Annotated in this window: 31 protein-coding genes and 1 pseudogene (1 of these 32 running past the window's edge); 10 read left to right on the forward strand and 22 right to left on the reverse strand. The window is 62.7% G+C overall.

The annotated features are described in order from the left end of the window. Positions 1 to 260 precede the first annotated feature (260 nt). On the reverse strand, positions 261 to 1880 hold the full coding sequence (locus ABIE16_RS27400) for a PvdJ/PvdD/PvdP-like protein (protein ID WP_340316042.1): 1620 nt from the start codon (positions 1878 to 1880) through the stop codon (positions 261 to 263). A gap of 252 nt (positions 1881 to 2132) precedes the next feature. Here ABIE16_RS27400 and pvdM point away from each other — a divergent pair, with 252 nt between their 5' ends. The 5 genes from pvdM to ABIE16_RS27425 all read left to right on the forward strand — a co-directional run bounded on the left by pvdM (position 2133) and on the right by ABIE16_RS27425 (position 10099). Then, positions 2133 to 3482: a pyoverdine-tailoring dipeptidase-like protein PvdM gene (gene pvdM / locus ABIE16_RS27405; protein WP_429522326.1), complete on the forward strand. Its 1350-nt coding sequence runs from the start codon at positions 2133 to 2135 to the stop codon at positions 3480 to 3482. 30 nt (positions 3483 to 3512) lie between these two features. Beyond that, on the forward strand, positions 3513 to 4793 hold the full coding sequence (locus ABIE16_RS27410; RefSeq protein ID WP_429522327.1) for an aminotransferase class V-fold PLP-dependent enzyme: 1281 nt from the start codon (positions 3513 to 3515) through the stop codon (positions 4791 to 4793). Between the two features lie 29 nt (positions 4794 to 4822). Further along, entirely contained in the window at positions 4823 to 5710 is an 888-nt protein-coding gene (locus tag ABIE16_RS27415) for a formylglycine-generating enzyme family protein (RefSeq protein WP_429522328.1), read from the forward strand. 195 nt (positions 5711 to 5905) lie between these two features. Then, complete coding sequence (locus ABIE16_RS27420; protein ID WP_429522329.1) at positions 5906 to 7555, forward strand: cyclic peptide export ABC transporter; 1650 nt, start codon at positions 5906 to 5908, stop codon at positions 7553 to 7555. A 126-nt stretch (positions 7556 to 7681) separates the two neighbouring features. Continuing rightward, complete coding sequence (locus ABIE16_RS27425) at positions 7682 to 10099, forward strand: TonB-dependent siderophore receptor (protein ID WP_154861479.1); 2418 nt, start codon at positions 7682 to 7684, stop codon at positions 10097 to 10099. Positions 10100 to 10369: 270 nt separating this feature from the next. Here ABIE16_RS27425 and ABIE16_RS27430 read toward each other — a convergent pair whose 3' ends face one another. From ABIE16_RS27430 to relB, 4 genes and pseudogenes are all read right to left on the reverse strand, one after another. Continuing rightward, a complete protein-coding gene (locus ABIE16_RS27430; RefSeq protein ID WP_340316049.1) occupies positions 10370 to 10885 on the reverse strand; it encodes a PaaI family thioesterase in 516 nt (171 codons plus the stop codon). A gap of 66 nt (positions 10886 to 10951) precedes the next feature. After that, positions 10952 to 11488 (reverse strand): glyoxalase superfamily protein, encoded by a 537-nt coding sequence (locus ABIE16_RS27435; protein WP_057713941.1) that lies wholly within the window; start codon positions 11486 to 11488, stop codon positions 10952 to 10954. A 206-nt stretch (positions 11489 to 11694) separates the two neighbouring features. Continuing rightward, entirely contained in the window at positions 11695 to 12144 is a 450-nt protein-coding gene (locus tag ABIE16_RS27440) for a hypothetical protein (RefSeq protein ID WP_429522330.1), read from the reverse strand. 56 nt (positions 12145 to 12200) lie between these two features. Then, positions 12201 to 12389 (reverse strand): annotated as a pseudogene (gene relB / locus ABIE16_RS27445) (type II toxin-antitoxin system RelB family antitoxin); the annotation flags it as partial. A 536-nt stretch (positions 12390 to 12925) separates the two neighbouring features. Here relB and ABIE16_RS27450 point away from each other — a divergent pair. After that, the gene (locus tag ABIE16_RS27450) at positions 12926 to 13285 is read left to right on the forward strand and encodes a DUF6124 family protein (RefSeq protein ID WP_429522331.1); all 360 of its coding nucleotides are present in this window, start codon (positions 12926 to 12928) and stop codon (positions 13283 to 13285) included. Positions 13286 to 13432: 147 nt separating this feature from the next. Here ABIE16_RS27450 and ABIE16_RS27455 read toward each other — a convergent pair whose 3' ends face one another. The 7 genes from ABIE16_RS27455 to ABIE16_RS27485 all read right to left on the reverse strand — a co-directional run bounded on the left by ABIE16_RS27455 (position 13433) and on the right by ABIE16_RS27485 (position 42275). Further along, the gene (locus ABIE16_RS27455; RefSeq protein ID WP_429522332.1) at positions 13433 to 14398 is read right to left on the reverse strand and encodes an alpha/beta hydrolase; all 966 of its coding nucleotides are present in this window, start codon (positions 14396 to 14398) and stop codon (positions 13433 to 13435) included. Positions 14399 to 14662: 264 nt separating this feature from the next. Further along, entirely contained in the window at positions 14663 to 26467 is an 11805-nt protein-coding gene (locus ABIE16_RS27460) for an amino acid adenylation domain-containing protein (RefSeq protein ID WP_429522333.1), read from the reverse strand. Continuing rightward, positions 26464 to 29562 (reverse strand): non-ribosomal peptide synthetase, encoded by a 3099-nt coding sequence (locus tag ABIE16_RS27465; protein WP_429522334.1) that lies wholly within the window; start codon positions 29560 to 29562, stop codon positions 26464 to 26466. Before ABIE16_RS27465 ends, ABIE16_RS27460 begins: the two co-directional genes overlap by 4 nt. Positions 29563 to 29573: 11 nt before the next feature. After that, complete coding sequence (locus tag ABIE16_RS27470) at positions 29574 to 30632, reverse strand: TauD/TfdA family dioxygenase (protein ID WP_340316062.1); 1059 nt, start codon at positions 30630 to 30632, stop codon at positions 29574 to 29576. Between the two features lie 52 nt (positions 30633 to 30684). Further along, positions 30685 to 39921: an amino acid adenylation domain-containing protein gene (locus tag ABIE16_RS27475; protein WP_429522335.1), complete on the reverse strand. Its 9237-nt coding sequence runs from the start codon at positions 39919 to 39921 to the stop codon at positions 30685 to 30687. A 259-nt stretch (positions 39922 to 40180) separates the two neighbouring features. After that, entirely contained in the window at positions 40181 to 40915 is a 735-nt protein-coding gene (locus ABIE16_RS27480) for a thioesterase II family protein (protein ID WP_429522336.1), read from the reverse strand. A 187-nt stretch (positions 40916 to 41102) separates the two neighbouring features. Continuing rightward, positions 41103 to 42275: an MFS transporter gene (locus ABIE16_RS27485; RefSeq protein WP_429522337.1), complete on the reverse strand. Its 1173-nt coding sequence runs from the start codon at positions 42273 to 42275 to the stop codon at positions 41103 to 41105. Between the two features lie 258 nt (positions 42276 to 42533). Between ABIE16_RS27485 and ABIE16_RS27490 the strand changes: the two genes are divergently transcribed. After that, a complete protein-coding gene (locus tag ABIE16_RS27490) occupies positions 42534 to 44357 on the forward strand; it encodes a glycoside hydrolase family 15 protein (RefSeq protein ID WP_429522338.1) in 1824 nt (607 codons plus the stop codon). Positions 44358 to 44397: 40 nt separating this feature from the next. Here the strand turns inward: ABIE16_RS27490 and ABIE16_RS27495 are convergent, their stop codons facing one another. After that, positions 44398 to 45381 (reverse strand): GlxA family transcriptional regulator, encoded by a 984-nt coding sequence (locus ABIE16_RS27495; RefSeq protein WP_429522339.1) that lies wholly within the window; start codon positions 45379 to 45381, stop codon positions 44398 to 44400. An 89-nt stretch (positions 45382 to 45470) separates the two neighbouring features. Between ABIE16_RS27495 and inhA the strand changes: the two genes are divergently transcribed. Further along, on the forward strand, positions 45471 to 46157 hold the full coding sequence (gene inhA, locus ABIE16_RS27500) for an isonitrile hydratase (protein WP_429522340.1): 687 nt from the start codon (positions 45471 to 45473) through the stop codon (positions 46155 to 46157). A gap of 285 nt (positions 46158 to 46442) precedes the next feature. Here the strand turns inward: inhA and ABIE16_RS27505 are convergent, their stop codons facing one another. Further along, positions 46443 to 46931 carry an SRPBCC family protein gene (locus tag ABIE16_RS27505; protein WP_057713927.1) on the reverse strand — a complete coding sequence of 163 codons (489 nt, stop codon included), beginning with the start codon at positions 46929 to 46931 and terminating at the stop codon, positions 46443 to 46445. A gap of 277 nt (positions 46932 to 47208) precedes the next feature. Here ABIE16_RS27505 and ABIE16_RS27510 point away from each other — a divergent pair, with 277 nt between their 5' ends. Next, positions 47209 to 47610, forward strand: a complete 402-nt coding sequence (locus ABIE16_RS27510) for a lysozyme inhibitor LprI family protein (RefSeq protein ID WP_429522341.1) — start codon at positions 47209 to 47211, stop codon at positions 47608 to 47610. A gap of 282 nt (positions 47611 to 47892) precedes the next feature. On the opposite strand, the gene peaD is transcribed toward ABIE16_RS27510, so the two are convergent. The 4 genes from peaD to peaA form a co-directional block, all read right to left on the reverse strand. Next, positions 47893 to 49011 (reverse strand): quinohemoprotein amine dehydrogenase subunit beta, encoded by a 1119-nt coding sequence (gene peaD, locus ABIE16_RS27515; RefSeq protein ID WP_090456933.1) that lies wholly within the window; start codon positions 49009 to 49011, stop codon positions 47893 to 47895. A 21-nt stretch (positions 49012 to 49032) separates the two neighbouring features. Next, the gene (qhpC, locus tag ABIE16_RS27520) at positions 49033 to 49356 is read right to left on the reverse strand and encodes a quinohemoprotein amine dehydrogenase subunit gamma (protein ID WP_008016081.1); all 324 of its coding nucleotides are present in this window, start codon (positions 49354 to 49356) and stop codon (positions 49033 to 49035) included. Between the two features lies 1 nt (position 49357). Continuing rightward, complete coding sequence (gene peaB / locus ABIE16_RS27525; RefSeq protein ID WP_349735350.1) at positions 49358 to 50788, reverse strand: quinohemoprotein amine dehydrogenase maturation protein; 1431 nt, start codon at positions 50786 to 50788, stop codon at positions 49358 to 49360. Positions 50789 to 50869: 81 nt separating this feature from the next. After that, entirely contained in the window at positions 50870 to 52450 is a 1581-nt protein-coding gene (gene peaA, locus ABIE16_RS27530) for a quinohemoprotein amine dehydrogenase subunit alpha (protein ID WP_429522342.1), read from the reverse strand. Between the two features lie 525 nt (positions 52451 to 52975). On the opposite strand from peaA, the gene ABIE16_RS27535 reads away from it, so the two are divergent. Beyond that, positions 52976 to 54466 carry an aldehyde dehydrogenase family protein gene (locus ABIE16_RS27535; protein WP_057713922.1) on the forward strand — a complete coding sequence of 497 codons (1491 nt, stop codon included), beginning with the start codon at positions 52976 to 52978 and terminating at the stop codon, positions 54464 to 54466. 103 nt (positions 54467 to 54569) lie between these two features. Here ABIE16_RS27535 and ABIE16_RS27540 read toward each other — a convergent pair whose 3' ends face one another. The 4 genes from ABIE16_RS27540 to ABIE16_RS27555 all read right to left on the reverse strand — a co-directional run. Beyond that, on the reverse strand, positions 54570 to 55568 hold the full coding sequence (locus ABIE16_RS27540) for an acyltransferase family protein (protein WP_429522343.1): 999 nt from the start codon (positions 55566 to 55568) through the stop codon (positions 54570 to 54572). A gap of 94 nt (positions 55569 to 55662) precedes the next feature. Then, entirely contained in the window at positions 55663 to 56961 is a 1299-nt protein-coding gene (gene qhpG, locus ABIE16_RS27545) for a flavin-dependent monooxygenase QhpG (protein ID WP_429522344.1), read from the reverse strand. Beyond that, on the reverse strand, positions 56958 to 57635 hold the full coding sequence (qhpE, locus tag ABIE16_RS27550; protein ID WP_154861497.1) for a subtilisin-like serine protease QhpE: 678 nt from the start codon (positions 57633 to 57635) through the stop codon (positions 56958 to 56960). The genes qhpG and qhpE overlap by 4 nt, the downstream gene beginning before the upstream one ends. Further along, positions 57625 to 57671, reverse strand: partial view of an ABC transporter ATP-binding protein gene (locus ABIE16_RS27555; protein ID WP_429522345.1) — the end only. It continues 1672 nt past the right edge of the window; the window shows 47 of its 1719 coding nt (coding positions 1673-1719); the start codon falls outside the window, past its right edge; it ends in the stop codon at positions 57625 to 57627. The genes qhpE and ABIE16_RS27555 overlap by 11 nt, the downstream gene beginning before the upstream one ends.

Consider the following 57671-nt stretch of genomic DNA (forward strand, 5'->3'; position numbering starts at 1 on the left):
CTCGCGTGTATAGACCTTTCTTTCGTTCATGGAACCTCCAAGTTGGCGAAATCATATCGCCCTTAAGAGGTGTCCGGAATTATTAGGCCAGTTCAGCTTGCCCGCGAAGGGGCCGGCACATCCAACATCAACATTGCCTGACAGGACGCCTTCGCGAGCAAGCTCACTCCCACAGTGGATCGTCAGTGAACACAAAGTCTGTGTACGACCAGGTTCAAATGTGGGAGCGAGCTTGCTCGCGATTGAACGATAACGCGGTATCAAGCCTGGCTTTGTTTAGCCTTCAGATTGCGCGCATACCACGGCCGCTGGGGCACTTTGCGGAACAAATCCTTCAGTTTCGTCTCGTCCTCGCCAAAGGTAATGCGCAACGCCAGCTTCATGGTTTCCGGGTCCATTTCCACTGACTTGCCGGCCTGCAACCCCGGTGTGGTGCTGCAACCGTGGGTACTCGGGCCGAGCCACGGGTCGTCGATCTCGACCCAGCGTCCCGGCGCGAACCATTGCACGCCGTTGACCTGCAGCCGACTGACCTGCCCCGGATGAAAACGCTCGTGGGCGCGAAACCAGTCCTCCAGGCGATCGTCGATCCAGCCGTGGAAATGCCAGAACACCGGGCTGACATGGGAAGAAAACGGGTCGCCGAGAAAATCGTTTTCCGGTGCAAACCAGCGTGCGGAAAAGTCCGCCGGATCCCGGGCGAACGGCACTGGCTGACCGTTGGACGGATCACGCGGCACCGAAGCCCAGCGCATGTGCAGCCAGTCGTGCAGGCCCAGTTCGACCTCCGAGCCGAACTGGCCGAGGGTCAGCGTCGACAGGTAGCGCGGATCGCGGTAGCGGGATTCCCAGACCTGGAAATTGCTGTGATACGTCTCGCCGGTCTTGATGTCGCTGACCCATTGCGTGTACTCGTCATCGTCCTCGGCCAGCCAGGTCGGCGGCAGCGCGGTGCCGTCGTGATTGTCGAAGTAACGCGCAAAGCCGAGCCGGTCCCGCGCCAGCTCCGGTTGCGGCAACGGGAAGTGCGTCCAGGACGGCAGGTCCTGCATCGAACGCGCGGTGCCGAGCATGTGCCTGTGCATGAAGAAAAAGTCCACGCCAGAACCGTTGCGATCCTTGCGCACACCTCGGGCATCGCGCTCCTGGTCCCGCGGTCCGGGTTGCCAGCCGAGCCCGCGCAAGGCGCCGCGCTGGTCTTCGGACAGCTTGTGCCACTTGTCCCGGGAGGCATGCCAGAGCTGGTGGAACAACCGGTGCTCCGGCGATACCAGCCAGGCGAGCAGGGTCGGATTGAGGCCGGCGCGCTCGCGAGCTTCAGGGAACACCCGTTTGACGGCGATGAAGCGATTGTCCTGGGCGGTCAGCATCAGTGGCCGATTCAGGTCCAGCACACGTCCACTGAGACTGCCGCTGCCAGCATTACCGAAACCGGCCCAGACCTCGTCCAGGGTCATGTCGAACTCGTAATCGCAACAGCCGCTGGCGCCCAGCAGACGCCAACCCAGCTGCTTCGGGTTGGTCCCGGACAGATCGCCGAGCACCCGGTAACGGGGCGCTTCGGTGGAGCGCAAACGCTCGGCGGTGTCGAGATAACCACTGACACCGCGCCCCTTGTGGCCGATGTCGAGGAACACTTCCAGGCCTTCGAGGGGCAAACCTTCGATACCGGCGTCACGACCTTCGAAACGAATCTGCCAGACCCCGCGCAAGGTATCCGCCAAGCGTTGGCCGGCAACATCCGCCACCTCGAACGAAGCTTCGCCAGGGGTGATCGTCGGATCCGGCCTGGTCAGTTCGCGATGCCCGTAATACACCGCCGGCACGGCGGCACCGGTCAGCGCCAGACCCGCGAGGAACCATCGTCGAGAAATCGTCATTGCCCTACCTGTGTCAGCCATGGAGCAGGCTTTATCCAAGCTAGAACGTTTGTTGCAGCGCAGAATTTAAGAGCATCGCGAGCAAGCTCGCTCCCACATTGGATCTATGTCGCACTGAAGATCCCTGTGGGAGCGAGCTTGCTCGCGATGAGGCCATCAGCCGCGCTAAATTTTCCGGTCAGCCACTCGTTCCCCCCAGATAGCAAAGGCCCCTGCGCCTGATCCGGGGCGGCGAACCTGACTGAGACGGCAATGACAAAACCACGTTCGAAAAAGGCTCTTTTCATCGGCCTGCCGCTGGCCCTGGCGATCAGCGCGGGTGCAGGCTTCGCGGCCTGGGATCACTGGTTCAGGGACAACCCCGGCTACCCGGTCAAGGTGATGAAACAGGCCGAGCAACTGCAGGAACGCATCCTCTCGTTCGACAGCCACATCACCGTGCCCATGGACTTCGGCACCGCCGGCAACGAAGTCGACAAGGATGGTGAAGGCCAGTTCGACCTGGTCAAGACCGGGCGCGGGCGCTTGTCCGGTGCAGCCCTGACGATTTTCGGCTGGCCGGAAATCTGGAACGGCCCTAACGCGCCCCATCGCCCTACCGCCGGCTTCGTCGACGAAGCCCGCTTTGAGCAGGAAACCCGCTACAAGATCATCAGCGCGATGGTGCGTGACTTCCCCAATCAAGTAGCCATCGCCTACACCCCCGACGACTTGCGCCGCCTGCACGGCGAAGGCAAGTTCGCGGTGTTCATCAGCATGCTCAACGCCTACCCGCTGGGCAATGACCTCAATGCGCTGGACAAGTGGGCTGCGCGCGGCATGCGCATGTTCGGCTTCAGCTACGTGGGCAACAACGCCTGGGCCGACTCGTCGCGGCCGCTGCCGTTCTTCAACGATTCCCGGGATGCCTTGGGCGGGCTGTCGGACATCGGCAAGCAAGCGGTGCATCGCCTCAACGACCTGGGCGTGATCATCGATGTGTCGCAGATGTCGACCAAGGCCCTGGAGCAAGTGGCGCAACTGAGCCGCACGCCGATGGTCGCCTCCCACTCGGCACCGCGCGCCCTGGTGGACATCCCGCGCAACCTCAGCGACACGGAAATGCAATTGATCAAGCACAGCGGCGGCGTAGTGCAGGTCGTCGGTTTCCCCACCTATATCCGCCCGCTGAGCCAGGCCACCCAGGACAAACTCAACGCCCTGCGCGCCCGTTTTGACCTGCAACCGCTGCAAGGTCTGGAGATGGCATTGATGCCCGGCGACCCGGTGATCACCGTCTGGCCCGAGCAGCGTTTCGGCGAGTACGCCAGCCAGCTCTATTCGATCCTCGATGAAGAACCCAAGGCCACCCTCAAGGATTACGGCGATGCAATCGACTACACAGTGAAAAAAATCGGCATCGACCACGTCGGCATCAGTTCCGACTTCAACGACGGCGGCGGCCTGGACGGTTGGAAAGACGTCAGCGAGGCCCGCAACGTGACCGCCGAACTGATCAGCCGCGGCTACAGCGACGCCGACATCGCCAAGCTCTGGGGCGGCAACTTCCTGCGGGTCTGGGACCAGGTGCAGAAGTCTTCCCGGCCTGTCGTAAAAAACTGATTTTTCCTTTTGCCAAAGCGAACCGAATCCATGATCAACCGTCGTTCATTCCTCAAGCAGGCCGGCATTCTGGCGGCCGGCATTCCCCTGGCCTCCGCCGTGAGCCTGCCAGCACACGCCGCCAGCCCCGCGCCACTGCCCAAGGACAAATGGGACCAGTTGCGCCAACTGTTCACGCAGGACCCGAACTACCTGCACTTCGCCAACTTCCTGGTGACCTCGCACCCGCTGCCTGTGCGTGAAGCCATCGAGATGCATCGCGCCAATCTCGATCGCAACCCGGGCCTGGCCATGGACTGGCATCGCGGCGAAACCGAACGCCGCGAAGAAGAGGTGCGCGTGTGGGCCGGTCGCTACTTGAAGGCCAAGCCGTCGCAGATCGCCCTGACCGGCAGCACCACCGAAGGCCTGGCGATGATCTACGCCGGTATCCACGTGCGCCCGGACCAGGAGATCCTCACCAGCGAACACGAGCACTACGCCGCCAACAGCGTGTTCGAATACCGCACCCAAAAGGACGGCACCCAGGTTCGCAAGATCAAATTGTTCGAAGACCCGTACAAAGTCTCGACCGCCGAAGTGCTGGCCGCGATTGAACGCAACATTCGCCCCGAAACCCGTGTACTGGGCATGACCTGGGTGCATTCCGGCAGCGGCGTGAAGCTGCCCATCGGCGAGATCGGCAAACTGGTGGAGGAGAAAAACCGTGGCCGCGCCGACAAGGACCGCATCCTCTACGTGATCGATGGCGTACACGGCTTCGGCGTGGAGAACGTCGACTTCCCGGACATGCACTGCGATTTCTTCATTGCCGGCACCCACAAATGGATGTTCGGCCCACGGGGCACCGGGATCATCTGCGCCCGCTCCGACGAGCTCAAGGACGTGACCCCGACCATCCCGACCTTCTCTGAAGCCACCCAGTTTTCCACCGTGATGACCTACGGCGGCTACCACTCGTTCGAACACCGCTGGGCACTGACCGAAGCTTTCAAATTGCACCTGGAGCTGGGCAAGGCCGAGGTCGCGACGCGCATTCACGACATCAACAGCTACCTGAAGAAACGCTTGCAGGCACACCCGTCGGTGGAGCTGGTCACGCCGCTGTCGCCGGAGTATTCCGCCGGCTTCACCTTCTTCCGCATCAAGAACCAGGACTGCGACGAAGTCGCCAACTTCCTGATGGATCAGCGCGTGGTGTGTGACGCCGTGGACCGTGATGTCGGGCCGATCATTCGTGTGTCGCCGGGGCTGCTCAATACCCAAGCGCACGTCGACAAGTTGATGGAACTGATGGCCAGCAAGCTCTGAACCGCCGATTCCCTTTAGCGAGAACCCTTATGAAAAACACCCTGAACAGGGGGCGTTCCAAAGGCCTGGGCGCCCTGATGCTGCTGGCATTGCTCGGCAGTGCCGTACCGAGCCTCGCCCAAGCATACACGGCGCCGCTGCCGGGCAAGGTCTTCAAGGATTGCCGCAACTGTCCGGAAATGGTCGTGCTGCCCGCCGGCACGTTCACCATGGGCACCCCGGAAGACGAAGTTGGCCGCGAGCCGGATGAAGGCCCGATGCATGAGGTGACATTCGACAAACCGTTCGCCATGAGCCGATACCAGATCACTGCCGGCGAATGGAACCAATACATGAAGGAAACCGGGATCACACTGCCCGATGGCGACACCCGCCCCGGCCGCGAGTGCATCAACAGCAAGCCACGTTATCCACAGAGCCCGCGCCAGCCGGCGGTGTGCATGAACTTCGCCGAGGTCAGTGCCTACGTCGCCTGGCTGTCGATGAAGACCGGCCAGCACTACCACATCGTCAGCGAGGCCCAGCGCGAATACGCCGCCCGCGCAGGGGCAACGGGCCCCTTCCCCTTCCCGTTCGACCCCGGCACCGAGTACAGCATCGCCACCCACGCCAATACCTACGGCCCCACCGATGGCTACAGCTACAGTTCACCGGTCGGCAGCTACCCGCCCAACGCCTTCGGCATGTACGACATGCACGGTAACGTCTACGAGTGGATCGCCGACTGCTACCACCCGGACTACGTCGGCGCTCCCACCGATGGCAGCGCCTGGACCGAACCGAACTGCGACACGCTGCGCATCCGTGGCAACGACTGGGGCGAAGCACCGGTGTTTTCCCGCTCGGGCAACCGCAATGACATCGACCCGCAAACCCGTGGCGACTGGATCGGTTTTCGCGTCGTACGCACTCTCTGACCCCCCTTGCCCTTGTGGGAGCGGGCTTGCTCGCGAAGGCGTCGTGTCAGCCAACATCAACTTTTCTGATCCACCGCTTTCGCGAGCAAGCCCGCTCCCACAGGTTTGGCACCACCTGTCTCCCACCGTTTAAATTAAGCCCTTCACCAGACGTTCTACTGGGTATCTGCCTTACGACCCAAGGAACTGTCTGCCATGACCCAGCCTACCCGAGGCGCCATCGGCGAATTACTGGCCCTGTTGAAACCGTTTCGACTGATCGTCGCCGCGTCCATTTTCCTGGGCATGGTGGGTGGCCTGAGCGTGACGGTGTTGCTGGCCACCATCAACAACGCGCTGCATTCGCCGCACGGCCTGACCCAAGGCGTGGTCGCGCTGTTCGGCGGCCTGTGCCTGCTGGCTCTGGGTAGTTCGATCTGCTCCGACATCGGCACCAACTATGTTGGCCAGCACATCATTGCCAGGCTGCGCAAAACGCTGGGGGAGAAAGTCCTTTCGGCCCCCATCGAGCAGATCGAGCGCTATCGCAGCCACCGGCTGATCCCAGTGCTGACCCACGACGTCGACACCATCAGCGACTTCGCCTTCGCCTTCGCGCCGCTGGCGATTTCCCTGACCGTGACCCTTGGCTGCATGGGTTACCTGGCGATGTTGTCGTGGCCGATGTTCCTGATGATGGTGCTGGCAATTGCCATCGGCACCGGCATCCAGTTCTATGCGCAGGGCAAGGGCATCCAGGGTTTCATGGCCGCCCGCGATGCCGAAGACGATTTGCAAAAGCACTACAACGCCATTGCCGGCGGTGCCAAGGAATTGCGCATCCACCGCCCGCGCCGCCAGCGCATGTTCGTCAAGGGCATCCAGGGCACCGCCGATTTCATCTGTAACACCCAGGTGCGTTCGATCAACACCTTCGTGATCGCCAAGACGCTGGGCTCGATGCTGTTCTTCGTGGTCATCGGCCTGGCGCTGGCGCTGCAATCGTTCTGGCCGAGCGCCGACCAAGCGGTGATGAGCGGTTTCGTGCTGGTGCTGCTGTACATGAAAGGCCCGATCGAGCATCTGGTCAGCACCTTGCCGATCGTGAGCCGGGCGCGGATTGCCTTCCGCCGCATCGCCGAGCTGTCGAGCCAGTTTTCCTCGCCCGAGCCGCACCTGTTGCTCAACGACAACGGCATCCGGCCAACCGTGGTCGACCGCCTGCAACTGAACAACGTCAGCTACGCCTTCCCCGCCGCACCGGGCAGTGACGCGTTTCGCCTGGGCCCGGTGAACCTGACCATCGAGCAAGGCGACATCATTTTCATCGTCGGCGAAAACGGCTGCGGCAAGACCACCCTGATCAAGTTGCTGCTGGGCCTCTACGCGCCGCAACAGGGTTCGATCCAGCTCAACGGCCAGGGCATCGATGCGCACAATCGCGACGACTATCGCCAATTGTTCACCACGATTTTTGCCGATTACTACCTGTTCGATGACGTGGTCCAGGGCGACCAGCACATCCCCGAAGATGCCAACGCCTACCTGCAACGGCTGGAGATCGCGCACAAGGTCAGCGTCAGGAACGGCAGCTTCACCACCACCGACCTGTCCACCGGCCAGCGCAAGCGCCTGGCGCTGGTCAATGCGTGGCTGGAAGAACGTCCGGTGCTGGTGTTCGACGAATGGGCCGCCGACCAGGACCCGACCTTCCGCCGCATCTTCTACACCGAGCTGCTGCCGGACCTCAAACGCCTGGGCAAAACCATCATCGTCATCTCCCACGACGACCGTTATTTCGATATGGCCGATCAACTGGTGCGCATGGAATCGGGCCGGGTCGTCACCGAGCGCGCAACCGCCTAAGCGCCGTGGCCGCACGCAAATCCTTGTTTTTTGAAGTTTGTTTTCCGGTTTAGCCAAAGTGGTCCGTCTAATAATAATTATCATTAACTAAAAAACTGCACACACTATTCTGGAGCGATTCGAGCAATGCAAAGCCTTACTCTGTCCCGCGCACCCTTGGCGTTAGCCATCGAACGGCAAAAGAAATTCCGAACGGTCGTGCCGGGCGCGCTGCTGACCCTGTTGCTGCTGGGTACGTCCCAGGTCGAAGCAGCCCCGGTGAACGTCAATGTACCGGCTCAGTCGCTGGCCAGTGCATTGCGCCAACTGGGCCAGCAGACCAACCTGCAGATTCTCTACAGCCAGGACATGGTCAACGGCATCAAGTCCACGGCGGTGTCCGGCAACATGGAACCGGAACAGGCACTGAAAACCTTGCTGCTGGGGAGCGGCATCAATTTTCAGTTGAATGGCAACACCGTGTCGCTGGTGCCATCGGCCGGTGACTCCAGTGCATTGCAACTGGGTGCGACGTCAATCACCGGCGTGGCGCTGGGGCCGACAACCGAAGGCTCGCACTCCTACACCACCAATGAAGTCACCATCGGCAAAGGCAACATCAAGCTCAAGGACATCCCGCAGTCGGTGTCCGTCGTCACGCGCCAGCGCATGGACGACCAGAACCTGAACAGCCTGCAGGACGCCATGCGTCAGGTCACCGGCGTGACCATCAAGACCTACAACTCCGGCTCCAGCCTCAATGACGTCTACATGCGTGGCTTCCTCGTCGACCAGGTGCAGGTCGACGGCGTCTCGCAGCCCACCGGCCAGGGCGACATGGCCACCAGTTTTGACCTGGCGATGTACGACCGCATCGAAGTGCTGCGCGGCCCGTCGGGCCTGTACCAGGGCGCGGGCGAACCCGGCGGTACGATCAACGTGGTGCGCAAGCGCGCCCTGAGCAAGTTCGCCCTCGGTGGCGAGCTGGCTGCCGGCTCTTACGATCGCTACCGTTCTTCGGTGGATGTCACCGGCCCGTTGAACGAACAGGGCACCGTGCGCGGTCGTTTCATCACCGCCTACGAGAACAACCAGTCTTTCGTCGACTACGCGCAGAACGAACGCCCGATGGTCTACGGTCGCCTGGAATTCGACCTCGACCCGGCCACCACCCTGTCGATCGGCGGCGCTTACCAGAAGAACAACTCCACCCCGGCCTTCGGCCTGCCGGCCTACGCCGACGGCTCATTGCTCGACGTGCCGCGCTCGACCTTCGTCGATGCCAAGTGGAACACCCTCAACGAAAAAGTCTGGGAATCCTTCGCCGAGCTCGACCACGAACTGGACAACGGCGGTCAGTTCAAGACCACCCTGACCTACCGCGATGCCGAAACCCCGGAGCGTAACTTCACCTGGGCCGACGGCGCGGTCGACCCGGCCACCGGTGACAGCTGGGCCGTGGCCTACGACTACTACACCCACATCAAGACCGTCGGCGTCGACAGCTTTGTCACCACGCCGTTCGAGTTCGCCGATCGCCGACACGAGTTCACCGTGGGTGCCGAGTACCAGCACCTGGACAAGGATTTCACCTACGGCGGCGGCGAGTACTTCCCGATCAACGTGTGGAATCCGGGCAGCATCGACATTCCCCGCAACGACTATGCGCACGTCAACGGCAACTGGTCCAAGTCCGATCAGTACGGCGTCTACACCCGCGCCAAGTTCAACGTCACCGACTGGCTCGATGTCATCGGCGGCAGCCGCGTGACCTGGTACGAAAGCGATGCGAAGAACGCCAACGCCTTCTTCAACAACTTCGGCGAAGCCCACACCAGCATCAACCGCAAGGTCGTGCCATACGGCGCCATCATCGGCAAGATCACCCCTGAACTGTCGACCTACTTCAGCTACACCGGCGTGTTCAAACCGCAGAGCGAAATCGGCACAAACGGCGAGCCGGTCGGCCCGCGCGAAGGCAAACAATACGAAATCGGCCTCAAGCGCGAATTCTACGACGGTCGCCTGAACGCCAGCATCGCCGCCTTTCGCATCTACGATGAAAACCGCGCCGAATACGACAACACCTCCGGTGCCTACATGACCGAAGGCAAGGCACGCAGCGAGGGGTGGGAAACCGAGCTGAGCGGCAACCTGACCGACAACTGGAGCATCGTCACCGGTTACGCCTACACCTCCACCAAGTTCCTGGACGGCGACCAGGCCAACAAAGGCAAGACCTTCAGCACCATCACGCCCAAGCACAACTTCAACCTGTGGACCAAGTACGAGTTCACCGACGGCCCGCTCAAGGACTTCAGCGTCGGCGGTGGCGTGCGTGTGGTCAGCGACACCTACTACCAGCGTGACGTGAAGTTCCATCAAGGCGGCTATGCTGTTACCTCAGCGCAAGTCGGCTACAAGTTCAACGAACACCTGTCGTCGACACTGACCGCCAACAACCTGTTCGACCGCAAGTACTACGACCGCGTCGATGCCTCCTGGGGCACCAACTTCTACGGCGACCCTCGCACCCTGACCCTGAGCCTGCGCGCGCAGTACTGATGGCTGAGTGCCTCCACCTGTAGGAGCGAGCTCGCTCGCGATGGTCGTTAACGATAACGCGTGTTCACTGGTTGAACGCTGCGCCTGTGAGTCCATCGCGAGCAAGCTCGCTCCTACAGTGGCCCGGTTCCGTTTTCTGCTTGCGCGGCGCCCCTGATGGCTGCCTGCTTCCACCTGTAGGAGCGAGCCTGCTCGCGATGGTCGTTAACGATTACGCGTGTTTACTGGTTAAACGCTGCGCCTATGAGTCCATCGCGAGCGAGCTCGCTCCTACATTAGTGGCCCGGTTCCGTTTTCTGCTTGCGCGGCGGCCCTGAGTTGCTCGGTATCGACGCGGACAAATGTGGAGTCCCCGACAGCGGTCAGGACATCCCCGGCGAAGACCTCGCAAATAACCCGACTTTTGCGCCCGACCTCGCCCTCGACTTTTGCACGCAGTGTCAGGGGGACACCCATCGGGGTGGGCTTGATGTACTTGATGCCCAGGTTACCGGTGACGCAGGTGATGTGGGGCAAGCTGCCCACCTCGCGCTGTTCTGCCCGGTAGTGATAAGCCATCGCTGCCCAGTTGGAGTGGCAATCGACCAGCATCGCGATCAAACCGCCGTAAACCAGGCCCGGCCAGCCGCAATACTTGTCATCCGGCATGTGCTGCGCCATGACATGCACCCCGTCTTCATGCCAGAAGCTCTTGATGTGCAGCCCGTGTGGGTTTTGGCTGCCGCAGCCATAACAAACGCCTTCAGGCGCGGCGATGTCTTGAAGCGAAATGTCCTGCGTGGTCATACCGTGTCCATCCTTAATACCGGGTGGTTCAAAACGGACCAGGTCGCCCTGGTCCGCACCGTCTGATCAATACTGGCAGAAGCGAATCCGGTTGCCGAACGGGTCGTAGACTTGCAGCTCCTTGCCCCAGCCCTGCTGAACAATATCCGGGCGTCCGTATCCGTAGCGCTTGCCCTGCAATTCGTCCCTGAGCAGTTCGATGTTGTGCATGGGCACGAACACCGTCGAGCCCGGGCTGGCATCGCCGTGGTGCTCGGAAAGATGCAGTTGCAGCCCGTCGCGACTGATGCCCAGGTACAGCGGCAAATCCGCCTCGAAACGATGCTCGAACTCGACGCTAAAGCCCAGGAAATCCAGATAGAACTCACGCGCCTTGGCTTCGTCGAACATCCGTAAGATTGGAATAGGTTTGTCGAACGTTGCAGCAGGCGTGGACGGGGTGTTTGCCTGGGCAAGCAACGCTGACGCGGTGTTCCAGTCCTTGTAGCCCAGTTGCTGGGCGACCAGTTCCAGCGCAGTGGAATGGGTCACCACTTGATTGCGTTCCTCCAGCGAGGCGCGCAACTGTCTGGCCATTTGCTTGGCTTGCTCGATTGAAAACATGACTGCTCCTGTAGCCGAGATGCTTTGGTGCTCGCGTTGCCAAACCTCGACCGTCAAGAGAGGCGACAGGGTTTGTAGAAGGAGGAGACGCTTTCACCTTTCCCAACGGGAGCGAGCGGCGGGCAGCATCGGGCCGAGGTCGATAATACATAGCCGATACGGAATGCGGAAGATGGCTCGGCAGAACCCTGTCCGAGGCCTGAGGACTACTCCTTTAGACGTGAAAGTTGCTGAACCACAAATGCCCCGGAGGTCACCGCGCTGGCTGCCCATGCGCAAGCCACCTGCCAATACCTGAAGGGACCGAGCACATCTCCCATCAGGAAACCGGTCGAAAGCAGAAACAGAAACAACGCAATGGCTGCCAGGACGACGCGTGGAATCGCCATCAACCACCGCCACCAGGCCCCGGGTTCAAAACGCCGCGCCACCCATCGAGTCAACGCTGTCAGCCCAGCCAGCAACGGCGCGGCAATCACCAGCAGGAGTGGAATGATAAAGAGCGCCAGCGTGGGCTCGACTTCTCCACCGTCCTCACCGGGTGTGTAGAAGTTTTCTGTCCAGATTTCCCTGCACAGGGCGGAGGTCAGGAAAATGACGGCCACAGGGGCGATAGGGAATATCAGGCAACTGATGAGGTTTTTTTTAAGTTCCATCAATGAGTCGTCCTTGGTTTTTTTTTCAGAAGGCCGATGGGCTTGATTCTGCGTGGTCCGCTACCGCGTCCATTAGACTTTGATTCGAGAAGAGCTCGCATATCAACCATTACCTGATCATGCGGGACGTTCGGGTACGGGCTTTTAAGCGAAGCCTGCACCTTGGAGCGGAACCAGCAGTCATAGCTGGCGGCATGTTCGTCAGTTTCGAACTTTGGGGTGGTGGTGGAAAGCTCGGTGCTCACATTGACCTCCGGGATCGCTGTCGTCGCTGGCAAGGTGGTCTGTCATTTGCCGGTCCAGCTGTTCATTGCGCGATAGATCGTAAACACCAGACTTCCGACGGCCAACCGCAAACTTTCGTAGGATTCTTCCGGCCGATTCCGAGGTTTTCAACGCTCTCTGACAAGGCAAAACAGCGGGTTAAATGCCACTCGACAGTGTTTGTTTAATTGGCCTACAGGTTACTTCGTGAAAGCCACAACGCCTTGCGTCGTTGCCTACAGGTACGCCAGAATCCGCCGGCTTGTGCGCCTTGGGGGTCGTCGGTAACTTGATTCGGGTCACTGATTGTCGGTGATCGGGTTTAGTAGCCCGGCCAAGGTTAGAACGGTCGCATGAGTATCATCAGTCAGGCATCTGCCTGTGTTTGATGGTGGCTGTGCGCATGGCGCCCCCGGGCGCGCCGGTTCCTCACCTTGCCGGTCTACTAACTTGCGCACAGCTGCCACCCTTTCGTTTAGTAGCGAACTGGTGCTGCCCTACTTAAAGGTAAGTATCTATGTTCAAGGTAACTCCAAACCCGCCGGAATCCGATCCGGCCTCCCCGTACGAAAGCCCCGATTCAAAGCAATTCCACCAAGCCGCCGAGCGCGCGCTCGATCACCACCTCAACCCCGGCACCAACATCATGGCCACCCCGCGCACACCCAGCACGATGTTCATCGTCAATCCCGAACTCAGTACCGAAACCCTTCTGGTGCATGCCAGCGAGTCGCTGGCGTCGGCCAATGTCATGGCCAACGATCTGGTGGATCATCTGAAAGGGACAAGCCGCAATGCGCTGTTGGGGATTGCGCAGGTGATCATGTTGGGGGAACTGGCGGTCAATCGGGCGCTGGATCGGCTTGATCCGCCTTAGTTATCCGAGTCAGCGCAAAACAAACTGTGGGAGCGAGCTTGCTCGCGATGGCGGTGTGTCAGACACATCAATGTTGAATGTGCTGCCGTTATCGCGAGCAAGCTCGCTCCCACAGGGGGACGGCGTCGCTGATCACTACACCATACGTCAGGCCAGACTCTCGCTGATCTGCGCCGCCAGTTGCACCAGCATCCCCGGCACCTCCTGGACCATCTCGCCCATGCGCGCAAAGTCGTGGGTCATGCCGGCCTTGACCTCCAACACCAGGGGTTGCCCCGCAGTACGCAGTTTCTCAGCCCAGGCCAGGCCTTCATCGAGCAACGGGTCGTATTCGGCCAGCCACAACACCGTCGGCGTCAGCCGTTGCACGCACTCGGCGTACAACGGTGAAAAACGCCAGTCGGCACGATCCGCTTCACTGCGTTGGTATTGCTGGTAGAACCATTCCAGCGTGGTGGCTTCCAGCAGATAGCCTTCGGCGAATCGCTCGAGGGACGGGCGTTTTTTTACCGCGTCGATCACCGGGTACAGCAGCACTTGCAGACGAGGCACAAGCGGCCAGCCCAATGGATCCTGGGCAATGGCGATGCACAACGAGGCCACCAGGCTGCCGCCGACGCTGTCCCCGGCCAGTGCGATCCGTCTCGCGTCCAGGCCCAATGCTTTGGCACCGGTAATGGCCAGCCAACGGGTGATTTCTTCGGCATCGTTGTATGCAGTGGGAAAACGGTGCTCAGGCGCCAGTCGATAATCCGCCGACAACACGGCAAACTCCCCCGCCAGCGCCAGGCGCCGGCACAGGGTGTCGTGGGAATCGAGGCTGCCCACCACGTAACCGCCGCCATGGAAATACAACAGCACCGGGCGCGGCTCGTTGTCCGGTTGTGGTTTGGCGTACAGCCGCGCATTGAGCACATGCCCATCCCGTGCAGCAATGCTGACCTCCGTCACCGTCAACGCCCCCGTTGGCGCCGCATCGAGCAACTGCGAAGTCTGTTCGAATTGCTGCCGCGCTTCGCTCGGGTTCAGCTCATGCATGGGTTGGCTTTTGCCGCTGAGGCGGCCGAACTCGGCCAGTTCTAGAAACCCTTCGATGTCCGGGTGCAGTGCCATGGGCGGTAGTCTCCAAAAATAAACAGGCTTGCCCTGGTAAACGAACCGGGCGGGATGTTCATTAGGGCTCAATGAAGACCCTCCCATGCCGAACGAAAACCTGTGGCGAGGGGGCTTGCCCCCGTTGGGTCGCGAAGCGGCCCCAGAACCAGCGTTTGAGATTAGTCAGACATACCGCGTTGTTCGGGTTTGCGACTGCTTCGCAGCCGAACGGGGGCAAGCCCCCTCGCCACTGGTAAGTGGGCCTGACCACGAATGAACGGTTTAGACCTGCGGCACCACCTCCCGGCCAAGCGCAGCCACCACGGCGTCCAGGCACTCCTCCTGCTGCAGGATATCGAAGTGGCCGGCCGTTACCGTTTGCACCTTGCGCAGCCGTGGTCCCTGACGCTCCAGGGTCGCGCGTTCGGCCGTCGGGTTGCCATCGGCCCACCAGCAATGCAGCTCGGCTTGCGTAATCGGCAGGGTTTCGACCTGTCGCGACAGCGCCTTCAAGCGCGCGCTGACCATGAACGTCTGGGCCAACTCATCGGCACCGAGCAGCGCGTAGCCGCTGGCCTGATCGCTTTCGCTGTCGATCACCGCACGAATGATCCGCGCCACTGCCTCGTGGTCCCCCGTCGACTCGGTACTCAACACCCGGGCAATCACCTCGCCATCCATGCCCAAGGTTGCACCGAGGAACTCGGCCAGATCCGTGCGCCACTCATCCGGGCTGGCGACGGCATTGACCTGGGTCGGCACAAAGCTGTCCACCAGGCCGACAAACGCCACTCGCTGGCCCTGCTGTTCGAACAAGTCACTCACCATCAACGCCAACGCCCCGCCCAGCGACCAGCCCAGCACGTGGTACGGGCCCTGAGGTTGTCTGGCGCGAATCGCCTCGACGTAGTCGGCGGCCATCTGCGCAAGCGAAGTGTCGCGCCACTGCCGGTCGAGCAGCATCCGGCATTGCACGCCGTACACCGTGCGCTCGCCATCCAGGCGTCGGGCCAATGGCTCGTAGTCGAACACCGTGCCGAAACCGGCGTGCAGGCAGAACAGCGGCGGCTGATCATTCACCACCTGGTTTAGCAGCAACAGCGGTTGCGGACTCTGTCGCAGCGGCTGTTCATCGACACCGGACAACCCGGCAATCGTCGGCTTGGCCATCATGTCCCGCAGCTTGAGCTGGAAGCCAGGTTCATTCAGGGCACGGACTTTCGAGATCACCTTGAGGGTGCGCAGTGAATCGCCGCCCAACTCGAAGAAGTTGTCGGTAATGCCAACCTTCTCGATGCCCAGCACCTGTTGCCAGATATCCGCCAGCGCCCATTCCAGCGGCGTGCGCGGCGCCACGTAGTCACGGCCGGTGAAGGCCGGGTCCGGCAAGGCCTTGCGATCGAGCTTGCCGTTGGGGGTCAACGGGAAGCGCGGCAGCACCACGACCTGGGTCGGCACCATGTAGTCAGGCAGGCTCTCGCGCAATGCCGCCTGGCAACGCGGGCCGAGGCCATCGTCTTGCGCCGCTACCACATAGCCCACCAGTTGCGGCCCCTGCCCGTTGTCACGCACCACCACCAGCGCATCGTTGACCCCGGCCTGCTCGCGCAAGCGGGCTTCGATTTCGCCCAGCTCGATGCGGAAGCCGCGCACCTTGACCTGGTGGTCGATACGCCCGACGTAATCGAACACGCCATCCTCGCGACGGCGCACCAGGTCGCCGGTGCGGTACAGGCGCCCGCCTTCAGTGCTGAAAGGATCGCCGACGAAACGCTCGGCGCTCTGCCACGGGTGACGATGGTAGCCACGCGCGACACCCCGTCCGCCGATGTACAGCTCGCCGACCATGCCCACCGGCAGCGGGTTGAGGTCCATGTCCAGCACATGCAGGCTGCGAGTGCCGACGCGTCGGCCAATCGGCGCGTACATCGCCTGGCAGTGGCCGTCGGCGGCGATTTTCCACAGCAGCGGCGTGACCACGGTTTCCGTCGGCCCATATCCGTTGACCAGGAACTGCGGCTTGAGTGTGTGCTTGACCCGCTCGAAGGTGGCGTCCGGCACCGCATCGCCACCGAAGCAATAGATGCGCACCGACGGCGGGTTGCCGCCCTGCAATTCGGCGTGCTCGGCCAGTTGCAGCAGGTACGCCGGCGGGAAGCAGGCGACGCTGATGCGCTGGCGGTGCAGCACCGCCAGGGTCTGCTCGGCGGTCCACAGATTGTTGTCGCGGATCACCAGGGTCGAGCCGCTGATCAGCGCGGTGATCCAGCGTTCATGGGCGCCGTCGAAGGCGAACGACATGAAATGCAGCTCGCGATTGTCCGGGTCCATCTCGTACAGCTCGGCGATGGCTTGCACGTGCATGCTCAAAGGCCCGTGGGCGACGGCGACGCTTTTCGGCTTGCCGGTGGAGCCCGAGGTGTAGATCAGGTAGGCCAGTTGCCCGGCGTGCACGGAACTCGATGGCACCGCCACATCGACGTCGAGGTTCAAGCGATCCACTGCGACCATCGCCGTGCCCGGATTGAGTCGCGCGCTATCGCACAGACGCTCCTGGGTCAGCAGCAAGCGCATATCGCTGTCGGCCATCATGTAGCGCAGGCGTTCCTGCGGGTATTGCGGGTCCAGCGGCACGTAGGCCGCACCGCACTTCATCACCGCCAGCAGCGACACCACCAGCTCCAGCGAGCGCTCCATGAACACGCCGATCACGTCTTCGGCCTGCAAGCCTTGCTCCAGCAGATGCACTGCCAGGGCATCGGAGCGACGGTCCAGCTCGGCATAACTCAACTGCTCGGCGTCGCGATCGGCATAACTGAGCACCAGCGCCGTGTGATCCGGTTGCAGTCGGGCACGCTGACGGATCAGTTCGTGCACCGGCGTCTCGTCACCCTCAGCCACCACCGGCAGTTCGCCGTCCAGCGCCCGGCCTTCGTCCAGGGTCAGCAGGCCCAGCTCACCAACGGCGCGCCCGGCGTCGTCGCACAAGCGCTGCATCAGGCTTTCCATGTGGCTGCGCAGGATTTCCACGGTGGCCAGATCGAACTGATCGCGCTGGTGCATGTACTCGATGCGCAGCCCCTCGTCGACGCTGACCATCAGGTCCATGGCGAAGCTGGTCAGGCCGAAATCGGAAACGTCCTCGAAGCGCAGGGAATCGCCGTTCCACTCGCGAAGGGTACGGTCCACCGGCTGGTTTTCGAACACGATGATGCTGTCGAACAACGACTGCCCGCCCTGCCCGGCCCAGCGCTGAATATCACTGAGCGGGGTTTGCTGGAAGTCGCGGATGTCGAGGTTGAAGGCCTGGATCTCCCGCAGCCAGTCGCCGACGCTGGCTTCGGTCGGCACCGTGTTGACCACCGGCAAGGTGTTGATGAACAGCCCGAGCATGTTCTCCGAGCCGTTGAGGGTTTCCGGGCGCCCGGACACCGTGGCGCCGAAGGTCACCGTGCGCTGGCCGGTGTAGCGCTGCAACAGCAGCAACCACGCGGCTTGCACCAGGGTGTTGAGGGTCACTTGCTGTTGCTGGGCAAAGGCCTGCAAACCCGCGGTCTGCCCGGCGCTCAGGTGCGTATAGATCGCGTGATAACCGGCTTGCGGCGCCTTGACCGGCAGTGCGCGGGCCAGGTGCGTGGCGCCTTCGAGGTTACTGAGTTTGTCTTTCCAGAACGCTTCGCTGGCCTCGGCGACTTGCTGGCCGAGCCAGTCGATGTAGTCGCGATAGGCGGCCACCGGCTCGTGCTCCTCGCCGCTGTAATGGCGCAGCACTTCACCGATCAGGCGCGACACGCTCCAGCCATCCATGAGGATGTGGTGGTAGGTCCAGATCAGGCGATAGCGGTCGTCTTCCAGGCGCACCAGCAACAGGCGCAACAGCGGTGCGCGGTTCAACGAGAAGCCGCGTTCGCGCTCCTCGAGGGCCAGTTGGCGGACGCGCTCAGGCTGATCATCGAGCCCGCGCCAGTCCAGTTCGGTCAGCAGCGAAGGCGCATCGCGCCGCACCACTTGCAGCGGCTCCTTGTCGCCTTCCCAGAGGAATGCGGTGCGCAGAATTGCGTGACGCCGGGCGGCATCGGCCCAGGCCTCGCGGAAACGCGTACCGTCTACCCCGCGCACGCCTACTTCGATCTGGTTGACGTAGAGCCCCGACTCGCCGTCCTGCACCGAGTGGAACAGCATGCCCTGCTGCATCGGCGACAGCGGATAAACATCCTCGACTTCGTCCGCTGTCAGTTCCAGCGCCTGATACTGCGCGTCACTCAGCTCGATTTTCGCTGCCGGTGCAACCAGCGCCGGCACGGCTTCATCCGCCACGACCGGTTGGACCACCGTCGCCAGCCCGGCCAGGGTCGGATGGCTGAACACGTCCTTGGGTGAAATGCTCAAACCGGCCTTGCGCGCCCGGCTGACGACCTGGATCGAGACGATGGAGTCGCCGCCCAGTTCGAAGAAGTTGTCGTGCATGCCCACCTGCGGCACTTCGAACAATTCTTGCCACACCGCTTGCAAGGTCGATTCCACGGCATTGCGCGGCGCCACGTACTCGCGCACTTGCTGGTCCGGCTGTGGCAGCGCGCGGCGGTCGAGCTTGCCGTTGGGCGTGACCGGCAACTGATCTAGCAGCAGCACGTGGCTCGGCTGCATGTGTTCGGGCAGCGCCTTACGCAGATGTTGTTTGAGTGGTTCGATGGCGGCATCACCTACGACGTAAGCCACCAACTGTTTGGATTTACCGACATCAAGGGCGATCACCACCGCTTCGCGCACCGACGAATGCTCCAGCAGGCAGGCTTCGATTTCCCCCAGCTCGATGCGCAAGCCGCGGATCTTCACTTGATGGTCGATGCGCCCGACGTATTCGATCACGCCGTCCGCGCGATAACGCGCCAGGTCGCCGGTGCGGTACAAGCGCTCGCCCTGTTCACCGAACGGGCTGGCGACAAAGCGTTCGGCGGTCAGCTCCGGACGGTTGTGATAACCACGGGCCAGGCCGATGCCGCCCAGATACAGCTCACCCACACAACCTTGCACTTGAGGTTGCAGGCTGTCGTCGAGGATGTAGGTCACCAGGTTGGCAATCGGCTGACCGATCGGCACGCTGAAGCCGCCGTCGTCGACACAAGTCCAGTGGGTCACGTCGATGGCCGCTTCGGTCGGGCCGTACAGGTTGTACAGGCCAACGTTGGGCAGCACGCGGAACAGGCTGTGCTGCAAGTCCGCCGACAGGGCTTCGCCGCTGCACATGACCTGCCGCAGGCTGGCGCAACGCTCGAAGCCTTCGCCCTGAACGAACGCCTGCAGCATCGACGGCACGAAATGCAGGGTGCTGACCTGGTACTGCTCGATCAGGCTGACCAGTTGCGCCGGATCGCGATGGGCACCCGGCTCGGCCACGGCCAGGCGTGCGCCGGTCATCAATGGCCAGAAAAACTCCCAGACCGACACGTCGAAACTGAACGGGGTTTTCTGCAATACGGTGTCGCGCCCATCCAGTGGGTACGCGCCCTGCATCCACGCCAAGCGGTTGTACAAGGCCTCATGGTGGTTGGCCGCGCCCTTGGGTTTGCCGGTGGAGCCGGAGGTGTAGATCATGTAGGCCAGCGATTGCAGCTCGACCACACAGGGCAGGTTTTCGTTGCTCAGGCCGTCCAGCAAACCGGCCATGTCATCGAGACAAATCGCCGTGGTGGCGGGCGGAATCGGCAACTGCTCAAGCAAATGACGCTGGGTCAGCAGCAGGTGTACGCCGCTGTCGTCGAACATGTGCTCCAGGCGTTCACGCGGGTAGTCCGGGTCCAGCGGCACGTAGGCGCCACCGGCCTTCATGATCGCCAGCAGGCCGATCACCAGTTCCAGCGAACGCTCGGCGGCAATGCCTACCAGCACTTCGGCGCCGACGCCCTGGCTGCGCAGGTAGTGCGCCAGCCGGTTGGCCTGTTGATTGAGTTCGCGATAGCTGAGGGTCTGGCCGGCAAACACCAGGGCCGGGGCCTCCGGGATTTGCAGCACCTGGGCTTCGAAGCACTGGTAAACCGGACGCACATCCGGCCAGGCCTGCGCGGTGCGGTTGAAACCCTCGATCTGCTGCGCCGTTTGTGCGGCATCGAGCAGGTTCAAGCGCCCCAATGGCAGTTGCGGCGCACTGACCATGGCATCGAGCAATGCCAGCAGACGTGTGCTCAGACCTTCGATAGCCTCTGCGCTGAACAGCGCCGTGTCGTAGTTGAAACGCAAATCCAGGCATTCACCCAGCTCGGCGGCGATGGCCAGGGGGAAGCTGGTCTGGTCGTGGTTGCTGATGCCGGAGAACTTCAGCGCGCTGGCATTGCCCTCCTCCAGCGCCTGGGCCACCGGGTAGTTTTCGAACACCAGCAGCGTGTCGAACAGCGCCTCGCCAGAGTGACCGGCCCAACGCTGCACATCCGCCAGAGGTGTGTATTCGACTTCGCGCAACTTGAGGTTGAGCGCCTGGACTTCATCGATCCATTGGCTGACCGTGCGCTCCGGGTGCGGTGTGGCGATCACCGGCAAGGTGTTGATGAACAGACCGATCTGCTGCTCGATGCCTTGCAATTCGCTTGGACGCCCCGACACCGTGGCGCCGAACGCCACTGTTTGCTGCCCGGTGTAGCGCTGCAACAGCAACAGCCACGCCGCTTGCAGCACCGTGTTGGGCGTGACTCGGGTCTGACGGGCGAACCCGCTCAGGCGCTCGGTGGCCGCGCGGTCCAGGCTCAGGTGCAGGGTGCGATGAGCATCGCCCTGCCCGGCAACCGGCCCCGGCAAGGCGCCGGCCAGTCGCGTCGGTTCGGTGAACGACTGCAATTGCTCCAGCCAGAACGCTTCGCACGCGGCGCGATCGCGGGTGCCCAGCCAAGTCATGTAATCGCGATAACCGCCAACACTCGGCGCCGGCATGATTCCGCAATACCGCTGCAGCACTTCGCCGAACAACTGCGAAGTGCTCCAGCCGTCCAGCAGGATGTGGTGGTTGGTGAAGATCAGGTGATGGCGGTCATCGGCGGTCTGCACCAGGGTCAGGCGCAGCAACGGTGCCAATGTCAGGTCGAAACCGCGCAGACGGTCGTCCTCGGCCAGGCGATCCAGCGCTTCGGTAACCTTGGGTTGATCGCGCCAGTCGAGCACGGTCAGCGGCAGCGTGGCGTCGGCCAGGATCACTTGCAGCGGCCGCGAACCATTGCTCTCGCTAAAGAACGCCGCGCGCAGCACTTCATGGCGCTGCAGCGTCTGCTGCCAGGCAGCGCGGAACGCCTCGACGTCGAGCCCCTGCACATCCACGCGCATCTGCGGGATGTAGGCCCCGGCATCCGGGGCGAACAGGCTGTGAAAAAGCATGCCCTGCTGCATCGGCGACAGCGGCAGGATGTCTTCGATCTGGCTGGCCGCCAGCGGCAAGGCATCCAGCTGCGCCTGATCGACGCGCACCAGTGGCACGTCGCTCGGGGTCAACCCGCCGGCACCGCTCAGGCAATGTTCGATCAGCTGTTGCAGCTCCAGGGCGTAGGCATCGGCCAGACGCTGCACGGTCTGCGGGTTGAACACGTCACCGCTGAAGGTCCAGCTCAGGCGCAGTTGCCCGGCATACACCTGACCGTTGATGCTCAGGCCCCGGTCCAGTTCGGCCGATGCGCCCTGCTCGGCACCACCGTTTTCCCGGGCCGGGCGCCATGGCGCCTGCTCGTCGAAGCTGGCATCGAACTGGCCCATGTAGTTGAAGGTGACCTGCGGCGACGGCAGATCCTCAAGGCCGGCGTCGGCCAGATAGCGCAGGATGCCGAAGCCGATACCTTTGTCGGGCACGGCGCGCAGCTGTTCCTTGACTGCTTTGATGCTGCCGGCCAGATCAGTGGCCGGGGTGAGTTTCACCGGGAAGATCGAGGTGAACCAGCCCAGGGTGCGGGTCAGGTCGATGTCGTCGAACAGGTCTTCGCGGCCATGGCCTTCCAGTTTCACCAGCGTCGAAGTTTGACCGGTCCAGTTGCCCAGTACCCGCGCCAGCGCGGTCAGCAACAGGTCGTTGACCTGGGTGCGGTAAGCCGCCGGGGCGTCCTGCAGCAGTTGGCGGGTCAATGTGCTGTCGAGCAACGTTTCCACGCTCACGGCATGCTGGCTGGCCAGGCTGCCTTGGGGGTTGTCGGCGGGCAGTTGCACCTGTACGTCGCGGTACTGGTCTTGCCAGTAACTGGTTTGGCTGGCCAATGCAGCACTTTGCGCATGAGTTTGCAGGCGAGCAGCCCAGGCCTGATAGGCGCTGGTTTTCGATGGCAGACGCAGGGGTTGAGCTTGCTGCGCTTGTTGATACGCGGTTTGCAAATCTTCCAGCAGCAATCGCCAGGACACGCCGTCCACCGCCAGGTGATGCACCACCAGCAGCAGGCGCTGGCCCGCCGCGCCCATGTCCACCAGCAAGGCACGCAACAGCGGGCCGTCCTGCAGATTCAGGCTGGCTTGCGCGGCGTTGCACAGTTCAAGCAGTTCATCGGCATTGGCGGCCTGGCGCTGCCACAGCACCTCGGCACTGTTCCACTGCTCGGCCTGGGCCTGTTGCCAGACGCCGTCGACCTGACGCAACCGCAGACGCAACGCGTCGTGATGTTCTACCAGCGCGGCCAAGGCCTGTTGCAGGCTGTCGCTGTCCAGCGGCTCGCGCAGTTCCAGCAGCAGCGACTGGTTCCAGTGGTGACGGGCCTCGATGTCTTGCTCGAAGAACCAGTGCTGGATCGGCGTCAGCAGCACCTCGCCACGCACCGGCCCCTGGTCGATGAGCAACCCGGCGCTGCGTACCGCGACCTTCGCCAGGCTCTGCACGGTCTGGTGCTGGAACAGGTCCCGCGGGGTGATGCGAATCCCGGCCTGTCGCGCGCGGCTGACCACCTGGATCGAGATGATCGAGTCGCCGCCCAGTTCGAAGAAGTTGTCGTCGATGCCCACGCGCTCGAGCTTGAGCACGTCTTGCCAGATCGCCGCCAACTCGGTTTGCAGCTCATCCATCGGCGCCGTGTAGGCCTGCTGCGCCAGCGTTGCGTCGGGCTTGGGCAATGCAGCGCGATCCAGTTTGCCGTTGCCGGTCAGCGGCCATTGGTCGAGTTTGATCAGATGCGCCGGCACCATGTAGTCCGGTAAACCGGCCTGCAAATGTTCACGCAGGGAGTGGCGCAAATCGCTGTCGCCGCCGCTCGCGGTGAACCACGCGACCAATTGCGGGCTGCCATTGACCTGCGGTGCCAGAACCAGCGCCTGCTCGATGGCCGGATGGCTTTGCAGACGATCCTGGATTTCCCCCAGTTCGATGCGGAAACCACGAATCTTCACCTGATGGTCGATACGCCCGGCGTACTCGATGCTGCCATCGGCGCAATAACGCGCCAGATCGCCGGTGCGATACAGGCGCGCGCCCGACTCGGCGGCGAACAGGTCCGGCACAAACCGTGTGGCGGTCAGATCGGGCCGCTGGTGATAACCGCGGGCAAGGCCGGCACCGCCGACATACAGCTCACCGACGCAGCCCTTGGCCACCGGGTTCAGGCGCGGGTCGAGCACGTACCAACGCAGATCGCCGATCGGCTCCCCCAGCGGCGAGCTATTGGCACCATCGAGGTCGGCGCGGGACAGCGGGCGGTAAGTCACGTGCACCGTGGTTTCGGTGATGCCGTACATGTTGATCAGCAACGGCTGCCGGTCGTCGAAGGCCTCATACCACGGACGCAGGCTGGCCACGTCCAGCGCCTCGCCACCGAACACCACATACCGCAGGGACATGTCTGGCGCATTGGCGCAGGCGAACGGCATCAACTGGCGAAAGGCCGAAGGGGTCTGGTTGAGTACCGTGACTCCCTCATCACTGAGCAAGCGGGCGAAGTCTTCCGGGGAGCGGCTGACCGCGTGGGGCACCACCACCAGCTTGCCGCCGTAGAACAACGCGCCAAAGATTTCCCACACCGAAAAGTCGAAGGCATAGGAGTGGAACAGGCTCCACACATCCTGCGCATTGAAACCGAACCAGTGCTCGGTGGCGCTGAACAGCCGCGTCAGGTTGCTGTGGGGCAGCAGCGTGCCTTTGGGTTTGCCAGTGGAACCGGAGGTGTAGATGACGTAGGCCAGGTTCGCTGGAGCGGTCAGGTTCGGCAGGTTGTCGGCACTGGCTTCAAGCAGCCAGGCGCTGGCGTGATCGAGGCAGATCACTTCAATGCCTTCGTTCAACGGCAGCTGCGGCAACAGCGCGGAATCGGTCAGCAACAGGCGCGTGCCGCTGTCGGCGAGCATGTAGGCCAGGCGGTCCTGCGGGTATTGCGGGTCCAGCGGCACGTAGGCGCCACCGGCCTTGAGGATCGCCACCAGGCTGACGACCATCTCCAGCGAACGCTCCAGGGCGATGCCCACCAACACGTCCGGGCCGACGCCGCGCTCGCGCAGGCGATGGGCGATGCGGTTGGCGCGTCGGTTCAGTTCGGCGTAAGTGAGGGTGACGCCGTCGCAGGTCACAGCGATGTTGTTCGGGTGCGCGGCGGCCTGGGCTTCGATCAGTTGATGGGCGCACAACAGGTTCGCCTGATCGCTGTTCAACCCGGCAGTGCGATTCCAGTCGCGCAAGGTGGCCTGCTGCTCGGAGGCGTCGAGCATGCACAGGTCCGCCAAGGCAACCGTGCTGTCAGTGCAAATCGCCTGCAACAGGTTCAGCCAGTGCCGGCCGAGACGCTCGATGGTCGAGGCGTCGAACAGCTCAGTGGCGTAGACGAACGACGCGTGGATGCCCTCGTCGCCCTCGACGGTGTCGAGCATCAGGTCGAACTTGGTGGTTTTCTCATCCCAGATCAGCGGTTCGACGCTCAGCCCCGGCAGGTCCCAACGTTGCGGGCCGCCATTGTCGCGCTGGTGGTTGAACATCACCTGGAACAGCGGCGTGTGGCTCAGGCTGCGTTCCACGCCCAGGCCATCGACCAGTTGCTCAAAGGGCAAATCCTGATGGGCTTGTGCGCCGAGTGCCGCGGCCTTGATCTCGGCCAGCAATTGCACAAATGGCTGGTCGGCCCGGGGCTGGCTGCGCAGCACCTGGGTGTTGACGAAAAAGCCCAGCAGGTTTTCCACGTCCTGGCGGGTGCGGTTGGCAATCGGCACGCCGACACGAATGTCCTGCTCGCCGCTGTAGCGATGCAACAGTGTCTGCAACGCTGCCATCAGCACCATGAACAGGGTGCAGCCTTCGCGGCGGGCAAGATCACGCAGTTGGGCGGTCAACGCAGTGGAGATTTCCAGCTCGACGCTGGCCCCCTGCTGGCTCGGGATCGCCGGGCGACGACGATCGGTCGGCAGGTTCAGTGGCGGGTGTTCGCGGCCCAACTGCACGCGCCAGTAATCGAGCTGGCGATCGGCCTCGCCGGCCTCCAGCCACAGCCGCTGCCAGCGGGCGAAGTCGGCGTACTGAATGCCCGGCTCCGGTAGTTGCGCGGCCTGCCCGGCGCTCAGTTGTGCATAGAGCCGGGTGAACTCCTGCAACAGGATCGGCAGCGAACCGCCGTCGGTGACAATGTGGTGGAAGGTCAGCACCAGCACATGTTGCTGCGCATCGAGGCGGATCAAGCGGCAGCGCATCAACGGACCGCTGTGCAGGTCGAACGGCTGCTCGGCGTTGAGGGCGATCTGCCGTTGCAGTTCGGCCTCGTCGCCAGCGCTGACTTCGAGCAGCGGCGCATCCATCCGTGGGTGAATCTTTTGCAGCACTTGCCGGTCGTCGAAAACGAAGGTGGTGCGCAGCACTTCGTGACGCTGCACCAGCGCGCTCAGGGTCTGCGCCAGCGCCTCAGGGTTGAGTTCGCCGCTCAGGCGGAAGGCACCGGTCAGGTTGTAGGCAGTGGCCTGGGGCTGCATCTGCCAGAGGAACCACAAGCGCTGCTGCGCGTAGGACGCCGGCAGCGTGTCGACGGCGCGGTCCCGTGGCGGGATCGGCAGCAGTTCCAGGGTCAGCCCCTGGGCATGCATCTTCTGTTGCAACGCGCGCCGGGCGTCCGCGCTCAAGCCGCAGAAACGCTGGGCCAGGGTCATCATTCTGTCCGGTGCAGCACTCATCGCGCGTGTTCCTCATCCACTTCGTCGAACAACGCTTCAAGGGCGTCTACATCGTTTTCTTTATGTTCACTGTGCTGACGGAACTGCTCGATCTGCGCCGCCAGGCGTTCCAGGGTGTCACCGTCGAAAAACAGCTTGAGCGGGATCGCCAGGTTCAGTTCTTCCTGAATCCGCGCACGAATGCGCGTGGCCAGCAGCGAGTGCCCGCCGAGTTCGAAAAAGTTGTCATGCACGCCGACGCGTTCGACGTGCAGCGCTTCGGCCCAGATCGTCGCCAGGGTTTTTTCCAGGTCGTTGCGTGGCGCGACGAAGACGCTGTGGCGCACATCGAGATCGAGCAAGGCCTGGCGATTGAGTTTGCCGTTGGGCATCAACGGGAAGCGCTCCAGCACCTGCAAGCGCACCGGTTGCAGGTGCTCGGGCAGTGCCTCGGCCAAGTGGCTGCGCAATTCGTTGAGGCGGATGTCGGCGGTGTCGGCCGGGGACACCACGAAGCCAAGCAGTTGCGGGCCGGTCGGGGTTTCCCGGGCAATCACGGCGGCGTCCTCGATGCCCGGCGCGTTACGCATGACCGACTCGATTTCGCCCAGCTCAATGCGGAAGCCACGGATTTTCACCTGGTGATCGACCCGACCCAGATACTCCAGCACGCCATCGGCGCGATAGCGCGCCAGGTCGCCGGTGCGGTACAGGCGCTGGCCCGCCGCCTTCGCGAACAGGTCGGGGACAAAACGCTCGGCCGTCAGCGGTGCCCGTTGCAGATAACCTCGGGCAATGCCGGCCCCGCCGACATACAACTCGCCTTCGACGCCCACGGCCACCGGTTGCAGGTCCGGACCGAGCACATGGATGCGCATGCCGGCAATCGGCTGGCCGATGGGAATGCTGTCGTCATCGTCGCTGAGGGGCAACTCCCAGGCCGAACACCACACGGTGCCCTCGGTCGGGCCGTATTCGTTGACCAGAGCCACTCCCGGCAATGCCTCGCGATGTCGCTGTACCAGTGCGTTGCTGCAGGCTTCGCCGGCGACGATCACACAGGCCAGCGCCTGGCGGTCGAGGTGTTCGAGAATCTGTGCGTGGTACGACGGTAAGGTCAGGTAGTGGGAAATCTCTTCGCGCTGGATCAGCGCCGCCAGTTGCGCCGGATCCTTGTAGCTGTCTTCGTCCGGCAGGCACAGGGTCGCGCCCTGCCCCAACACCCAGAAAACCCCGGCCACCGAGCTATCGAAGGAGAACGACGAGAGCATCAGGAACCCGCGCAGCGGCTGGCGATAAAAGGCATTGCGCGCCAGGGTCGAGGCCACGGCGTTGGCATGGCTGATCATCACGCCCTTGGGTTTTCCGGTGGAACCGGAGGTGTAGATGACGTAGGCCAGATTGGCGCTGTCGCCTTGTGGCTCAGGCCGGGTTTGCGCGGCGGACCAGACTTCGGCCCCCGGCATCAGGGAAATTGTCCGCTCACCAGGCAATGCATCCGGCAGCGTTTGACAGGCCAGCACATGGCGCGCGCCGGTATCGGCGAGCATGAACGCCAGACGCTCAATCGGGTAGTTCGGGTCCAGCGGCAAGTACGCAGCGCCAGCCTTGAGCGTGCCCAACAGGGCGATGACCATTTCCAGGGAGCGCTGGCCGTAGACCGCAACAATTTCATCCGGGGTCACGCCTTGGCCGCGCAAGGCATTGGCCACCTGATTGGAGCGCGCATCCAGTTCGGCATAGCTCAGGCGCTGACCGTTGACGCTCAGGGCGATGCGTTGCGGATGCAGGTGCGCCTGTTCGCTGAACAGCTCTTGCAGGAAGCGGAACGGCAATGTCTGCTCGGTGGCGTTCGGGTTGAAGCCTTCGACCAATCGGGTCAGTTGTGCGTCATTGACCTGAGTCGCCTGAGCCAGGGTCATTTCGGGCGAACCCAGCAATTGGTGACTGAACTCGACAAACTGCTCCAGCCATTCAACCAGCATCGATTCGGGCAGCGCACCGTCAAGACACGACAACTGCAACTGATCGCCCTGCACTCGCAGGCGAAGGACTTCGGGGTTGCCGTCGTCCACCTCGATAGCGCTTTCAATGGCGGCCTGATAGACGAAGCCGTAACGCAGCGGCGCGGTACCTTCGGCGCTCAGTTCGAATTCATTGAGGCAATCGAGCCACGACAGCGACTGTTCGACGCTGGCGGCAAACGCCACCAGCGCTTGTGCCAGTGTCTGCTGGCTGCGGTGATCGAAGGCCACCGGCAAACGCCGGGCGAAACGTCCGAGGGTGGCGATGGTTTGCTCGTTGCGCCCCTCCACCTGCCAGCCCATCAGCAGCTTTTCCTGGTGGCCGATGCGTGCAACGAATGCGGTCCACAGCAAAAGCGCCAATTGCTCTGCCTCGGCGCCCGTTTCGGCAGCGACCCGTTGCACGCCAGCAAGCCATGGGGCGTCAATCAACGTTGCCTGACGACGAACCAGAGTGACTTCGACGGCTTTTTCGAACGGCACACGATGAGCCACGACGAACTGCGATTGCAGGTTGCGCCAGAACGCCGCGCCCTGGTGGCCGATGTCCTCTTCGCGCAGTTCTTCCTGCCATGCGCTGTAGTCCAGGTATTGCAGCGCGTCCTCGTCGTCGGCCAGGGTTTCACCGCGCAACAGGCTGGCGAGCTCGGCCGACAGCACACGCAACGAGGCTTCATCGACGCTGCTGGCTGGGGTCAGCAGGGTGATGAACTGCTGCCCTGCCTCGTCTTCAACCTGCGCCACCACCAGCGCCTGATTCGAATCTTCAACCATGACTTCACGGCTGCGGCTCAAGGCCTCGGCCACTGAAGGTTGGTTACCCAGAAGGGTGAGCGGCAACCCATCGCACAGGCTCTGCACCGGCCACTTCATGCCCGGCAGACGCCGGTACAGCGTGCGCAGGATTTCATGGCGCTGACTGAGTGTTTCCAGTGCCCTGCGCAATACCTGGGCGCCCACTGGCCGGGCGACCGGCAACGTCAGCGCCGCGAACAGCGGTCGTGCGCCCAGCTCCTGGGCCCGCAAATAAAAGGCCTGCTGGGCCGAAGTCTGGAATACGTCTACCGAAGGTTCGAGGGCGGTGGTGTTCATGTCGGGTGTCCTTATTCCTGTTCCAGGTCGGCGCTTTTCTGCGCGATGGCCATGGCCGTGAGGATTTTTCTGTAGCCGGTGAATTCGTTGCGCGCATGCACGCTGAGGATGTTGTCGAGCAGGACCACGTCGCCCTTCTCCCAGGCGAACTCGACCATCACCTCGCGGTAGATGCCTTGCAGGTGACGAATCACGTCCTCGGGAATCGGCGAGCCGTCGCCGAAGAAGGTGTTTTGCGGCAAATCTTGCGGGCCGAATTCACGCAGCAGGTTGTCGCGGATGCTGTCCGGCAGGGTCAGTGCGTTGAAGAAGGTGCCGTGGTTGAACCAGATGCGCTCGCCGGTCAGTGGATGGCGCACGATGGCCGGGCCGTTCTGCCGGGTGCGCAGGCGGTTGCCCGGCTTCCATTCGGCCTGGATGCCGATTTTGGCGCAGTAGGCCTCGACTTCGCTGCGATCCTCGCTCTGGAACACGGTCTGCCATGGCAGGCCCATGCCGTCGCCGTAGTTGCGCACGTACATGATGCGTTTGCGGGCAAACTCTTCGCGCACCGCCGGGTCGATCCGCGCGAGGATCCGGCGGGTATCGCCAAAGGGTGTTTCACCACCGGTGGTCGACGGCGTGTCGCAGTAGAAATACAGGTGACGCGGGAACACCGGTGAATACGAGTGTTCGTTGTGCGGGAAGATTTTCTCCGGCGCCGGGTAATCGGTGGAGCTGTAGATCTTGAACTGGCCGCTGATCTGGGTCCGTGGCGAGGCGCGGAACAGGTACTCCAGGGCACCGCCGGAAATCCCGTCGACGCAGCGGTTGAACTCGCCGATATCAGCCACCTGGAAGCCACGGAACAGGATCACCGCGTGTTCCAGCAGCTTGCTTTCGATCAGCGCGCGATTCTGGGTCGCCCATTCCACCAGGCTCACGCCGGACACGGCCGGACGGCACACCAGCGGCATGCTGAGGCCTTCGAACATCGGCGCAAAACTCACCAGCCGCGTCGGATCGGTGGACAGGCTCTTGCGGGCACCACGCCCCATCTTGGGAATGGACTTGGTCGTTGAAACGGTCATAAACCCCTCCAGAAAATGTTGACGGCGGCGCTCAAAGGCGCCGCCGACTGAATCAGTCCGCCGCGGATTGCGTTGCCGGTGCGCCACGGTTCGCCGAGCGGCGCTTGATCGCCATGGCGCCGCCGAGCAAGGCCTTGCGTTGTTCGCTCAAGCGCGCATCGGCACGGCGTTGCACATCGGCGGCAAGGTCCAGCAACTCACCGACCTGCACTCCGTCAGCGCGTATCAGCGCCTGGAGTACCGCCCGGATCTGTTCGAACAAACACTCCAGCGTGCTCGGCAGGTACTGGCCCACCGGGGTTTCGAAACTCAGGTGAATGTGCTCGGCATCGTTGTAGAACGCGGCGACCATGCCGATCTCGGCAGCCTGACGCCCGGATGGGAAGTCCTCGACCTCCAGGCCCTCCATCGACGACAAGCGACCGACGCCTTCCTGGTAGATCAGCTTGATGTCGAACAGCGGCGAACGGCCGGCCCGGCGCGGCAAGCGCAAGGCTTCCACCAGACGCTCGAACGGCAGGTCTTGATGATCCGAAGCCTCCAGCACCGCCCGGCGACAGGCCTCCAGCAACTGCGCCGCCGACTGCTCGGCATCGACCTCCACTTGCAGTACTAATTGGTTAACGAAGAAGCCGACCATTTCTTCAAGCTCGGCTTGATTTCGGTTGGCGATATCGGTGCCGATACGCACCCGACTGACCTCGGTACGCTGGCGCAGGACGAGGGTGAAACCGGCCAGCAACAGCATGAACAGCGACAGATCGCGCTGTTGGGCAAAGTCGCGCAACTGCTGGCTGAGTTCGGCGCTGAAGGTGAAATGAGCACTGGCACCCTCTTGCGCCGTGCGCCGGTCGCCATCGGCGGGCAACTCGAGCACCGCTTGTGGCTCGGCAAGGCGCTGCTGCCAGTAGTCGAGTTGGCGCTGCAACTCGCCGCCCTGCTCCAGCCACTGGCGCTGCCATTTGGCGAAGTCGGCGTACTGCACACTGTGCGCCGGCAGTTGCGGAGTCTGGCCACGGTTGAGGGTTGGATAGAGCGTGACGAATTCATTGATCAGGACGCGGAACGACCAGTCATCGGCGACGATGTGGTGCACCGTCAGCAACAGCACATGTTCGTCATCCGCGACCCGCAGCACCCGCACCCGCAGCAACGGACCGTGGCGCAGGTCGAATGGTCGGGCGACCTCCTCGCGGGCCAGTTGCTGCGCTTCGACGTCCGGCGCCGGTCGATGCCGCAGGTCGCTGGCCTCGAAGCTCAACGGCAATTGTCCGTGCACCCGCTGCCAGGTGTGGCCGTCTTCTTCGTAAAAGGTGGTGCGCAACACGGCATGACGTTGCACCAGGGTTTCGAAGGTTCGGCGCAGGGCGTCGAGGTTCAGTTCGCCGCGCAGGCGCAAGGCACCCGGCATGTTGTACATCGAACTGTCCGGTTCGAGGTTCCACAGGAACCACAAGCGCTGCTGGGCAAAGGACAACGGCTGACGTTCGCCAGAGGTATCCGCCACCAGCGCCGGGCGCTCACAACTGTGTTGCAGCGCCTGCACCCGGGCGGCGAAATCCTCGAGGCGCGGGTGTTCGAACAGGCTGCGCAAACTCACCGACAGGCCCAGGCGCTGGCGGATCTGCGAGACGATTTGCGTCGCCAGCAACGAGTGCCCGCCCAGTTCGAAGAAGCTGTTTTCCCGATCGACGCGATTGACCTGCAACACCTGCCGCCAGATCTGCGCCAGTTCGATTTCCAGTGCGCCTTGCGGGGCGCTGCCGACGTCGGCCTCCCAGACCTGCGGGGCCGGCAACGCGGCGCGGTCGAGTTTGCCGTTGCGGTTGAGCGGCAACGCGGCCAACAACACCAGTTGCGCCGGCAGCATGTACTCCGGCAGGCGCTCGCCCAGGGCGCGGCGTACGGTGTCGGTGAGTTGACGTGGATCCGAGTTCAGCCATTCATCACTGGCCGGCACTACGTAGCCGATCAATTGCTTGCCACCAACGCCTTCATGCACCAGCACTGCGGCTTCGCTGATCATCGGCAAGCCTTGCAGATGCGCTTCCAACTCACCCAACTCAACCCGGAAACCACGGATTTTCACTTGATGATCGATGCGTCCCAGGTACTCCAGCGCACCGTCCTCGCGATAGCGCGCCAGGTCGCCGCTGCGGTACAGCCGCGCGCCCTGCGTGCTGGAAAACGGGTCGGCGATGAAGCGCTCGGCGCTCAAGCCCGGTCGCTGGTGATAACGCTGGGCAAGGCCGGCGTCGCCGCCGATGCACAATTCGCCGACGCAACCGGTCGGCAGCAGGTGGCCTTCGCTGTCCAGCACATACAGCGCACGCCCCGGCAGGGCTTTGCCGATGGGCACGCCAATGTGATTGCGGGTATCGGCCAGTGTGCATTCGTGGGTGCTGGACACCACCGTGGCTTCGGTTGGCCCGTAGGTGTTGAGCAGGCGCACATCGCCCAGGCCGGCGGCGTGCCACAGCTTCAAACCTTCCAGCGACATGGCTTCGCCACCGACGTGGACCTGACGCAAACGCCCCTTGTCCCGCTGCGGGTGCGCGGCCCACTCCTGAGACAGCAGGAACCAGTACGCCGCCGGCAAATCCGCCAGGGTCACGCCATGCTCGATGATCTGGCGATAGAGGGTGTCGGTGTCCCACAGTTCCTCGCCGCGCATCACCAGCGCCGCGCCCACGCACAATGGCGGGTAGCACTGCTCGACAAAGCCGTCGAAGCTGAACGTTGCGAATTGCAGCACGCGGTCTTGCGGGGTGAGTTGTGAATAGTGCGCCGCGATCACGCAAAACTCGCGCAGTGCCGCATGGGCCAGGCACACACCTTTCGGGCGTCCGGTGGAGCCGGAGGTGTAGATCAGATAGGCCAGGTCTTCGGCGCTGGCGAGGTTGATCAGGTTGTCGGTGGAATACCCGGTGTCTGCACCCGGCTCCAGCGCCAGGCGCGGCAAACCTTGCGGCAGCGCTACATCGGCCAGCAGGCCCGGTTGCGCCAGCAGCAGGTCCATGCCGCTGTCTTCGATCATGTAGGCCAGGCGCTCGGCCGGGTAATCCGGGTCCAGCGGCACATAACCGGCGCCGGACTTGAGGATCGCCATCAGGCTGACGATCATCTGCCCATTGCGTCGCACCGCCAGGCCCACCCGCTGCCCCGGCGCCACGCCCTGGGCACGCAGGCGATGGGCGAGCTGGTTGGCTTGCGCATTGAGCTGGGCGTAGGTCAGGCGCTCGTCACCGACCATCACCGCCAGCGCATCGGGGGTGCGTGCCGCTTGTTGCTCAAACCGCTGATGAGCCAACAACGGGCTATCGATTGGCGGCGCCGGCGGACGGGAACACGCCAGCACCATTGCTTGCGCCTGTGCATCCAGCAAGCTGACCGCGCCCAATGCCTGTTGTGGCTGTGCGACGAACTGCTCCAGCACCTGCAACAGGCTGGCGCCCAACTGGCTGATCTGCGCGGCACTGAACCGGGTTCGGTCGAAACTGAAATCCAGGCGCAGGCTGGCGCCGACTTCGATGCCCAGGGTCAGCGGGTAACTGGTGATTTCGTGATTGTGCAGCGCACCGAAGGTCAGGCCCGCCGGCGCCCCTTGCTTGAGGGCTTCGGCCACCGGGAAGTTCTCGAACACCAGCAGGCTGTCGAACAGCGCCCCCTGTTGCCCGGCCCAGCCCTGAATGTCGTACAGCGGCACGTGTTCGAACTCGCGCAGGCTCAGGTTCAGGGCTTGCAGGTCGTTGAGCCACTGGGCCACCGACTGCCCCGCTTGCGGCGCGGCGATGATCGGCAAGGTGTTGATGAACAGCCCCAACTGCTGCTCTATGCCCGGCAGCGGCGCGGAGCGTCCGGCAATCGTTGCGCCAAACGCCACACAGGACTGGCCCGTGTAGCGTTGCAACAGCAGGCCCCAAGCGCCTTGCAACAAGGTGTTGAGGGTGATTTTCTGCTGGCGGGCAAAATCGCTCAGGCGCTGTAGCGCGGCGCTTTCAAGGGTCAATTGATGTTCACCCATGCCGTACCCATGGGCAGGCGTCGGCAAGGCTTGCGCCAGCAGCGTCGGCGTTTCCAGCGGCGCCAACGCTTGTTTCCAGAACTGCTCGGCGGCCAGCAGCGGCTGCTGTTGAATCCAGCCCAGATAGTCGCGGTATTGCCCCAACGGCCTGGCCAACGTCTGGCCGGCATAGTGCTGGATCACTTCGCCGAGCAACTGCGCGTTGCTCCAGCCGTCCATGAGGATGTGATGGCTGGTATGGATCAGGTGCCAGCCTTCACTGCCCCGGCGCACCAGCAGCAGGCGGAACAATGGCGCGGCGCTGAGTTCGAAGCCACGGCTGCGCTCCTCGGCGGCCAGTGCATCGAGATCGATGTCGGCTGCTTCGATCACTTGCAGTTGCAGGTCGATCTGGCGATGAATCACCTGATGCGCGCACTCAAGCCCCAGCCAGTGGAAGCTGCTGCGCAGGATGTCGTGTCGGTTGATCGCCGCCTGCCAGGCCCGGCCGAATGCCGCCAGCTCCAGCCCCTGGATGTCCAGGCGCAATTGATTGATGTAGGCCTCGGCCTGGGGTTCGTACAGGGTGTGGAACAGCATGCCCTGTTGCATCGGCGTCAGCGGGTAAACGTCCTCGATGGCCGGCGCCGCAACAGGCAAGGCATCGAGTTGTGCCTGGGTGATGCGCGCCAGTGGGAAGTCCGACGGCGTAACCTGGCCTGGCGCTGTCGCACAGCAATGTTCGATCAGCGTCTTGAGTTCTTCGGTGTAAGCATCGGCCAGTCGCTGCACCGTGGACTCGGCAAACATGTCACGGCTGAAGCCCCATTGCAGCGAGAGCTGCCCGCCATAGACCTGGCCCTCCACGGTCAGCCAGTTGGCCAGCGGTGCATCGTCGCCCTGAGCCTGGCCGCCGCTTTCCGGGGCTGGGACGAACAGCGCGGCGTCGTCGAACTGACGGTCGAACTGCCCCAGGTAGTTGAAGGTGATCCGTGGCGCCGGCAAGTCTTGCAGGGCCTGGCGCTGCGCCGGTTCGCCCAGGTAGCGCAGCAGTCCATAGCCCAGGCCTTTGCCGGGAATGGCGCGCAGTTGCTCCTTGATCGACTTGATCGAATTTGCCACCCCGGCCTCGGGTTGCAGGCGCAGCGGAAACAGGCTGGTGAACCAGCCGACGGTGCGGCTCAGGTCGAGGTCGTCGGACAGGTCTTCGCGGCCGTGGCCTTCCAACTGGATCAGCGTCGAGCCCTGCCCGCTCCAGCGGCAGATGACCCGCGCCAACGCCGTGAGCAACAGATCATTGACTTGGGTGCGATAGGCCGCCGGGGCCTGTTGCAGCAACTGGCGGGTCAGTTCCTCATCCAGTTTCGATTCGATCTTGTGCCCGTGGCGCTGCTGCAAGCTGCCCTTGGGGTTGTCGCACGGCAGGTCCCGGGTGTCCGCCAGTTGCGCCTGCCAGTACGGCATTTGCCCAGGCAAGGCGCCGGCATGCTGTTGCAGATGCGCGGCCCAGGCTTGATAGGGGCTGGTTTTCTCGGGCAGTGCCACTTGCCGGTAAGCCTGTTGCAAATCTGCGAGCAATACCCGCCATGACACCCCGTCCACGGCCAAATGATGAACCACCAGCAACAGGCGCTGACTGCCATCGTCGAGGCTGATCAGCAAGGCACGCAGCAGCGGCCCGCTTGCGAGATCGAGGCTGCGTTGCGCTTCATCGCACAGGGCGGTCAAGGCTTCGGTCGAAGACGCCCGACGTTGCCACAATCCAGCTGACTCGACTGGCGCTGCGTGGCGCTGCTGCCAGCCTTCGGCACCGTCGATGAAGCGCAGGCGCAAGGCGTCGTGGTGGTTGACGACGGTAACCAAGGCCTGCTCCAACACCTCAGGATTCAACACGTCCCGGGGCGTCAGCAGCAGCGACTGGTTCCAGTGCTGACGCTGGGCGATGGCCTGTTCGAAGAAGTAATGCTGTGCCGGGGTCAGGATCACCTCACCACTGACCGGGCCTTGATCGACAGTGCTGCGGCTGTCGAACGCCGCGACCAGCGCCAGGCTACGCACGGTCTGGTACTGGAACAGGTCGCGCGGGCTGAGGCGAATGCCCGCCTGGCGGGCACGGCTGACCACCTGGATGGAAATGATCGAGTCGCCGCCAAGCTCGAAGAAATTGTCTTCGAGGCCCACGGGTTCCGCGCCCAATACGTCCTGCCAGATCTGCGCCAGCGCGATCTGCATCGCATCTTGTGGCGCAACGAATGCCTGTTGCGGCGTGGCATCGGGCGGCGGCAAAGCCTTGCGGTCGAGCTTACCGTTGGCGGTCACCGGCAAGGCGTCCAGCGGCATCAGGTAGGTGGGCACCATGTATTCCGGCAGGCTGTCGAGCAGCCAGGCCTTGAGGGTTTGCGGCCACTGCGCATCGGTGTCGGCGTTTTCCAGCACCAGATACGCCACCAGATGCTTGCCGCCCTGCACCAGCACCACGGCCTCACGCACCAACGCATGCTGCATCAGCCGGGTTTCGATTTCCCCCAGTTCGATGCGCAGGCCGCGCAATTTGACTTGATGGTCGAGGCGCCCGAGGTATTCGATCACCCCATCGGCGCGCTGCCGCACGCGGTCGCCGGTGCGGTACAAGCGCGCACCGTCATGGAAGGGGCACGGCACAAAACGCTCGGCGCTGAGCGCCGGACGCCGGTGATAACTGCGCGCCAGCCCGGCGCCACCGAGGTACAACTCCCCCGCCACGCCGGCCGGAACCGGCAACAATTGTGCATCCAGCACATGGGTGCGCAGGTTGGCGATGGGCTGGCCGATGGGCACGCTGTCGGCGCCTTCGTCGATGCAGGTCCAGTGGGTGACGTCGATGGCCGCCTCGGTCGGGCCGTAAAGGTTGTACAACCCGGCACCCGGCAGCTTTTTGAACACCTGCAATTGGGCATCCAGCGGCAAGGCTTCACCGCTGCAGACGATGCGCTTGAGGCCGGCGCACGCCTCGACACCCTGCTCGTGGATGAACGCCTGGAGCATCGAAGGCACAAAGTGCAGCGTACTGATGCCGTACTCACCGATCAGGCGGATCAACCGCGCCGGTTCACGATGCGCCCCCGGCGGTGCCACCACCAGGCGCGCGCCGGTCATCAGCGGCCAGAAGAATTCCCACACCGATACGTCGAAACTGAACGGGGTCTTCTGCAACACCGAGTCGCTGCCATCCAGCCCGTAAGCCTGCTGCATCCAGCACAAGCGGTTGACCAGCGCCGCGTGACTGTTGCCGGCGCCTTTGGGCTTGCCGGTGGAACCGGAGGTGTAGATCACATAGGCCAGGTTCAGTGGATGCACTTCAACTGGCGGGCAGGACTCGCTGTAGCCGTCGAGCCAGTCTTGCTCCTGATCCAGGGCGATGACCTTGACGCCTTCGGTGGGCAGTGTGCCGAGCAAAGTGCTTTGGGTGAGCAGCAGGCCAATCGCACTGTCTTCGATCATGTAGGCCAGGCGCTCAGCCGGGTATTCCGGGTCCAGCGGTACGTAGGCACCACCGGCCTTGTGAATCGCCAGCAGGCCGATGACCATTTCCAGTGAACGCTCGACACAGATCCCCACCAGCACATCCGGGCCGACACCCTGCTCGCGCAAGCAGTGCGCCAGTTGATTGCTGCGGGCGTCGAGTTGCACGTAGCTGAGCTGACGATCGCCAAACACCAGTGCCGGCGCGCCGGGGGTGCGTCGGGCCTGGGCCTGGATCAACTGGTGCATGCACTGCTCGACCGGATAGATCTCGGCGGTGCGGTTCCAGTCCCGTACCAACACTTGCTGCTCATCCGCCGTCAGCATCGGCAACTCGCCGATTTTTTGCGTCGAGTCGTCGACTATCGCCTGCAACAGGCGCGTCCAGTGCCGGGCCATGCGCGCGATGGTATCGGCCTCGAACAGGTCGCTGGCGTAGGTCAGCGCGGCGTGCAGCTTGCCGCCCTTTTCCCAGGTGTCGAGGGTCAGGTCGAACTGGGTGGTGCGGCTTTGCCAGTCGATGCTGCCCAGCTCCAGGCCGGACGCAGTGCTGACCGAGGCCATGTCGGCCACATGCGGCTGGTGGTTGTACATCACCTGGAACAGCGGCGTGTGGCTGAGGCTGCGCTCCAGTTTCAGCGCTTCGACCAGGCGTTCGAACGGCAGGTCCTGATGGGCCTGGGCGCCAAGGGCGGTTTCCTTGATGGCGCACAGCAGGTCGTCGACCCGGGTCTGGCCGTCCAGTTGGGTACGCAGCACCTGGGTGTTGACGAAGAAGCCGATCAGGCCTTCGATTTCCGCGCGGTTGCGGTTGGCGATGGGCACGCCGACGCGGATGTCGGTTTGCCCGGTGTAGCGATGCAGTAAAGTGTTGAAAGCGCCGAGCAACAGCATGAACAGGGTGATGTTGTGCTTCTGTGCGGTGCTGCGCAGTTGCTCGGCCAGTTGCGCCTGGACCGCGAATTCGTAGCGGGTACCGCGATAGCTCGGCATCGCCGGGCGCGAATGATCCAGCGGCAGTTCCAGCACAGGATGTTCATCGCCCAATTGCACCTGCCAGTATGCCAGTTGTCGCGCCTGCTCACCCGCCTCCAGCCAGCGGCGCTGCCACAGGGCGTAGTCGCTGTACTGGATAGGCAGCGGCGTCAGCTGCGGTTGCGTGCCGGCATCGAAGGCGTCGTAGCAGCGGATGAATTCGTCGATCAGCACGTTCATCGACCAGCCGTCGGAGACGATGTGGTGCAGGGTCAGTAACAGCACGTGCTCAAGCCCTGCGAGCTTGAGCAAGGTGACCCGCAGCAGCGGACCGGTCGACAGATCGAACGGCAGTACCGATTGCTGTTCGGCGGTTTCAGCCACGGCACGCTCGCGCTCCTCGGCGGGCAGTGCGCTGAAATCCACCTGCTCGATGACCAGCGGCGCGGTGGCCGGGACTTGCAACAGGCTGTCATCGGCCTGACGAGCGAACACCGTGCGCAGGGTTTCATGCCGCGCCACCAGGCTGGCGAACGCCTGTTCCAGCGCCGACAGGTTCAGGCACCCGATCAGCCGCACCGCGCCCGGCAGATTGTAGGCACCGCTGCGGGGATCCAGTTGCCAGAGGAACCACATGCGTTGCTGGGCGTACGACAGCGCCTGGCGATCCTCAGCCTCGATGCTGGCCGGAATCGGAAAACGGGCGAAATCCACGCCCTCCTTGTGCAAGGCCGCAAGGAACATTTGACGCTTTTCCAGGGGCAACCCGATAAACCGGCGAGCGAGTTTCAAGGAGTCTTCAGCATTCATCTATCGGCATCCGCATCAGTAGGCAGCAGGCGCAAGGGCGCGTCGTCCCTATAAAACGAATGCAGGCGGGAAAAATTAGCGGATGGGAACAAGTATCAGGAGGGAGTGAAACGCGAAATTCGGGGCTACTGAAAATCAAAAATGTGGGAGCGAGCTTGCTCGCGATAGCTGTGTGTCAGGCACCATTATTGCCGGCTGACACGACGCCATCGCGAGCAAGCTCGCTCCCACAGGGATCGGGTGAAATTTGGGAGTGGTGTTAACCCACGGCAGCCATGGAAAGCCGCCGATGATGCACCTCAAGCTGATCCTTGATCACCCGCAGCACCTTCGCTTCCTGCTCATGGATGAAGAAGTGCCCGCCAGCCAGCATGTCCACCGAAAAACTGCCACGGGTTTCCTGGCTCCAGCCGATCAACTGTTCGGCGGTGGCGCGGTCGGTCTTGCCGCCGAGCACGTGCACCGGGCACCTGAGCAACGGGCGCTGCACCGGCTCGAAACGCCCGCACAGCAGGAAGTCCGCGCGCAGCACCGGCAGGGTCAGGCTCATCAACTCTTCATTGGCCAGGATCTCTTCGCTGGTGCCGTTGAGGGTGCGCAATTGCTCGATCAGTTCGGCGTCGGTTTTCGGCTCGGCATACTGACGGTCGTAATCGGCGCGCAGCGTCGGTGCGGCGGTGCCCGAGGCGAACAGCGCCACCGGTTCCGGGCAACCCAGCGAGCGAAACGCATGGGCCATCTCGCAGGCCAGCAGCGCCCCCATGCTGTGGCCGAACAACGCATACGGCGCCTTGAGCGTGGCTTTCTGTTCCTGGGCCAATTGCAGCGCCAGACGGCGCATGTCGGTGTGCAAGGGCTCACCGTAGCGCGCGCCCCGCCCCGGAAGCTCCACCGGTTGCAGCTTGAGCCACTCCGGCAGTTTTCGCCGCCAACGGCTATAGACCATGGCACTCGCGCCCGAATAGGGCAGGCACAGCAATGTCAGCGGGGTCACCGGGCTTTCCTCGAGAGTTGTCTGCTAAGAGAACGGATGAGGTGCCCAAAGAATTAGCCATGTGAGTAACCCTGTGGGAGCGAGCTTGCTCGCGATAGCGGAGTGTCAGTCGACATCATGAGTGCCTGACACACCGTCATCGCGAGCAAGCTCGCTCCCACAGGAGGCTGTTTCCAGCATTGAATCTTTATTTCAGATGGCGATAGCTCGGGATTGCCGAACCGAGCACCACTGCCCCCGCCGCAATCGCCAGCCAGAACCCGCTGCGCGCGCCGAAGGCGTCCACCAGCCAGCCGGAGCCGGCGGCGCCGATCGCCACGCCGATGCTCAGGCCGGTGACCAGCCAAGTCAGGCCTTCGGTGAGTTTGGCCGGCGGTACGATCTGCTCCACCAGGGCCATGGCGACAATCAGCGTCGGCGCGAAAAACAGGCCGGCGACAAACACCGCCAATGACAAACCGAAAATGTTCGTCGCCAGCAGCAACGGCAAGGTGGTCACCGCCGTCGCCACCCCGCCGTACAGGAACAGGCGCGCCAGCGGCACTTTCGAGCGCAGTGCGCCGAACGCCAACCCGGCCAGGCACGAGCCGATGGCGTACACCGACAGCACGATACTCGCCGCCGCCGGTTGGCCCTGCTGCTGGGCGAAGGCGACGCTGACCACGTCCACCACACCGACAATGGTGCCCATGGCGACCATCAACAGCATCAGCAACTGAATATCGCGGGAACGGATGATCGAGCCCTGGTGATGCTCTTCATGGGGATGCACCGGCGGCTCCGTGCTGCGCTGCAGGACGAATGCGGTGACGCCGATGGCCAGCGCCAGCAAGGCCGCCAGCGGCCCGGCCTCGGGGAATGCCACCACGCACAACCCCACGGACAATGGCGGCCCGACGATGAAGCAGACTTCGTCCAGCACCGACTCCAGGGCGTAGGCGGTTTGCAACTCGGGGCGGCCGCGATACACCTCAGTCCAGCGTGCCCGCACCATCGCCGACATGCTCGGCATGCAACCGGCCAGCGCGGCGAAGAAAAACAGCGTCCAGTGCGGCGCCTGCAACCGCGTGCACAGCAACAACAGCAACAGTGCCCCACCGCCCAGCAACGCCGATACCGGTAGAATCCGCCCCTGGCCAAATCGATCCACCAGCCGCGACACCTGCGGCGCACAAAACGCCGTGGCCAGGGCGAACGTCGCCGCCACCGCGCCGGCCATTGCGTAGCCACCCTGCAACTGCGAGAGCATGGTGATCAGGCCGATGCCGGTCATCGAAATCGGCATGCGCGCGATCATTCCGGCCAGCACGAATGCGCGGCTGCCGGGGGCTTTGAACAACTCTCGATAGGGGTTTGCCATGGGATGGGTCTCATCAGGGGACTGCACGTTGCCACAACGGCTGATTGCGGGGGAAGCGTGGAATTGTTGGTTGAATGTGAAGGCCCCCATCGCGAGCAGGCTCGCTCCCACAATGGCCGGCGTACACCAATCAACTGTGGGAGCGAGCCTGCTCGCGAAGGGGCCAGAACAGACAACTGACCTCCCTTCGCCAAATGAACTCTCACCGACCCCGACCAGTCAGTTGAATAGGCCCCCGGTTCCCGGAGTTTCGCGACAATGGCTGATCACCCCGAACGCCAAAGCCCCATCGACGCCCACGGCATCATCGGCGATATGCGCAGCGCGGCGCTGGTCAATGACAAGGGCAGCGTGGACTTTTTCTGCTGGCCGGAATTCGACAGTCCGTCGATCTTCTGCTCGCTGCTGGACACCCCCGAGGCGGGGATTTTCCAGTTGTCGCCGGATTTGCCCGACGCCCGTCGCGAACAAATCTACCTGCCCGACACCAATGTGCTGCTGACCCGCTGGCTCAGCGATCGCGCCGTGGTCGAGGTCACCGACCTGCTGCCGGTCGGTGACACCGAGGATGACCTGCCGCTGCTGATGCGGCGGATCCGTGTGGTCAGCGGCCGCGCCACCTTCCAGATGCGCTGCGCCGTGCGTCATGACTACGCTCGCGCCAAAACCCGCGCACGCATGGATGAAAAAGACGTCACCTTCGACGCGGTCGATCAGCCATCCCTGCGCCTGTCTTCGGATCAGGTTTTGCATATCGACGGCAATGCGGCGGTGGCCGAATTCACCCTCGAACAAGACCAGACCAGTCAATTCCTGCTCGGTGCCCTCGACGATCCGCGCTTAAAGGAAGGCGCTGCACAACTGTGCCTGGAGCGCACCCTGAAATTCTGGCGCGACTGGATCGGCCAGTCCAACTACCGCGGCCGCTGGCGCGAAATGGTCAACCGCTCGGCCCTGGCGATGAAGCTGCTGACCTCGCGCAAGCACGGCGCCATTCTCGCCGCCGCCACCTTCGGCCTGCCGGAAAGCCCTGGTGGTTCGCGCAACTGGGACTATCGCTTCACCTGGATCCGCGACGCCTCGTTCACCGTCTATGCATTCATGCGCCTGGGCTTCGTCGAAGAGGCCAACGCCTACATGCGCTGGTTGCGGGGGCGGGTCAGCGACTGTCAGGGCAAGCCGATGAAACTCAACATCCTGTATGCCATCGACGGTCGCCAGGAATTACCGGAGATCGAGCTGACGCACCTGTCCGGCCATGGTGGCGCACAACCGGTGCGCATCGGCAATCAGGCCTATGAACAGGTCCAGCTCGATATCTTTGGCGAGCTGATGGACGCGATTTACCTGGTCAACAAATACGGCGAAGCCATCTCCCATGAAGGCTGGAAACACACGGTGGAGGTGGTCGATCAGGTCTGTGAAACCTGGGAGCAGAAAGATGTCGGCATCTGGGAAATGCGCGGCGAGCAATACCATTTCCTGCATTCACGGCTGATGTGCTGGGTCGCCCTGGACCGCGCCATCCGCCTCGCGTCAAAGCGCTCGCTGCCGGCACCTTTCGCGCGCTGGGACCAGACCCGCCAGGCGATCTACACCGACATCTGGGAGAACTTCTGGTGCGAGGAACGCGGGCATTTCGTCCAGCACATCGGCGGCACCGGCCTGGACGGTTCGATGCTGCTGATGCCGTTGGTGCGTTTCGTCAGCGCCCGCGACCCGCGCTGGCTGGCGACCCTGCAAGCCATCGAAAGAAGCCTGGTACGCGACGGCATGATCTACCGCTACCGCAACGACGACAGCCAGATCGACGGCCTGCCCGGCAGCGAAGGCGCCTTTGCCGCATGCTCGTTCTGGTACGTCGAATGCCTGGCCCGCGCCGGCCAGCTCGACAAGGCCCACCTTGAGTTCGAACAACTGCTCAGGTACGCCAACCCGCTGGGGTTGTATGCCGAAGAGTTCGACAGCCATGGGCGGCACATGGGCAACACGCCGCAGGCATTGACGCATCTGGCATTGATCAGTGCGGCTTGCTTTCTGGATCGGAGGTTGAGTGGGGAGAAGGGATTTTGGCAGCCGTGAATACGGGTTAAACAATGTTCGAACTCAGGCAAAAGGTGGCTCAAGACACCAGTGGATCTGCGCTGACACTGACCGAAAACCGCTCCCGATAAGCCTGTGGCGTCACGCCCATGGCCCGCAGGAAACTGCGGCGCAGGGTTTCTTCGCTGCCGAAGCCGCATTGCACCGCTACTCGTTTGATCGGCACGCCGGTATCGCTGAGCAAACGCCGCGCGGTTTCGACGCGGATCAGTTCGATGGCCCGGGCCGGGGTCTGGCCGGTGTCGGCGCGGTAGTGGCGCACGAAGCTGCGTTCGCTCATGCCGGCCTGCAAGGCCAGGGTCGGGATGCCAAGGTCGCGGGCCAGATTTTCGCTGATCCAGGCGTGAAGTTCGTCGAAACGGTTGCCTTCCTGTTGCAGTGACAAGGTCACGCTGAATTGCGACTGGCCACCCGGACGTTTGAGAAACACCACCAGTTGCCTCGCGACTTCTAGGGCCATGGTGCGCCCCAGGTCTTCTTCGACCATGGCCAACGCCAGGTCGATGCCGGCGGTCACCCCGGCCGAGGTCCAGACCGGGCCGTCGTTGATGAAGATCGGGTTGGGCTCGACGTGCAATTGCGGATGCTGCTGCGCCAGTTGCTCGCAACGGGTCCAGTGGGTGACCACGCGCCGGCCGTCGAGCCAGCCGCTGGCCGCCAGCAGGAACGCACCGGTGCATACCGAGGAAACCCGCCGGCAGCCACGGGCATGTTCGCGCACCCAGGCGACCAACGGCGCATCTTCCGCAGCTGCGTAAACACCCCAGCCACCGGCGATGATCAGGGTATCAGTGCCCTCATCCGGCAACGGTTCGGCCAACAGCGCCAACCCCGCCGACGACATCACCGCCCCGCCGCCACTGGTAATCACGGTCGGTGCGTAGGGTGGCGGCAGGCCTTGCTGGCGGGCTATGTCGTTGGCCGAAGCGAAAACCTGCAACGGCCCGGTGACGTCGAGTATTTGCACGTTGGCGAAAGCGAGTACATGGATGGTTTTCGACATTTGGCGTAATTCGTGGGGATATTGGCGTATGCGCCAAAGCCTACGAGCCTAGAGTCAAACCGTCCACCCACTTCACGAGAAAAAACACCATGACGTTGCAGATCGGTTTTCTGTTGTTTCCACAGGTTCAGCAACTGGACCTGACCGGCCCTTACGACGTACTGGCCTCGCTGCCGGATGTGAAAGTACATCTGATCTGGAAAGACCTTATGCCGGTCACCGCCAGCACCGGCCTGCTGTTGAAACCGACCACCACCTTCGATAATTGCCCGGCACTGGACGTGATCTGCGTGCCCGGTGGCAGTGGCGTCGGACCCTTGATGGAAGATGACCAGACTCTGGACTTTCTCAAGGCCCAGGCCGCCAACGCGCGGTACATCACTTCGGTGTGCACCGGCTCGCTGGTGCTGGGTGCGGCGGGATTGCTCAAGGGCAAACGCGCCACCACTCACTGGGCATATCACGAACTACTCAAGCCGCTGGGCGCAATCGCGGTGCAAGACCGGGTGGTTCGTGACGGCAATCTGTTGACCGGTGGCGGCATCACCGCCGGTATCGACTTCGCCCTGACCCTGGCCGCCGAGCTGTTCGACCAGGCCACCGCCGAGTTGGTGCAACTGCAACTGGAATACGCCCCGGCCCCGCCGTTTACCGCAGGCAGCCCCGAGACGGCCCCGGCCAGCGTGTTGGGAGAGGCTCGCCAGCGGGCTGCCGGCTCGTTGAAACTGCGGGCGCAGATCACCGAGCGCGCGGCGGCGAAACTCGATCGACAGTGAAAAAATGGCGGCGGGAACCCGGTTCCTGCCGCCACGACTTTTCATGCGCGCAAAAAAAACCCGCCGAAGCGGGTTTTTCCAAGACCATGACGACTCCTTGTCGTTGCGTTCCTTGCATATGGTCGATCATCCATGATCCTGAGCACATCCTGTGCTTCAGTGGGTGAGGCCAGATTACGCTTCGGATCCAATTTGTAACAGGCGATATCGCTACCATCGCGTGTAAGACATTCGCTATAAACCACCGTCCGAAAACCCTTAGACGCCTCAGGTTTCGAGCCGACTTCAGCCACTCTGTTGCTCGTGGGCTTTGGCATTGTCGATCAAAAACTGCTCGATATTGTTCATTTGCTCTTCCCAGCCACGACTGTCCATGCGGAAAGCCCTTTCGCGACGGGCCTGGGGAATGTGATCGAAACCGGACTCGGAGACCTTGAGCAACGTGCCGTTGTCCATGTCTTCGAGCTCGAATTTCACCAGGGTGGTGGGCTCCTGGGAGTAATCGACTTCAGGGTTCACGGCATACGGGTGCCAGCGAAACGAAAGCAGCCGCTCCGGCTCGACCCGCTCTACCAGTACATTCCAGCGCAAATGTTCATAACCGGGATAGGTAACCTGCCCCTGGGTCCATTCGCCTGCCACAAAACGCTTGCCTTCCAGCGCCACGCCAAACCACTGTCCGAACACTTCGGCATTGGCCAGCACACGCCAGACCTGTGAACGCTTGGCCTTGAGCAGGATTTTCCTTTCGATGCGATCAGATGCTGGGTTCATAAGTCACCTCCTGTACTTGAACAGTAGGCCAGTAAGACCACAAGACCAACCCTAAAGTTGTACCAATCGGGATAAGCAATCAACCATACCTTAGATATTCGGTTGCATTTGCGTGGATAAGTTCTGGGCAATCGCAAAGTCAGCGGGTCGAAACTGCTAACGTTTGCCCTCGAAACAGCATGGAAAAGGATAGCGACATGAAAAATCTGCGCGGCAGTTGCCTGTGCCCCTCGGCGCTACACTGCATATTTCTTTCGGTCACAGCGAGCACTCCAGCATGAACCCACGCTTACTCTTGGCGCTGCCCCCCCTGTTGTTCACCTCCATGGCGTTCGCCGTGGACTGCGACAACGCCAGCGATCAGGCGACGATGAACCAGTGCGCGGCGCAGCAGAACGCGGCCGCCGACAAGGAATTGAATGCGCTGTACCAGCAGATCACTTCGCGGCTCAAGAGCAACCCGGACAGCAAGAAGCAGTTGGTGGGTGCGCAGCGGGCGTGGGTTGCGTTCCGCGATGCCGAGTGCAAGTTTTCGGCATCCGGGGTGGAAGGCGGGAGTGTGTATCCGCTGATTTACAGCAACTGCACCACGGAACTGACCAAGGCACGGGTTCAGACGTTCAAGAACTACCTGAAGTGCCAGGAGGGGGATATGAGTTGCCCGGTGCCGGGGGTTTGATTTTTGCTGTTTTTGCGGTGTTTTTGAGGGCCCCATCGCGAGCAAGCTCGCTCCCACAGGGGATTAGGGTGTACTCGCAATGCCGGCGTCACCACAAAAACTGTGGGAGCGAGCTTGCTCGCGATGAGGTCGGCACATTCAACATTGATGTTGCCTGACATGCCGCCATCGCGGGCAAGCCCGCTCCCACAGGGTTCAGTGGTGTTCACGCGATAGTGATCACACTGCGAGTCCACTGTGGGAGCGGGCTTGCCCGCGAAGGCGTCAGTTCAGGCGCCGTAATTACCGGACAAAAATCTGCGCCGTGGTAATCGCCATGTCTCCGCCCGGCAACTTGATGCTGCCCGTCTGCTTCAGGCTGTCGGCATCAAAGATCGCCACGTCGTTGAACGTCCCCGCCAGGTAGATCTTGCTGCCGTCCTTGTTGAAGGAAATGCAGTAATACGAGTGATCGAGCGCGGCGGACTGGAGCATTTTCTTCTGCTTGATGTCGTACTTGGCCAGGCGGTTGAGTACGCCAAACATCAGGTTCGGGTCCTTGGGCGAACGCATGCCGCTGAAGTAGATTTCGGTCAGAGGCCCGAAGTCGGTGGTTTCGGTCTTGCCGGTCTTCAGGTCGACGCTGAACAGGCCGTACAGGTATTCGGCGGTGGCCGGGTCCTGTTTCTTGTCCTTGAATTTCGCCGCGGTGTAGAGCAGCGAGAAGTCATGCCGATAGGTCTGCTGGTTCCACACGTAGAGCACGTCCGGTGCGCTGTAGTTCGGGCGTTTCCAGTGACGGCTGGGGATCAGTACGTCGAACTTGCCGGTTTGCACATTGACCTTGTAAACGTCCGCCCCGGCCACGTACAGCGTGCCGTCGTCACCGCTCTGCATGATGGTCAGTTGGCGCGGCGCCGGGAAACTGCGCAGCGGCTTGGCGTCCATGCCGGCATCGGTCGAATACACGTCGAGCCGTGGCTGCTGCACTTCGTAGCGATCGTTCATCATCAGCGTCGGGTTGGCGACGGTGTACAGCTCCTTGCCGTCGTGGCTGACCGTGAAGGCGAACATGGACCTGGCCTTCTCACCCGGCTTCTGGGTGATGCTGGCGTGGAACACCTGCTTGCAGTTGTCCAGTTCGACACCGTAGACATCCGCATAGTGATTGTTCAGCACGTAGGCGGTCTTGCGGTCCGGCGACAACTGCACGGAGCCGGGACCGAAGGCATCGGGCATCTTGCAGGTCTTGAACAGCGTGTCGGTGGCCAGGTCGATCACGTGCAGGTTGTTCGGGTAGTTGGTGGTCACCATGTATTCGTGACCGACTTGCAGCGCGGTATTTTCATCGGCCAGAACACTGACAGAACAGCTGCTCAGGACGGCGAACGCGGCCAGGCCGCAGGCTTTGATGTTACGCATGCTGGAATCCTTCTTCTGTGATCACTTGTCTTTGGGGAAGACAGTGCCGAGGTTGCGCCAGTTGTCGTTGGACGCCTGGGCATCCTTGTTCCAGTCCGGGTAGGTGCTCATCATGTCGGGCACCTGGGCCGGCCACCAGCAAGGGTCGGAGCACCCGTAGAGATCGGCCTCCATCGGCTGGCACAACGACGACACACCGCCAAACGCATCGATTTCCCAGCCCGGGTCGGTGGTCGAGGCACAGCCCGCCACGGAACTCATGGCCACCACTTCTTCTATGCGGTTTTCATCCGCGGCCTGATCCAGCTTCAACGCTTTGTTATTGATTGCCTTGAGATGTTTCATATCAGTGAGCCTTGCGCGGAGTGATGTAACTGCTGATGAACGCAGGGTTATTGGCCATGATCCGGGTGTAGACCTCGATGCCGAAGTCGACCCAGTCACGCATCAGTTCGCAGTAGTGATAGGTTGGGTGGGTCGGATCGCCATAGCGGGCGTAGCTCTCGTGGTAGCAGCCGCCGGAACACAGGTTGCGGATCTGACAGTCTTCGCAGCCAGTGTTGGTGCGGTCCAGGCGCTGGGACAGGAAGTCGTTCAACTCCACCTGTTTCACGCCGCTATGGACGTTGCCGAAGGTCGGCAGGCTCGAACCGGTAAAACGGTGGCACAGGTTCAGCTCGCCCTTGTGATCCACCGCCAGCATCTTCAGGCCCGCGCCGCATGGCAGGGCTTTCTTGTGGCCTTCGTGGATGTCGGTGATGAGCTGGTGCAGGTTGGAGAACCCGATGTTGCGGTGTTCCAGCGCCGCTTCCAGGTAACGACGACCCAGCGCCTTCATGTTGGCGAACACCTGCACCAGTTCATCGCTGGTGAGATTGAAGCTGCTGATGTCGCCGGAGGTCACCGGGGCAAAGCCGACTTCGGCAAAACCCAGTTCGTTGAACAGGTGATCCCAGATGGTTTCGACGTCGGTCACGCCGGTGGTGAGCGTTACGCGAGCTCCGACCGGACGGCTGTTGTAGCGCGACAACAGCATCTCGGCCTTGCGCCGCACCACGTCATAGGTGCCCTGCCCGCCCACGGTGATGCGGTTGCGGTCGTGCACGGTCTTCGGCCCGTCGATGCTCACCGACAGCCCGAAACGATGGGCATTGAGGTAATCCACCGTTTCTTCGGTGAGCAACGTGGCGTTGGTGGTCATGACGAATTCGACGAACTTGCCCGCCTCGTGAAAACGCTTCTCACAATAGTCGACCATGTACTCGATCAGCTTGCGGTTGCTCAGCGGTTCGCCGCCGAAGAACACCACGGTGAAACGCTCTTCGTCCGGGGATTCGCGCAGTAGCATTTCCACCGAGGCGATCGCCGTTTCGACGTCCATTTTCTTGCCCGCCGACGGCTTGTCGAGGTCTTCCTTGTAGCAATACGTGCAGCTCAGGTTGCAGCCGGTGTTGACGTTGAGCACCACGGTATTGATCGCCGTGCGCTCGACCCGCTTGGTCGCGATGTCGGGGGTCAGCGGCGAGCCGTCGCTGACCAGTTCCAGGGCCATCAGCTCGCGCAGGGTCTCGGTGATTTCCTCGCCGTTGAAACGCGCGGCCAGGCGCTGGATCAGGTCGTCCGAGGAACAACCTGGCCCGCGCAAGGTGTCGATGATGGTGCCCGTCAGTTCATCGCTGGCGAACAGCGAACTGCTGGGGATGTGAAACAGCATGCGGTCAGCATCGACCTGCACTTCGTGCAGGTTGCGTTCGACCAGATTCAAGATAGCGCCCATGGCAAACCTCCTGTGCAGGCCCCGCTTGGCGGGGCTTGCGGTCATTCCGAAAAGTGTCTGAAGCCTGTGCCGTCAGCCAACTCACGGAATGGGTGGATTGTTCCAGCGTTGCACGGTCACGATCAGGTGGCCTTCGCCGGTCAGGGATTTCCCTGCGTCGTCGACGGCGGCGATCACCTTGAGGTTGCCGGCATTGTTGGTGGACATTTTGCGTGCCGGGTTCGGCCCGGCATCGCCCGGAGTGAACACGCCGGTGTCGGCCTGCATGGTGCCGGCGAACTTGACGTCTTCGTCTTCCCTGGCGCGGTCGTCGAAGGCCTCGACTTTCCACTGCGCCGGGAACACACCGATGCGGTACGGCTTGCCATCAGCGCCCTTGCCCCAGGCTTCCGCGTCGAAACGGCCCTGGACTTTCGGCGTCGAACCACCGCCCTCGCCGATCCGTGCCACCGAGAATTCCGGCACAACCTTGACCGAGGCGATCTTGCTATACACCGACAGGCTCGGGCCCTTTAGCGTGCCGACGCTGACCGCGCGCAAACCTGGCTGGGCATTGGCGGCGGCCTTGAGCTTGACCTTGATCCGCTCCGGGCTCTGCTCGACCACTTCGAGCACTTCCACGCCTTTGCCGAAGTCCGGCTTGCCGGTCAGGCCGCTGCCGATCAGGGTCACTTCGGTTTCACTGCCGGCCTTCAGATAACCCGGCTGCACCGCCAGCAAACGGTTGGAGCCTTGCTTGGCGGCGACGAAGTCCAGGCCACGCTCGTCGTGCTCGGCCTCGAACATCCGGCCCTGCATCGCATTGCCCTGGGCGGCGAACACCTGGCGCATGGTCACACCATCGATGGTCACGTTGCCGCGCCATTCGTAGCCGGTGTAGAGGATTGCACTGCCGTTGCCGTTGAACGGCGTGCCGTCGGCGTACTGGCCTTTGACGCTGACCTTGAAGGTGTCGCTGCCATCGGCACTCACGGTCATTACACCCGCCAGCTCACCCTTGCCCGGCAAGTGGCCGCTGAAGCTCCAGTCGCCCACCAGGGCATCGGCTTTCGGCGCGACGCTCTGCCATTTTTTCCAGGCCGGGTTGTCCAGCGGATAACGCTTGGCCAGCAGCGGCACCATCTCTTTGCGGGCCATATCGAACCAGTCGCGGTCCCGGGACAGCGCCTGGTACTCCAGGGACGGCCACTGACCGAGGTGGAAATTCACCAGGCGTTCCCACTCCTGGGCCGGACGCCGTTGCAGGGCAACCCGCGCACCGGAGTGGCAGCGGCCGCACATCTGGCTGGTCTGGTCGTCGAACTGCTCGACGGTATTGAGCCGGCGCTCCAGTGCATAGCGCACGCCGTCGGTTTCGCTCGGCGCCAGGCCCTGGGTGTCGGCCAGGTATTTGACCAGCGTGCGACGGTCGTCATCGCTGATCTGCAAACCGTGCATGGTCTGCATCCGGGCAATGCTCATCAGCCAGCCTTCCGGTGTTTTGCGCTGGTGGCTGATGCGGCTGAGGGCGTTATCGGCTTCGGGGGTGTGACAGCCCTGACAGGTTTCCTTGAGGATGGTCTGGGCGTCGCGGGCTGCCAGGCTATGAGGCGAATGCAGCGCTACACAAGCGGCTACGGCCAGCAGGCTGGCGCTCATGCCTGATCGGAGTTTTCTCTTCATCAACGTCGAACCTCGCACGGTGCGTTCTTATTGTTGTGGCTTATCGTTTTTATGGTTTCTGCCGCCGGCTTTGATCCGCTGACGGAGGCAAGAGAAACGTCTGCGATGAGCAATACACGGAGCGTGCCAGCTTATTAATATCTCAATGAATCAATGACTTGTGACTAATAACCGGTTTTTTTCGGGAGACGTCATGGGCGTTGCACGTTTAATTTCGCGACAACTGTTTCACTCTGAGACAAGCATAGTTTTCTGTAGGAGCGAGCCTGCTCGCGATGGTCGTTAACGATATCGCGTGCTTACAGGCTAAACGTAGTGCTCTTTCGTCCATCGCGAGCAGGCTCGCTCCTACAGGGTGTTGTGTTCGGGACGTCTCACGTCGTCGCAATTTGCGACGTTTATCGATGTCAGGGTGACCCGGAAAATATCTGTCACCCCACTAGATCGGGCCTTGCGGCCGAAAAAACACAACTGGCACAGGCATTGCGAAAGCCCGGTTCTCACGAACAACAAGAGGCCTCGCCAATGTCGCTCCCAAACCTGCTTCCCGCCACTTCGGCATTCATCCAGCGCGCCCCGCGCATGCTCATCGGCGGTGACTGGGTCGAGGCCGCCGACGGCCAGACCATGCCCCTGCACAACCCGGCCACTGGTGAGGTGCTGTGCGTGGTGCCACGGGCAACACCGGAAGATGTCGACCGTGCGGTGCTCGCCGCCCGCCAGGCGTTCGACGATTCGGCCTGGACCCGCACCCGTCCCCGGGAGCGGCAGAACCTGCTGTGGAAACTCGCCGACCTGATGCAGCGCGACGCCGAACTGCTGGCGCAGCTGGAATGCCTGAACAACGGTAAAAGCGCAGCGGTGGCCCAGGTGATGGACGTGCAACTGGCCATCGACTTCCTGCGCTACATGGCCGGTTGGGCGACCAAGATCGAAGGTTCTACGGTTGACGTGTCGGCACCGCTGATGCCCAACGACCAGTTCCACAGCTTCATCCGCCGTGAAGCGGTGGGCGTGGTCGGTGCCATCGTTGCCTGGAACTTCCCGCTGTTGCTGGCCTGCTGGAAACTCGGCCCGGCCCTGGCCACCGGCTGCACCGTGGTGCTAAAGCCGGCCGACGAAACCCCGCTGACCGCACTTAAACTTGCCGAACTGGTGCTGGAAGCCGGTTATCCCGAAGGCGTGTTCAACGTGGTCACCGGCACCGGCATCACTGCAGGTTCTGCCTTGACCCACAACCCGCTGGTGGACAAGCTGACCTTCACCGGCTCCACCGCCGTCGGCAAGCAGATCGGCAAGATCGCCATGGATTCCATGACCCGGGTCACCCTGGAGCTAGGCGGTAAATCACCGACCATCGTCATGGCCGACGCCGACCTGAAAACCGCCGCGGCCGGGGCTGCCAGTGCGATCTTCTTCAACCAGGGCCAGGTCTGCTGCGCAGGCTCGCGGCTGTATGTGCAGCGCAAGCACTTCGACAATGTGGTGGCGGACATCAGCGACATTGCCAACGCCATGAAACTCGGCAACGGCCTGGACCCGAGCGTCGACATGGGGCCCTTGATCTCGGCGCGCCAGCAGGAACGCGTCTACGGGTACATCGAAAAGGGCCGGGAAAGCGGCGCGACCATCGCCTGCGGTGGCGAGCAGTTCGGGCCTGGGTTCTTCGTCAAGCCAACGGTAATTGTCGACGTCGATCAGAAGCACTCACTGGTGCAGGAAGAAATCTTCGGCCCGGTGCTGGTGGCCATCCCGTTCGATGACGAAGCCGATGCCCTGCGCATGGCCAATGACAGTCCGTATGGATTGGGCGCGAGCATCTGGTCCAATGACCTGGCGGCGGTGCACCGGATGATTCCGCGCATCAAGTCAGGATCGGTGTGGGTCAACTGCCACAGCGCCCTGGACCCGGCGCTGCCGTTCGGCGGCTACAAGATGTCCGGGGTCGGGCGTGAGATGGGGTATGCGGCGATCGAGCATTACACCGAATTGAAGTCGGTGCTGATCAAGCTGTGATTCGTAGCGTCCTTCAGGCCGCCTTCGCGAGCAAGCCCGCTCCCACATTGGAATGCGTTCCCCTGTGGGAGCGGGCTTGCCCGCGAAGGCGCCCCCCCAGCCACTACGCCGCTGTTTCGCGGTCCAGTGGGCGACCCACCCGATATTTTGCGCCAGCCCGAAGCGCGTGACGAAGCTTCAGGGCCGGCCGTTCGACGCAGTAGTACGAAACGCCGCTGAGCAGCAACGACAAGGCCAGCACTGTTGCAACAACGGCCCCATCGTAGGCAACCGACCAGACTGCGTGCAGGAAGTACATCACCACATAGTGATTCAGGAACACACCGTAGCTGATATTGCCGAGGAACTCGTCAAGCCGGTGAAACCTGAGCTTTGTCAGCAGGTACACGGCGGGCACGCCCAGCGCTATGCCGGCGGTCACTTCGGCATTGAACGGTCGGCGCTCTATCCATCCCGCCATGATGGCCGCAAACATCAGGGCCGCCACCACGGCGGTGCCGGCAGCGATCGCCAAATCCTTCGGCTGCGCTTTGTACAGGTAGCTGCCGCACAGGAACATGAACAGCACACCCGGCAATAGACGGTAGCCGTACAGGTCGGTGTTGATGAAACCCAGGCACGCGGCCATGAAGACGACGACGGATAGAGCAAACGCAACGCCCCGCGCCCTATAGATGATCAGGAAAGGGATCATCAGGTAGAAGCACATCTCAAGCCCCAAAGACCAGGCCGGCGGCAAGATCCACGATCCCGCCGCGCCGAACATGTAGAAGCCGAGTGGCACGATAGCCAGGCTTGCGGCGATGTTGCGCAGCGTCAGCTCGGCGGCTTGAGGCGTGCCGGGCAGCAGGAAATAGATCACCGCACAGGAAACCACGAAGTAGAACAGGAATTGAGGATAGAGCCGCAGGGCGCGGTCCAGGTAGAACAGGCCGACTTTCTCCGGCGCCTTGTAGTTGCGTTCGATCAGCGAGGTCATCACGAAACCGCTGATGATCAGGAAGGAAATCACGGCAATCACGCCGGGGTTTAGCCCCATGAATGTCTTGCCCATATGAGAAACAGCCACCAGAGCGGCCAATAGCAGACGATAAGCTCCCACTTACACCCCAAAATTCCTTGTCGTTATGGCGCGTAAATTACGATGCTTTGCGCTGGGAGAACAGGCTTTTTCGCCGTATTCGGACGTTCTTCATTCAGGGTTTGAAACCCTGGCCCAGCAACCAGCTGCGAACCATCCGCCCCTGCTCCACCGTCAGCCCGGCCAATACCTGATCCGCCGGCTCTCCCTGCTTTAACCTCTGCACCAACGCCGCCACCTCAACCCCATGCACATGCCAGATACCCAGCGGTTGATCCACCGTGATCACCACCTCGGCTTCATCGACCAGCCCATCACGCAACACCGGCGCCCGTTCAATCCTCAGCGCATTGAAATCCGCCTCGGCATGGGCCACTTCGGCATCCGGCCAGCTCCGTCGTGCCTGCCAGAACGGCTGGTCCGGCCAGCGCTGCTCATCGGCATAAAAATCCCGGCCGATCCGCGCAAACCGCAAAAACAACTGCCCCACCCGCTGCTGGTGGAAACGCTGGGCCAGAGCCGCTCGTTCGGGTTTGCACAGCAGCGTGTTGATCACCGCGGGCGCCTGCAACGCCGAAGACAAGGACTGAAAGATCCCGTTGCCCGACAATGGGTCCACCGCCATTGCCGCATCGCCGACCCGAATCCAGTTATCGCCACACACCTGCGGGCTCAGAATCGCCGTGCTGCTGCGGGCGTGCAGTTGCAGATCAGATTCCGCTTCGCCCGCAAAAAATGCGGCGGCCAACTTCGAACCCTGGCGCCGCTGTCGACAGTAATCGAGCAACATAGCCTTGCCCGGCAACCCGGCACTGGCCACATCCACCGTCCATTGCCAGTAACACTGGCCGTCGGCGCGCCGCGCCATCCACGCCCAACCGTCCTCAAGGCTTTCCACGGCGCTGGCCGTGCTGCCCGGCGAACTCTGCCAGCGATTGAGCAAGCTGACGGTCTCGGGCCCACGCAAGCCTTTGCCGATAGCGGGGGCCTGACGTCCACGGGCCTCTACGAGAAACGGCGCCAGCAGCGGTTCGCGGCCGTCGATTTCGATTCGGTGGCCATTGGTCGATGACTGAACCGTCAGCACCCGGCCTTCGATCAACTCGACCCCCGCCAGGCGCAAATCCTCACGCAGACCTCGGTCAAACAGCGGACGGTCGAGCAAGTATTCGATGTTCTGCGCATGCTGCTGGCCATTCCAGTTCACCTGGCGTTGAGAAGGCAGCGTCGCCTCCGCCAACGCCTGGTGCAGACCCGCGCTGCGCAAGGCTTCCAGAACCCGCACGGACACGCCTTCGAGCGCCGCAAACCGGCGCCATTCGCTGATCAGCGTGACGCCATGGCCCAGCCGCCTCAAACCCAGCGCGACCGCGGCCCCCGCCGGGCCGGCGCCCAGAATGACGATGTCGTTCACGGCCCGAAACGCCGTTCAGGACCACGGTAACGGGCATGCTCGCGCAACCACTCGATGACTTGCTCATTGCTGGCACCAGGCTGTTCGACGAGGAACCCGGCAATGTGTCCGCTCAAGGCGGCACAACCGAGGCTCGCCCCGGATTGCCCCGGGTAGGTGCCATGCACACACGCGGCGAAATCCGCCTGGGCGCTGTTGAGCCACGACCATTCCTGCTCGGCGCACCGCGCATCGCCGGTCACCCGCAACACCTGCGGATAGTTCGCCGGAAACACCCCTTCCCCTTGGGCCGGGCTCGACGCACACAGCAGCACGCCCTGCGCCACCGCCGCCGCGCAGGCCGCGCGCAACAGGCTGCGATCCTGGCGCAGGCCAAGGCTCAAATTGATCAGTCGCACGTCCTGCGTCAGCAGCCAGTCAATCGCCGTGGCGATCTGCAAGGCGCTGGTGACACCCCGCTGGTCGAACACCTGAGCCACGCAAAACAGCGCCGAGGGTGCACGCCGGCCGATGGCCTCGATCACCGCACTGCCATGCCCCAGCGGGTCTTCGCGCAAGTCGCCCTCGGCCAGGCCGTCTTCGAGCAATGAAAAGCGTCGACCGGCGATCACTTGCACCCGTTGTGCCGCCGAGTGACCGCTGTCCACCACACCAATGCGCAACTCAGGTTTCATGCAGCACCGTTTTCGAGGTCAGTACGCCGTCGAGCA

It is taken from the genome of Pseudomonas sp. 2725, from assembly GCF_050434585.1.
GTDB lineage: Bacteria > Pseudomonadota > Gammaproteobacteria > Pseudomonadales > Pseudomonadaceae > Aquipseudomonas > Aquipseudomonas jessenii.

Excerpts from the sequence above, each read along its gene's own strand:
- ABIE16_RS27400 (WP_340316042.1), bottom strand. The coding sequence starts at position 1,880 with ATGACGATTTCTCGACGATGGTTCCTCGCGGGTCTGGCGCTGACCGGT.
- pvdM (WP_429522326.1), top strand. The coding sequence starts at position 2,133 with ATGACAAAACCACGTTCGAAAAAGGCTCTTTTCATCGGCCTGCCGCTG.
- ABIE16_RS27410 (WP_429522327.1), top strand. The coding sequence starts at position 3,513 with ATGATCAACCGTCGTTCATTCCTCAAGCAGGCCGGCATTCTGGCGGCC.
- ABIE16_RS27415 (WP_429522328.1), top strand. The coding sequence starts at position 4,823 with ATGAAAAACACCCTGAACAGGGGGCGTTCCAAAGGCCTGGGCGCCCTG.
- ABIE16_RS27420 (WP_429522329.1), top strand. The coding sequence starts at position 5,906 with ATGACCCAGCCTACCCGAGGCGCCATCGGCGAATTACTGGCCCTGTTG.
- ABIE16_RS27425 (WP_154861479.1), top strand. The coding sequence starts at position 7,682 with ATGCAAAGCCTTACTCTGTCCCGCGCACCCTTGGCGTTAGCCATCGAA.
- ABIE16_RS27430 (WP_340316049.1), bottom strand. The coding sequence starts at position 10,885 with ATGACCACGCAGGACATTTCGCTTCAAGACATCGCCGCGCCTGAAGGC.
- ABIE16_RS27435 (WP_057713941.1), bottom strand. The coding sequence starts at position 11,488 with ATGTTTTCAATCGAGCAAGCCAAGCAAATGGCCAGACAGTTGCGCGCC.
- ABIE16_RS27440 (WP_429522330.1), bottom strand. The coding sequence starts at position 12,144 with ATGGAACTTAAAAAAAACCTCATCAGTTGCCTGATATTCCCTATCGCC.
- ABIE16_RS27450 (WP_429522331.1), top strand. The coding sequence starts at position 12,926 with ATGTTCAAGGTAACTCCAAACCCGCCGGAATCCGATCCGGCCTCCCCG.
- ABIE16_RS27455 (WP_429522332.1), bottom strand. The coding sequence starts at position 14,398 with ATGGCACTGCACCCGGACATCGAAGGGTTTCTAGAACTGGCCGAGTTC.
- ABIE16_RS27460 (WP_429522333.1), bottom strand. The coding sequence starts at position 26,467 with ATGAGTGCTGCACCGGACAGAATGATGACCCTGGCCCAGCGTTTCTGC.
- ABIE16_RS27465 (WP_429522334.1), bottom strand. The coding sequence starts at position 29,562 with ATGAACACCACCGCCCTCGAACCTTCGGTAGACGTATTCCAGACTTCG.
- ABIE16_RS27470 (WP_340316062.1), bottom strand. The coding sequence starts at position 30,632 with ATGACCGTTTCAACGACCAAGTCCATTCCCAAGATGGGGCGTGGTGCC.
- ABIE16_RS27475 (WP_429522335.1), bottom strand. The coding sequence starts at position 39,921 with ATGAATGCTGAAGACTCCTTGAAACTCGCTCGCCGGTTTATCGGGTTG.
- ABIE16_RS27485 (WP_429522337.1), bottom strand. The coding sequence starts at position 42,275 with ATGGCAAACCCCTATCGAGAGTTGTTCAAAGCCCCCGGCAGCCGCGCA.
- ABIE16_RS27490 (WP_429522338.1), top strand. The coding sequence starts at position 42,534 with ATGGCTGATCACCCCGAACGCCAAAGCCCCATCGACGCCCACGGCATC.
- ABIE16_RS27495 (WP_429522339.1), bottom strand. The coding sequence starts at position 45,381 with ATGTCGAAAACCATCCATGTACTCGCTTTCGCCAACGTGCAAATACTC.
- inhA (WP_429522340.1), top strand. The coding sequence starts at position 45,471 with ATGACGTTGCAGATCGGTTTTCTGTTGTTTCCACAGGTTCAGCAACTG.
- ABIE16_RS27505 (WP_057713927.1), bottom strand. The coding sequence starts at position 46,931 with ATGAACCCAGCATCTGATCGCATCGAAAGGAAAATCCTGCTCAAGGCC.
- ABIE16_RS27510 (WP_429522341.1), top strand. The coding sequence starts at position 47,209 with ATGAACCCACGCTTACTCTTGGCGCTGCCCCCCCTGTTGTTCACCTCC.
- peaD (WP_090456933.1), bottom strand. The coding sequence starts at position 49,011 with ATGCGTAACATCAAAGCCTGCGGCCTGGCCGCGTTCGCCGTCCTGAGC.
- qhpC (WP_008016081.1), bottom strand. The coding sequence starts at position 49,356 with ATGAAACATCTCAAGGCAATCAATAACAAAGCGTTGAAGCTGGATCAG.
- peaB (WP_349735350.1), bottom strand. The coding sequence starts at position 50,788 with ATGGGCGCTATCTTGAATCTGGTCGAACGCAACCTGCACGAAGTGCAG.
- peaA (WP_429522342.1), bottom strand. The coding sequence starts at position 52,450 with ATGAAGAGAAAACTCCGATCAGGCATGAGCGCCAGCCTGCTGGCCGTA.
- ABIE16_RS27535 (WP_057713922.1), top strand. The coding sequence starts at position 52,976 with ATGTCGCTCCCAAACCTGCTTCCCGCCACTTCGGCATTCATCCAGCGC.
- qhpE (WP_154861497.1), bottom strand. The coding sequence starts at position 57,635 with ATGAAACCTGAGTTGCGCATTGGTGTGGTGGACAGCGGTCACTCGGCG.